The sequence below is a fragment of the Enterococcus sp. AZ071 genome (genome assembly GCF_050499065.1).
GTDB lineage: Bacteria > Bacillota > Bacilli > Lactobacillales > Enterococcaceae > Enterococcus_A > Enterococcus_A ferrettii.
The window spans coordinates 749,729-807,399 of the sequence record NZ_JBIPAS010000002.1; the positions used below are offsets into that span (position 1 = coordinate 749,729).

A 57,671-nucleotide genomic window follows, 5' to 3' on the forward strand; every position below is an offset into this window, starting at 1 on the left:
CTTCTGCTGGATTATGGCTTTGATTTTTATGCACCGCAATCCTTTGAAGATGATAAGGGTCGTCGTATTATGGTGGCTTGGATGTCGCGAATGAGTGAATTGGAAGAGGCGCAATGTCCCACGACTAAGTCAGGATATGTGCATTGCCTTACGATGCCACGAGAATTGAAATGGCTGAATAATCAATTACGACAGGTTCCTCTTGAAGAGTATAAGCAACTGAGAAAAGAGGAGCAAAAATATAATGCTGATAATGCGGTCATCAAAAATTGCCAGAAAGCTTATGAGATATTGATTGATCTTGGTGATTCAACCCCGACTTTTTATTTGACTTTAAATGCTGGGATGAACTCGCTAGAATACAAAAAAGGACTTTTACAAATTAGCAGAATAAATTGGGTTTCAGGCAAAAAAGAAGTGAAGGAGCTGGCGTTAGAGGAATTGCACAGTCTTCAGATTTTTTGCGATAATTCAACAGTGGAATTTTTTATAAATGAGGGACAGTATGTGTTTTCGATGCGTAGTTTTTGTGACAGTTTCTCTCGAGAAATTACTTATCAAGAGTTGGGGAAAAAAGGGTCGGTTGTAGTTTACAACTATTAAGGAGAATGATGAATGAATAATAAAGAAATCGCAGCTAAAATTTTAGAGCTGGTAGGCGGAAGCAGCAATGTTCAATCGGCTACTCATTGTGCGACTCGCTTAAGAATTATTACCAATGATAAGGAAAAAATTGATATCAAGGCGGTAGAAGATATTGATAAGGTGAAAGGGAGCTTTTTTAACTCAGGGCAGTACCAGGTTATTTTAGGAACCGGCTTGGTGAATAAAGTTTACGACGAGTTTCTTCCATTGATCGATAGTTCGGAGCAAGCTTCAGTTGCAGCGACTGATGTGAAGCAAAAGCTGACCTTCCAACGAGCCGTCAGAATCTTCGGTGATGTTTTTGTACCAATTATTCCAGTGTTGGTAGCTACTGGATTATTTATGGGATTGCGGGGACTTTTTACACAGGAAGCAGTTTTAGGAATGGTTGGTTTAGCACCAGAAGATATCCCTCAGCAGCTCTTAATGTTTACTCAAATTTTAACCGATACGGCATTTGCCTTTTTACCCGCGTTAGTGGCTTGGTCAACCTTTAGGATTTTTGGAGGTACACCAATTTTAGGAATTGTTTTAGGTTTAATGCTGGTTAGCTCTGTTTTACCCAACGCCTACGAGGTTGGACAGCAGGCGGCAGAACCATTAGTATTTTTTGGTTTTATCAATGTTGTGGGCTATCAAGGCTCTGTTTTGCCTGCTTTTGTTACCGGAATTCTAGGATCTAAAATTGAGATTTTCTTGCGCAAGCGAATCCCTGATTCTTTGGATCTGATCCTGACACCCTTCTTAACGCTATTAGTTGGTCTTATTCTTGCATTATTCATTATTGGCCCGATTTTTCATGAGGTCGAGATTGGTGTTCTGCATGCAGTTGAATTTTTACTTGGGTTACCACTAGGAATTGGTGGCTTGATCTATGGCAGTTTTGGTCAGCTATTAGGAATTTTTGGGATTCATCATATTTTAAACTTTTTGGAAATTAGTATGCTGGGACAAGACGGCTGGAACTATTTGAATCCAATTGGAACCTGCGGAAATGTTGCTCAAGCAGGAGCAGTATTAGCTGTGGCTATTAAATCTACTTCGCCAAAAATGAAGCAAATTGCTTTTCCATCCGCTCTATCAGCGGCATTAGGAATCACTGAACCAGCTGTTTTCGGTGTAACTTTACGATTGATAAAACCGTTTGTTATGGCAATGATTGGAGGGGGAATAGGAGGCTTTTTAGCATCAATTCTCCACTTGCGGGCAACAGGAATGGCTTTAACTGGAATTCCTGGGACATTGTTATATTTAAATGAACAATTACCATTTTATATTTTAGTGAATTTGGTTGCGTTTGGAATAGCCTTTGGATTGACTTGGACGATTGGATATAAAAAGGACCAGCAGTTGTAGAAAAGAAAAAAATTCTTGAATATTTTACGAGAAATAACAATAAAGTTGTGGTTATTGGGTATAGTGTCAACTATTCTCGATTAACTCCAACTTTTTTTGATGGAGGGAGTATCGTCATAATCTAGGAAAGAGTGAGAAGCTACACAAAATGATTTATTATTTAAAGGGTTGTTGTACTCAATGGCGTTATTATTTTTTTAGTAGGTAAAGTATACAAGTAAATCTAAGTATATTTTATGAAAATAGAAAGCAATCAGTTTCCTTTTTGCCTTAGAAAAAAAACATATAACTTTTTTGAGCTTTCTTAAATACGAACTATCCAAATGATCAAATACTGTTTATAATAAGACACATTAATCAGAGTGTTAGTGTGGGGGGAGTCAGACATGAACTCAGTAGAAAATTTATATAAGTTGTTGCTGGAGCACCTGCAGCTGGTAGAGGTTGTAACGACACAAGATGTGGAGCAGCTGACAGGGATGAAACGCAGCGTGACGAGTCTTTATCTAAACCAGCTGGCGGATCAGGGACGTCTGGTAAAAACGAATACGCGACCAGTGAATTTTCGGCTGCCGTCAAAAAAAGGGAATTCGTTTCGGATCTTCATTGGTTACGATGGTAGTGTGAAAAATCAAATTGAACAGTGCAAATCCGCGGTAACTTATCCTCCTCACGGCTTGCCGATCTTGATCCATGGCAGCAGCGGAGTGGGCAAAAGTTACTTGGCTAAGCTGATTCACCAGTATGCAATAGAAAAAAAGGTTGTTACGGAGGATGCCCCTTTTGTGGTATTGAACTGTGCCGATTATGCCAATAATAAAGAATTATTATCTTCTTTATTATTCGGTTATGTCAAAGGGGCCTTTTCGGGTGCGGAAAAGGATACGCATGGTTTAATTAATGAAGCTGAGGGCGGATATTTGTTTTTGGATGAAGTACATAATTTGTCGGCGGAAAATCAGGAAAAGCTGTTTTTGTTAATTGATGAGAAGAAATATCGGCCAATGGGCTCCAATGCTGAATGGCAGCAGGCAAATGTTCGCTTAATCATGGCGACTACAGAAGATCCTGAGTCGTCCTTGTTGGTCACTTTAAAGCGAAGAATTCCTTTTGATGTTTTTTTACCGGATTTTAGCCAGCGGTCCTTTTCCGAAAAAGAAAAATTGATCTTCAGCTTCTTGGACGAGGAAAGGAAGCAGCTGGATTGTTCGTTGCAAGTGGGTGAGGACTACATAATTGAGTTAATTCAATCAAATTATCGCGGAAACATCGGGGAAATCCGTAACCGGATCAAAGCCGATTGCGCGAAAGCCTATAACAAAGCGAAGACAGATGAACCGCTGGTGATTGGAACCGGACATTTTCTCTCCATTAAGGAAAAAAATAAAGAGTTTACCGAGACTTTTCAAGAAGAGGAGACCTATATTGGCAACTTCGGCTTTATTGGTTTTGAAGAGGCGGGTCAAAAGGCGCAAAACTTGATAGACGAACTCTATCACTCTTATTTTCTTAACAAACATTTCAGCAAACGCTTAAGCTATCAGTCTGACTTGGAGCGGTATGTACAGAAGAAAATGGCTTTGCAGAAGTATCTTACCAGTAAAGGTGTGGAAATAGAGGAGGCCGATTTAAATAAGATTATTTTACTGGCAGTTCTGCTGCAATACGATCCTTCCAGTGAATTAATCAATATTAAGGATGGATCGGAGGCACGCTACAACTATCACAAATTTTTCAAGCTGGCTGAAGGAGTTTTGCAGGTGTTGTTCTTGCAAAATACCTCGATCAATGAAAATGGCTTGAGTGTGCTAGCTGCTTACTTGAACCGAGTGCTGGAGATTAGTACCAAAATCAATGCCTTGATCATTATGCATGGGCATAAAAATGCTCAAACTTTAGCTAACACAGTTAATCAACTGGTAAAGGACTTTGTTTTTGAAAGCTTTGATCTGCCAATGGATGTCTCGGCGGAAACGCTGATTGCGGAGGTCAATGAGTACATCAAAAAATACAATACCTCAGATGGACTTGTTCTTTTGGTGGATATGGGTTCTTTGGAGCAAATGTATCAATCAATTCAAGGCAATGTGACCGGAGACCTTTTAATTATGAACAATGTGTCGACTTCCTTAGCATTGGATGTTGGCTTGAAGCTGAGCCAGCGTCAAAAAATTACTCAGCTGGAGCAGTTAGCACTAGAGGATTTTGCGGTGTCGAAGCAATATTTTGCCGGTGTTTCGCAAAAAACCAACTTATTGATTTCCTGCATTTCTGGTGAAGGAATCGCCTTAAAAATTAAAGATATTCTCAGTAAATACGTGAACACAGATGAAATCGAACTATTGTCGATTGACTACAGCAAATTGAAGGAGCTGCTGCAAAAGGATCAGAAAACCTTATTTAAGGATACGGTAGCCATCTTAACCACTTCACCAGTGGAAAAAGCAGTGGTACCTATTATCAATATTGAAGGGATTATTAATGGAGCGGCTAATTTGGATTTATTGGCTTCCTTCTTTCAAGCCGACGAGCTGAAAAAGTGTACCAATGAAATCATCAAGCTGTTTACCTTGGAAGGGGCAGCAGCACGGCTGAACTTTTTGAATCCGGCGATGGTCATTGATGAAGTAGAAGAAGTAATTGAAAAGTATGAAGAGTTCTACCAAATTCATATTGATAATTTTATGCGGATCAACCTTTTTCTGCATCTATCAGCGATGATTGAGCGTATATTGACTGGTGATGGGATTGACGAGAGTGACGAGGGAATTACGGCTCTTCCGCTATATCAACCCTTCAAAGAAACCTCTGCTCATTTCTTTACAGCAATTGAACAAAAATACAAATTGAAGATTCCAGATGGCGAGCTGGAGATGATTTTCCTGATCATTCAGCAGCAGCTGTGATTGTGTGAAACGAAAAAAGCTAGTGTTAAATCTTTTTTTAACACTAGCTTTTTTGCTTGTTTTGCTATACTACCGGGATTCTTGCAGGAAATGTAAGCAAAAAATAGTTGGCACGGTACTTGCTTTTATAAGAATGAAGAGAGAGGTGGAGATCAATGTTTAAGATTATTATCGTTACTCACGGAAGCTTAGCCAGTGGATTTGCGGATACATTGGAATATTTTTTACCAGAGGAGCGGGCGGTTACAGCAATCGATTTGGGAGGTAAGAGTTTAACAGCTTTCGAAGCGGAAATCACTGAGGCAATCAATGGAACGGAGTTGCCGATCCTAGCTTTGGTCGATTTGTTTCAAGGAACACCATTTAAAACTGTTTACGGACAATTAGTGCACCGTCCGGGAAGTCAGGTAGTTAGTAATGCCAATTTTGGCAGTGTGTTGACGGCAGCAATGAACAGAAACAATCCATTGTCTGAGGTGATGGAAGAAATTCTTGCAGCTGGTCAGCAGAATATGTATGATCCACAGCAATTGTTAATGATTGTCAATGAAGGCGACGAATAAGGGGAGGAAAAATAATGGGCGTTTCATCAGTATCAACGGTATTAGTAATTATTTTCGGATTTTTAATGAATTATGAGCGTTGGATCACATGTGTTGGGTTATGGCAGGCATTAATGTGTGGTACGATTACTGGTTTGATCTGTGGAGATTTACAAACAGGATTATATATCGGTGGGACCTTGCAGTTGATGACGTTAGGTATCAGCAGCTTCGGCGGTGCGTCTGTACCGGATTATCCGGTAGCGGCAATCGTCGGAACATACTTGGCGATTACAACAGGTGCCAGTCCAGAAGTGGGTGTAACAATTGGAGTTCCTGTGGCAATTATTATGGTGCAGCTGGACGTGTTGAACAAAACCTTGAACATCTTTTTCCAGCATGGTGCGGAAAAGGATGTTGCGAAAGGCGACTTCCATCGTATTCCAATGTGGCAATGGCTAGGCAATATTTTCACGATGGTTTCAACTGGAGTTCCAATCATGTTGGCAGTTTTATTTGGCCAAGGCTTGGTGGAAAAGGTATTTGAAATCATTCCTGAATGGTTATTGACGGGCTTGCAGGTAGCCGGCGGACTTTTACCAGTAGTGGGTATTGGTTTATTGTTAAGAACGATGCCGGTGAAGCAAAATGTGGCACCGTTGATTGTCGGATTTGTGTTTGCTTCTTACTTAGGGATGCCAATTTTAGGAATTGCGCTATTGGCAATGGCTTGGGCCTTTGTATCTTTTAAAAATAGTCAAAAGACCGCAGTCAGCACAGCGGCAGTACCAACAGATGGGGGGATTGAAGGCGATGAATAATGACATTTCATTCAAGAAAAAAAGAACAGCGATGCTGCGTTACTGGTTAACTGGCGGCTGCGGATCCTTTAACTACGAGAAAATGCAAGGACTGGGGTATTGTTATTCCATGTATCCAGTTCTAAAGGAAATCTACAAGGATGATCAGGAAGGGCTGAAGCAATCGTTACTGACTCATTTACAATTCTTTAACACGAATGCGATGTTTACGCCTTTTATTATGGGTGTTAACATTGCGATTGAGGAAAATGAGAAGGAAAAATCCTTGCCGACCGTTTCATCGCTAAAAACTAGTTTGATGGGACCTTTAGCAGGCCTAGGTGATACATTATTACTATCGACACCTAGTGCAATCTTCGGGGGCATCGCAGCTTCTATGGCGGTTCAAGGAAATCCGGCGGGTGTAGTTCTATGGCTGGTGGTTATGATTGCTATTAAATCATTGATTTTTCCATTTTTCAAAACAGGCTACAAAACTGGTTTGAAGATGATCTCAACTCTAGAAGAAAAAATGCAGCAGGTAACTGCTTCTATTTCAACAGTCGGGTTAATGGTCGTGGGGTCCCTCATCGCGACTGTTGTTTCGGCTAATGTGAAAGTTTCTTACAAATCAGGTGATCTAATGTTACACGGACAGGACATCCTGGATTCAATTATGCCGAATCTTATTCCTGCGTTATTGGTTGCTTTAGTTTACTGGTTATTAGGGCGAAAAAATATGACCCCAGTTCGAGTGATTTTAATCGTTATTGCTTTGGCAATAGGTTTGTCGCTTATTGGTTTATTAGGTTAGTTAAATTAGAAAATTGAAGATAGAATCTAGGAGGAAAATAATGAGTACATTAGAAGGAATTATTCACATTCGAATTGATGACCGGTTGATTCATGGACAGGTAGCCGGCTTATGGACCAACGAATTAAAAGCTACCCGTTTAATGGTGATCAATGATCAAGTGGCTACAGATGACACCCAGAAATCTTTGCTGCGAATGGTCGCACCAGGAACTGTGAACACCTCAATCATTACGGAAGAAACGGCATTTGCCAATATTTCAGCTGGAAAGTATGCTGGGCAACGTGTGTTTGTTATTTTAAAATCACCGGTTGAAATTTTGAATCTGTTGGACAGGGGCTTACCAATCAAAAGAATCAATGTCGGCAATATGTCTTCCCGTGACAATACTGAAGTCATCAAACAAGGCATTTCGGTAACAACTGAAGAGAAAGCGGCCTTTAAGGAATTGTTGGAGAGGGGCATTGAAATCACAACGATTCGCACCCCTAGCAATACGGAAAGCTTTTTGAAATTGTCAGACTTAGCTTAAGGAGGAACTTATGTTAGAGCTGTTGGATAATCAACGAACCTTTCATATTCAAGTGAAGCACACGAGCCTGGTTCTTCATGTTCTGCCGACGGGGCATGTGACCGTCATCTATTGGGGGAAAAGACTGGGATCAAAATCCTTGGCTTATGTCATTCAAGACATCGGTCGGGCAAGCTACATCTCTGATACAGATGGAATAAAGGACTTTAAGCTGGAGCAATTGCCGCAAGCAATGCCAACTTACGGAAATTCTGATTTACGCACGCCAGCCTTGGTGCTGGAGTATGCAGACGGCAGTCGGATCACGAATCTGCGTTACAAAGACTTCAAGGTTTATTCAGGTAAAGAACGGCTGCCCGGAATGCCGACGATTACGAGTGGCGAAGAGGTGGAGACAGTAGAAATTTTACTGGAGGACTATTTGCAGCAAGTAACAGTTAAACTGATTTTCTCCGCTTTTTACGAATACAACGCAATTACGCAATCTGTTGTAGTAACCAATTTAGGTACAAGCAGCGTAACAATTGAAAAAGTAGTCAGCAGCAATATTGATTTTCTAGAAGCAGCATATGATGTTTGCTACCTGTCTGGTGCATGGGGACGAGAAACGCATCGCCAGGTGAGACCCTTATCTCAAGGAGCATTTTTACTAGATAGTAAACGAGGAGCCAGTGGCCACGGACAAAACCCGTTTCTGGCCTTAGCTGATAAGCAAGCCAATGAAAACAGTGGATCGATCTATTCCATGAACATGGTTTATAGTGGGAACTTCCAGGCAATTGCTGAGGTAGATATGCACCAAAATACTCGGATGCAGATGGGAATTAATCCGTTTGATTTTGCTTGGCAGTTAGTACCGCAGGAGTCCTTTTATACACCAGAAACGGTACTGATTTATTCCGATCAGGGCTACAATCAATTATCGGCCATCTATCATCGCTTTTATCGGGAATGTTTGATGAAGAGTTCCCATGCAGAAAAAGTGCGACCGGTTTTAATTAATAATTGGGAAGCTACGTATTTTGATTTTGATAAACGGAAGTTATTGTCTTTGGCAAAAGAAGCAGCCGATTGTGGCATTGAATTGTTTGTACTGGACGATGGGTGGTTTGGCAAGCGATCGGACACGACAACTTCTTTGGGTGATTGGCAGCCTAATCATCAAAAAATTGACGGCAGCCTGTCAGGACTAATTGAGGAAATTGGCCAATTAGGCTTACAGTTTGGTCTGTGGGTAGAGCCGGAAATGGTTTCACCAGACAGCGAATTGTACCGGGCCCATCCAGACTGGATTATTCAAGTAGCAGGACGAGATCCGCAGCTCGCTCGCCATCAATATGTATTAGATATGGCTAATCCGGCGGTACAGAATTATTTGATTACTGAACTATCGACTTTGCTGGAAAAAGAAAACATTGCCTATATAAAATGGGACATGAATCGTAATATCACTGACAGCGGATCAAGCTATTTAGCCGTTGCTCAGCAAAAAGAACTGAGTCATCGTTATATTTTAGGACTATACCATGTGCTGGAAGTATTAACGGAACAATTTCCAGAGGTTCTATTTGAAAGCTGCGCTGGTGGAGGCGGTCGCTATGACCCAGGCATGCTGTATTATATGCCGCAAACCTGGACCAGTGACGATACTGATGCGATCGAACGGTTGCCGATTCAATCTGGTACATCGCTGATTTATCCACCTATTTCCATGGGTTGTCATGTTTCAGCTGTTCCCAATCATCAAGTGGGCCGGATTACTTCAATGGATACTAGAGGAATTGTAGCTATGCAAGGGAATCTCGGGTATGAGCTGGACTTGACCCAGCTTTCCACCGAAGAAAAGCTGCTGGTAAAAGAGCAAGTGGTTCAGTATAAAGAAATTCGCGAAATCGTCCAATTGGGTCAATTGATACGATTGACAGAGATTGAAAACCAAAATCAGTATGCTTGGCTATACCGTTCAAAAGATGCAACAGCTTTCGTAGTCAGTTTTGTACAAGTGTTGGCCAGAGCCAATACGGTTCCTAAACGACTGAAATTAGCCGGTTTAGATGCTAACGCTTATTATCAAGTAGGGGAACGTATATGTACGGGATCAGAGCTGATGTCCATCGGCTTAAAGCTGGATAAACCAATCGAGGATTATGCTGGACAGCAATGGTTGGTGAAAAAGATCGAAAAATGATCAAATGGAACTATTCACCAATAGACAATATCGAAATAAAGTCTGCGTGTTGATATACTACCCCGAACTAGGACAAAGAAATATTTCTTTGTCCTAGTTCGGGGTTTTTAGTATTGGGAAAAGAAAGATGGCTGAGACTTCAGAAGGACGGGAAGCAATCGTTGAACAGTATTTGAATGAAAAGACTAGTAGAAACAAAGCCACACAAAAAGCTCAAGTGAACGAGTTGATGACTCAGAAAGGGTGCACTCTCAAGGAGAATGAAGAACCGACTGAGTTACTTGCTACCGAGAAAACAAGCATTATTTCAAAGAATGAAAGGATTTTTTTGGATTCTCAAGAGAGAAAAGCTAATACGGGCTGTTAGAGTAGCCTCCAAATCAATTAAAATGAATTCGCAACCTCGTTTTGGGTATTTAGCAGAATGGTGTAGTCTATTTATCCCGCATCAGTTCTCCAGTGTTTTGAAAGAATTCTTTCTCGCTAATTCGGCCTAAGACAAATTCCTTGCTTAACAGATACCTTTGAATAGTGACTGTAGCCGACGTTTGCAGCTGCTGCACTAATTCTTCCTCATTGGGTAAAGCTTCAAAAACAGATTGTTTCCTAGAAAAAGCTTGATAGTAACGTAACCCAAATTTACGTTGTGAAACCGCATCGAGGTGAATGCCATCGGGATTAGGGGTTAACCCTTTCGCAGTTACAAAATAGCAATTGTCTTCTTGGTCGGCGGCCTGCTTTAGCAGCTGATTAATTTCTTTATATTCAACAGCACTAGCTCCAAAGCCACTTTTGCCTAGATAATCTCCTAGCCCTCCAATCACAATGGGGATTTCAGGCGCGTTTAACTCTTGCCTTAAATAATCAAATAGAGCCTTCAATTTAGGTGCATAGGTTTTGTATAACTGGTTCAGGCTGTCACTTTCTCCCTGATGCCACAAAATACCTACCAGTTCACTGTTTTCCAATGCAAACTTGGCTTCAGAAATTGCATGGCGGGTCAACGAGCTGTCCAAGGCCCATTCATCAATTGTGCTGCCGCCTTCAGCGCAAGGAATTAATCCCAATTCCTCATCGGGATGCTGCTTCACCCACTCTAAAGCAAAGGAGGCAGCGGGGCCAACTCCGGCGACCTCCCGGTCAAAATGGATCGGCTCAGCCATCATTTGCCAGCGTCCGTTGCGCAGCATTTGAATACGTTCGTGATAAATAGGTGTCACTTCTTCGATAAATCCGCGTCCAGCCATATTTGACTGACCAAGTAGTAAGATTGATTTCATTCTGCACACTTCTTTCAGTTATTCAAGTAATAATTTATTGAGGAAAGTAAAACGAATTTCTTTTTTTTGCGTAACTTAATTACGAACCGATAAATAGAGGCGTCGAAGAACTCTAACAAACACTTTCTTCTCCACTCCTGTTAAATAATAAATCGCTGTCTTACGACGTCTTTATTCTATCGGTCCTGTTTTCAATTGACAACTATATCGATTGTTTTCCACTAAAAGAATATTTAATCGAGATCGGAACGGGTGGTTCAGGTCTTTTTTGTGCTTAAGGACTTTGCTGAGAAATCTAACCCCATGCTATACTAAAAAGGAGCCAACTTGCTATCAAGATAAGTATAGATACAGTCATAGACAGGGGAGACTACTTATGACACAAATTTTTCTCGTCGAGGATGATCTGACGATTGCTAAAAATTTAATGCTGCTATTACGAACCGAAGGATTTACAGTTACGCATGCAGCTACCCGTAATGAAGCGCTAAGATTGTTAATCGTTCGTAAGTTTGATTTAGCGTTGATTGATATTTCTTTGCCGGATGGGAATGGATTTACAGTATGTACTGAAGTGAAGGAGGTCCAGCCTATTCCGGTTATTTTTCTGACTGCTTCAAATGATGAAGCGAGTGTCGTGACGGGATTAAATATGGGGGCAGATGACTATATCACAAAACCGTTTCGGCCAAGAGAATTAGTCGCTCGCATCAAAAATGCTTTGCGCAAGAATGGTGGCAAATCAAGCGCTTTTGAAATTCAAAATGTACAAGTAAATACAGCCAGCGGGGTTGTAAAAAAGGCTGGCAGTGAAGTTTTTCTTTCTGCTTTAGAATATCGCCTACTGCTAGTGTTTATTAACAATCCGACAAGCATTATTCCTAGAACACGTCTGTTAGATGAATTATGGGATGCCGCAGGAGAATTTGTCAATGACAATACATTGACGGTATATATTAAGCGACTGCGAGAAAAAATAGAAGAGAATCCTGCTAAACCAAGGATCATTTTAACGGTTCGGGGGATGGGGTATCGCTTAGGAGGCAGAGATCATGCTCCGGAATAAAGAATTTCGCTCGTTTATTTTATTGTTTGGATTACTGACTATCGTTTTTACAATCATTGGCTGGAAAATCACTGAAGCGGCTGGAATCTTAGTGTTGATCTCAGCCATAGTTTTTGGTGTGGTCTTTTTTGTTTTTACTCAAAAGCGGTATGAAAGTATTGCTCGCATTTCTGACCAAATTGACTTGGTGCTGCACAATGAGGAACGTTTATTTATGGAAGAATTGCAGGAAGGAGAGCTGTCGATACTCCAAAGCGAAATTACCAAAATGACTCAGCGAATCCGCGAACAAAATGATGCTCTGAAAAGAGAAAAGGCTCATCTTGCGGATTCTTTAGCGGATGTGGCTCATCAGCTTCGAACACCATTAACTTCTGCCAATCTAACCTTGTCATTGCTGGAAAATACAACCGATCAAAATGAACGAAAGATTTTGATACGGGAAACCGAGGAGTTACTGCTGCGGATGGATTGGTTGCTAACTTCTTTATTAAAAATTTCACGTTTGGATGCAGGAGTAGTTATGTTTAACAATGAAACAATTGTTCTGAGTACACTGTTGGAAAATGCATTGCGGCCGCTGGCTATTCCAATGGAACTGCGGAACATTCGTATTCGGATAGAAATTCCGGAGGCGGTTAGAATCATTGGAGATTCAGGTTGGTTAGCAGAGGCGCTGCAAAATATTTTGAAAAATTGTATGGAAAGCTTGGATGAGGGAGGTCAAATTGATTTAGTATGCAGTGACAATCCATTGTTTACTGAACTGATAATTCATGACAGTGGTCCTGGCTTTCGTCAGGCAGATTTACCGCATCTGTTTGAACGATTTTATCGGGGTGAAAAGGATAAGGCTACTGGTTATGGTATTGGATTGGCTCTTTGTAAAATGATTGTTACTCAGCAAAATGGAACGATTACTGCCAAGAATCATCCTCAGGGAGGTGCTCTTTTTACTCTCCGTTTTCCAAAGTGACGAATCTCTCACTTAAAAGTCACCCAGTTGAAAGCTAGAGGTTCTATGATAAAAGAAAAGAAAGGAGCCGCCTATCATGGAACTTTTAAGAATTGAAAATTTGAGTAAGGTGTATGGCACAGGAGAAAATCAAGTTGCAGCTTTGGATAAGGTTTCGTTGAGTATTGAAAAAGGAGAGTTTGTAGCAATTATTGGCTCTTCGGGTTCTGGGAAATCTACCCTGCTGCATAGCATTGGTGGGGTGGATATACCCACCAGCGGAAAAGTGTACGTAGATGGACAGGATGTTTATGCGCAAACGAACGAAAAGCTGGCAATTTTTCGGCGCCGCCAGGTGGGCTTGATTTATCAATTCCATAATTTGATTCCAACTTTAAATGTGGTCGAAAATATTACCTTACCAGTATTAATGGACAAACGAATGGTTAATCAAGAACGTTTGAAGGAATTATTGGCATTATTAGGTTTGGAAAAAAGGAAACATCATTTGCCTAATCAGCTTTCAGGAGGTCAGCAGCAGCGGGTTTCGGTTGGTCGTGCTTTGATGAATGCCCCGGCGGTTATGCTGGCGGATGAACCAACGGGCAGTTTGGACAGCCGTAACGGTCATGAGATTATTCAATTGCTGAAGCTCAGTAATCGCAAGTATGGACAGACTCTGATCGTGGTTACCCACGACGAAAGTATTGCTTTACAAGCCGATCGGATCATCGGTATTTCCGATGGTAAGGTGGTACGGGATGAGAGGACGGTACGTCCATGAATATTTTCAACAAGATAACGCTAGAGAATATGAAGAAAAATCGCACCCGTACTTTAGTAACAATCATTGGGGTAGTTTTGTCAGCTGCGATGATTACAGCGGTGGCGACTTTTGCGATTTCACTGCAGGATTATACCATACGAGGAGCCAGTGAAAGATACGGCAAATGGCAGGTGTCGTTTCCTGACGTAACTGCTTCTTTTGTTGAAAAGCAAGCTAATAATGCAGAAGTAGCTAATACGGTCAGCATTGAAAATCTAGGCTATGCAGCACTGTCTACCAACAAAAATCCCAATAAGCCCTATCTGTTTTTGACGGGTTTTAATCAGTCTGCTTTTGATCAGCTGCCACTTAAATTAGTTTCTGGCCGATTGCCAAAAGATAGCAGCGAGGTGCTTATTACTGAACATTTAGCCTCGAATGGCGGAGTACATTTTGCAGTGGGAGATAAGATTACTTTAAATCTAGGGGAGCGAAGGCAGGAAAATCGAGTTCTAGGCCAGCACGACCCCTATCTTACTGAAGTAAAACATGGAGAATTTAAAGAAAAACTGGTGTCCAAAATGGAGAAAGCCTACAAAGTAGTGGGAATTTGCCAACGGCCCAGCTTTGAGGAATTTGCTGCACCTGGATACACGTTAGTTACAGTAGCCGATCCTGCTGTTCCGTCAACCAGTCGTAGTCTTTTTGTCACGCTTAAGAATCCGCGTAAGGTTAAGGCCTACGCAGAAAAGATTGCCGGTAAAAAATCCTATGTTTTAAATGAAAATGTTCTACGGTTTATGGGATTATCTGAGGATACGATTTTTAACACCCTGCTCTTCTCGGTTGCAGGAATTTTAGTATTATTGGTGATGATTGGGTCGGTGTTCCTCATTTATAATTCCTTTGTTATTTCTCTAAATGAACGGATACAGCAGTTTGGGATTCTTTCCTCAGTTGGGGCTACGCCGAAACAGTTGCGTAATTCTGTATTGTTTGAGGGGATATGTATCGGTGCTATTGGGATTCCAGCAGGTGCACTCGTTGGATTGGGCAGTATTCGCTTAGTCATTTCCCTGGTAGCCAAAAACTTTGGCAATATTATGTATGCGGATGTTCCATTAAAATTAATCATTTCGATGCCTGTCCTGTTTTTTGCTGCAGGGATCAGCTTGATCACCATTTTGATTTCGGCTTACTTGCCAGCTCGCAAGGCAGCGAATACACCTGTGATGGAAAGTATTCGTCAAACCAACGAGGTAAAAGTAGAAGCAAAAAGTATTCGAACATCGAAGATTGCTGAAAGGCTTTATGGTTTGGAAGGAACCTTGGCACTAAAAAATTTCAAACGTAACAAAAGACGTTACCGCAGCATTGTGCTGTCATTAACCTTGAGTGTGGTATTGTTTGTGGCAGCTCGTTCATTCGGGGCACATTTACAGCAGGCTGCGGAACGATCAGTGGTTGATAGTGATTATGATCTTGTTTTTACCACACCAGATATGCCAGAAAAAGAACTTTTTCAGCTGTATGAAGAATTGAAAATAGTTGATGGCGTTAGTGCTAGTTCGTATCAGGCTATCGTAAATTACTCCACAGTAGTGCCAACTACAGAACTATCGGCGGCTTATCGAGAACGGCTTCAAGATTCAAAAACTAAAACCCATGCATTTCCACTGACAATCCAATTTATCGAAGATAGTGAATACCAAAAGTTCCTGCAAAGCTTAAACTTGCCAGTGAAAGAATATATGGGTACAAATGCCAAAATGACAGCGGTAGCGAAGACTAAAACTGAAAAACAAGCGAATGGAAAAAGCGATTTGCTCAATCTATTTGCACAGGACAAACAGACACTGACAATCACGCCTAAAACAGAAGATCCAAATGCGGTTCAACAACAGGTGGAAGTAACCTTTGTTGACACCATCCCACTTGATACTTTGCCAAGCCAGCCAGGAGAAAGCAAACCTTATGTTTTCATAATTGTAGCCCCTTATCAGCTGAAGGAACAGTTTTCTCCAGTGGGAATTGACCAGCAATTAGGCTTGACCTTCTTATCGGATCAACCAGCACAAACGGTGAAGGAAATGGATACTATTATTCAAAAAAAAGGAATCGCGGCGGACTATACCTTATACAATGCAAAAGAAATCTTTGATCAAAATCGCAACATCATTTTTGTAGTCAATGTTTTCACCTATGTATTCGTGGTGATGATTTCACTAATCGCAGTTGCGAATGTATTTAATACAATTTCTACAAATATTAAGCTGCGCAGAAGAGAATTAGCTATGTTGCGTTCAGTAGGAATGTCGGATCGAGGATTCAATAAGATGATGCTTTTCGAATGTGCTTTTTACGGCCTACGAGCGTTACTACTAGGAATACCTGCTGCATCAATCATCGCTTGGCTGATCTACAAAGGAATGGTCGCAGGGGGTGCTGAGATAACCTTCGTATTTCCTTGGGAGAGTATGTTGATTAGTATCCTAAGTGTCTTTTTGATTGTACTAATCACAATGTTCTATGCTGTCAGCAAATTGAAAAAGGAAAATATCATTGACGCTTTGCGGGATGATTTGGCGTAATTATTTCCAATTAAAAATTTTCGTTGACTTTCCCCTTACTGGAACCTTTACCATAGGATCAGAAACGGGGGAATGAAAATGGCGAACGAAAAATTTATGGCATTAGAGAATACGATTCAGGCAAGGTATGGCAACACAGCAGGAATTACTGTAGTAAAGAACGGTGACTTCATTTATGAAAAGTATTTTGGCAACTGTGACGCAGAAAATTTTATCCATGTTTTTTCAGTTACTAAAAGTGTCATTTCAGCGTTAATCGGAATTGCATTAGACAAAGGTTATATCAAGAGCCTTGATCAGAAAGTGTTGGAATTTTTCCCGGATTACCAGGTGAAAGAAAAGAAAAAAACGATCCAAGAGATTACCCTAAGAAACCTGCTTACAATGACAGCACCCTATAAGGAAAAGCTGAATCCTTACCCAGAATATTTCACCAGTCCCGATTGGGTGGAATTCTCATTGGACATGTTAGGCGGTAGTGGCAAAATTGGCGACTTTCAATATGCTCCATTAATTGGCCCAGATATTTTATCAGGCATTTTAGAAAGAGTGAGTGGACAAACAGTCTTGGATTTTGCTCGCGAACAATTATTTGCTCCGATGGACATTTCGGTGGCGGAAGCGATTGTCTTTCGCAGCCAAGAAGAACAGATGGCTTTTTATGCTTCAACCACTACCAGCGGCTGGGTAGCTAGTCCGACTGGCGTGAATACAGCGGGTTGGGGCCTAACCTTGACGACTAAAGATATGGCAAAAATCGGTCAATTATATGCGGCTGGTGGTGTTTGGAACGAGCAGCAGCTGGTACCTAATCGATGGATTGAAGAAAGTACTCAGGAGCATAGCTGCTGGAAGGAGATGAACCTTCAATACGGATATCTATGGTGGGTATTGGGAGATGGATCTTTTGCGGCACTAGGCGATGGAGGAAATACGATTTATGTGAATCCGCAAAAACAGTTGACAGTAGCAATTTCAGCTTTGTTTGTTCCGGAGGCAGAGGACCGGATTGATTTGATTAAGACTGAAATTGAGCCATTGTTTGAATAAAAAATACCAGACTGGAATGAACTCATTTCCGTCTGGTATTTTTTTCTATTCTTCATCTTCGATATACTCCAAAATATCTCCTGGCTGGCATTCCAGTACCTTACAAATTTCGTTCAAGGTCGAGAAACGGATAGCCTTAGCCTTGCCGGTTTTTAGGATGGAGATATTGGCATTGGACATACCAACCCGTTTGGCTAATTCGCCAGAGGGCATTTTATTCTTAGCTAAAACGACATCTAGATTTACTTGAATCATGAATTTTCCTCCTCAAAAGGTTTAGATCGTGAGTTCATTTTCTTCAGCAATCAAATTAGCTCTTTCCAAAATCTTAGCTAAGGCCCAAACGATGGCTGCTCCTACCATATAGGTTAGATCTAACGAGAAACCTTCCGTACTAAAGCCCTGTAAGTGCGCCATTACATCGGGCAAGCTGCTGGCAAAGGACAAGATCAGCAATAAAGCCGCAACTTTTTTAGCAGTAGTTACATTTTCGGAAACGAAGATTCGATCCATTTCCAAATTTTTGAAAAAGCTACGGGTGAAATAGAATAGTACGCCATTTAAAAGCAGGACCACCATCAGAGAACCGAGAATCAATGGTGATGCAAACAGCATTGGTGTCTTCGTTCCATAAATCAGTTCACCTTCAGGAATGGATTGAATAAAACTATGAACCTGCGGGGAGTTCAATAAAATCGCTACCCCGATCACTGCGACGGCAGCAACCACCATTAATCCAATTGCTAAACTAAATAAAATTTTTAATCCTTTGTATACATTCTTTTCTGCGTTCATTTTCATACACTCCTTTTTTTGTGAAACCTTAACCTTGAACATAGTATATCCTTATGATTAAAGTAAGTCAATAAAAATATATCGATAATCGATAAAAAAGTATTGCTTATCACTAAAAATATATCGAATTAATGATTTGGAACTGGCGGAAACAGCGGTGTAGGGCTGTCCTAGAAAGTTTTGGGATAAAAAGCAGCTGTAGGAAAAATTTTTTTAAATTCGTGATTGACAGCGTTTTCCAGCCGTGATATGATTTATTTATAGATATATGAGGAGTGTAACTGATCCGATCAGGCACCACCAAATCTACTGTAGTTATAACTACTTTAGTTTGGTGTTTTTTTGTTTTTCTGGCCATAAAGATAAGAGGTGATCAACATTTATTCGATGATAAAATCACTAAACAATAATCTCGTTTTGGCAGTGGATGAACACCAAGAAGAATTTGTATTGTTTGGCAAAGGTATTGGCTTCAAGATGAAGAAGGGAGACATTGTTGATCAAAGTTTAGTGATAAAAACTTTTCAAGCAAAGGATCGGGAACAAGATTTTAGTACTTTTTTTGAAGCGATCTCACCAGAGGTATTAACTGCCTGTGAGAAAATTATTGAACAAGGAGAGGCGGCATTAAACAAGAAACTCAATGCCAGCATCATTGTTTCATTAACTGACCATCTACAGTCAGCGGTAGATCGTTTCCAAGAGAATCAGGTAATTCCTGAAAACGCGTTGCAGTGGGAGATTCCATTTCTATACTATAAGGAATATCAGTTGGGAAAAATGGCTTTAGAAATTGTCGACGAAATAGTTGGCATCCAACTGCCTAAGCTAGAGGCCTCCTTTATAGCTTTGCATTTTGTCAATGCTCAGGATGGTTTGGAATCGATGGATGAAACCTTGTTAATCACGGAAATTACTAAAAGCATTGTAAAAATTATCCAATCGTTGTACGATGTGTCACTGAACAAGGAAAGTATTAATTATTCGCGGTTTGTGACCCATATCCGCTATTTCATGAATCGACAGCTGCATAATAAGGTACTAGAACCCCATTCAGATAATAAATTATTTGAAATTATTCAAGCTCAGTATCCTATGAGCTATGCCTGTGGCTTAATGGTTCGGGAAATGTTAAAAAAAGACTACCAAATGCAAATTGATAATGATGAAATGGTGTATTTAATTATCCATATTGAACGAGTGGTTTCTGAAATGAAAACTGAATAAATGTAAACTAGGTGTGTAACATAATTGGCATTAACCTAAACAACTATTCTGCGGGAGCAGTGTATTTGTTTAGGTTTTTTGTTTGCTGTCAAGGGAGGATAAAACGATGACGAATAAAGAATTAGCTCGCAGAATCATTGAAAAAATGGGCGGGAAAAACAATATCACGCAAAGCTGGCATTGCATCACTCGGCTGCGCTTTAACGTTCGTGATAAAAACGCGGTAAATCTGACGGAGATCAAAGAGCTGGAGGGTGTGATTGGTGCCCAATATCAAGGAGGACAATTCCAAATTATTATCGGTAATGAGGTCGTCAATGTCTTTAATGAGGTCAGCAAAATTCTCGGCTTGAATCCAGAAGCGGGTGCCGAGCAGGGGGCGAAGGGGAACCCGATTGAACGAGTTTTTGATGTTATCTCAGGGGTATTTACTCCGATTTTACCAGCGATTATTGGGAGTGGGTTACTGAAGGGCTTCATGGCAATTTTGATAGCTACCAGCCTGCTGTCCGATCAAAGTGCCACCTACTTGATTTTGAACGGGATTTCGGATGCGGCTTTTAAGTTTCTGCCTTTTCTCGTAGCTTTTTCAGCAGCGAAGAAATTCCAAACGAGTGCTTCTGTAGCTGTGGCTCTAGCTGGGGTATTAATGTATCCATGGCAGGAACTGATTAACAATCCAGAAATTACTAACTTAAGCTTTTTAGGCTTTATGAATGTGCCGGTGGGCAACAGCTACGCCTCTTCAGTTTTACCAATTATTTTAGGTGTTTGGCTGCTAAGTTTTGTGGAAAGGTTAGCCAAGAAGGTAGTACCTAATTCACTGACCATTGTCTTTGTTCCACTGATTTGTTTGGTTATCACTGCGCCTTTGCTATTGACATTCATAGCTCCATTGGGAACGATGATTGGAACCTATTTGGAACGTTTCTTTACAATGCTGTTTGATGTAGCTGGTCCTTTTGCAGGGGCGTTATTGGGAGGATTAATGCCGCTGATTGTGATTACCGGCATGCATTATGCCTTCTTCCCAGGCTCCTTTGCCAGCTTTGAAAAGTTTGGTTACGATGTCATGCTGCTGCCGATGAGCTTGGTTTCCAACATGGCACAGGCTGGTGCTACATTAAGTGTTTTCTTCAAAACGAAGGATTCCAAGATGAAACAAGTGGCCTTCTCGGCGTTTGTACCCGCGATGTTTGGGATTACTGAACCGGCGATTTATGGTGTAACCATGAAGCTGAAGAAACCATTTTACGCTAGCCTAATCGGTGGAGCTGTCGGAGGTGCAATCTTTGGTGCATTTACTGTAAAGGCACTGAGTTTTACTGTGCCAGGTGTGTTGGCTTTGCCGACATACTTAGATGAAGCTTCAAACAATTTTATCTTTGCTTTAGTTGGCGTGTTTGCCAGCTTTGCCGTTTCTTTTATAGTGACTTGGATTTTGAAATTTGAAGAAACCGAGACTGCTGGGCAAGCACCAGCTAGTGAAGTGATTGCCAGAAGCGGTGGTCCTACTCATATTGTCGCTCCTATCACTGGCGAGGTGAAGCAGCTAGCTGATTGTCCGGATGCTACTTTTGCAGGTGAGATGGTTGGTAAGGGTGTGGGGATCATTCCTAGCGAAGGAAAGGTAGTGGCACCTTTTGATGGCGTAGTTACTTTAACCACTGAAACCAACCATGCCATAGGGGTGACTTCAAACGATGGTGTGGAGCTGTTGATTCATATTGGTATTGATACGGTTAATCTAAAGGGAGAAGGCTTCTCTAGAGAAGTCAATGAAGGAGACGTTGTCAAATTGGGGGATACATTGCTGCAGTTTGATCTCGAAAGAATTCAAGCAGCTGGCTTAAGTGTCTATTCGCCAGTGGTTGTAACCAACACAGCAGATTTTCTGGATTTAGTTTCCGCAGTTACAACAGGCACGGTGTCGTCAGGAAAAGATGATTTAATTATTGGGATCAATTGATTTTAGATAAATAAAGGAGGAATTTTTAATGAAAGAAATGCAAACAGGTTTTCCAAAAGATTTTTTATGGGGCGGCGCAACTGCGGCCAATCAAATAGAGGGGGCTTATTTAGAGGATGGGAAAGGCTTGTCTACCTCCGATTTTGCGGCGTACAAGGATCCCTATCAAGGAGAAAAGATCGATAATTTTACTTTTAATGTGACCTCGAAGGAATTGGCAGCATATAAAGCGAATCCAGAAAAGTATCTATTCCCGAAACGTTGGGGCATTGATTTTTATCATCGTTACCAAGAGGATATCGCACTATTTGCGGAAATGGGTTTCAAAACCTTCCGCTTCTCTATTTCTTGGGCGCGGATTTTCCCAACTGGAATGGAAGAGGTACCCAACGAAGCGGGTTTAGCTTTTTATGATAAAGTAGTTGATGAGTGTCTAAAATATGGCATTGAACCGTTGGTAACTATCTCCCACTATGAAATGCCCATTGCTTTGACGGAAACGTACAATGGTTGGGCAAGCCGTGAGTTGATTCCATTGTTTGAAAAATTTGCTGGGGTATTGTTTGATCGTTACAAAGGCAAAGTGAAGTACTGGATTACCTTTAATGAAATGAATATGAACCTAAATAGTTTGTATACCGGAGCAGGAATTTTAGAAGATTTAATCGATCCTGAGGAAAAAATGCAGGTGACCTATCAAGCTTCTCATCATCAATTTGTGGCCAGTGCCTTAGCCGTGAAGCTGGCACATGAGCGTATGCCAGAAGCAAAAATCGGCTGCATGATTAACCAAATTGAATCTTATGCTAAAACGACTAAACCAGAAGACCAGCTGCAAGCGTTAAAATCTAACCAACTAAATATGTTTTATCCAGATGTTCAAGCTCGGGGCGAATATCCGTCTTATATGGCCCGTTATTTTGCAGACAATCAGATTGAACTGGTGATGGAAGCCGACGACGAGAAGATTTTGCAGGAAGGAAAGGTTGACTTTGTTGCAATTAGTTACTACATGTCTCACGTGACCGAAGCTAGAGAGGATGCAGCTGAGTTAGCAGGTTCTTTTGATAGCCCAATTAAAAATGAGTATCTTGAGCTGTCTCAATGGGATTGGCCAATTGATCCAATTGGTTTACGGATTTCATTAATGAAGCTGTATGATCGCTACCGTCTGCCGCTGTTTGTTTGCGAAAACGGACTAGGAGCAAAGGATGTACTCACTGAAGACAGTAAAGTACACGACGATTATCGCATTGATTATTTGAAAAAACATGTTGTTCAAATGAAAGAAGCGATTGAAGATGGTGTGGATTTGATGGGCTATACTACGTGGGGCTGCATTGATTTAATTAGCTGTGGTACTTCACAAATGTCTAAGCGTTACGGTTTTATCTATGTTGATCAGGACGATCAGGGGCAGGGGAGTTTGAAACGCTACCGTAAGGATTCCTTTGAGTGGTATAAGAAAATTATTGCAGAAAATGGGAATGGAGAACTAAAGTAAAAAGAAATTAAAAGCAAACAAAAATTGACTATTTATGTCAATTCTGTTTGCTTTTTACTATATTTTAAGCTGAAATATGTTCATTCTAGTGAGTTTCCTCTATAGTAGGACTAAGAGGTCAAAAAAAGGAGAGGATTCCCTTGGCAAAAGAATGGACAAAGCAAGAAGCTGAACAATTGCTGGAACAGCACCAGCAGTTTTTTGCCACTCACCAAACCAAAGATCCGAATTTTCGTGTGGCACAATTAAAAAATTTGCGACAAAGTATCGTGGATTATGAAAAGCAGTTAATGGAAGCTTTACAGCAGGATTTGGGGAAACACCCCTTAGAGTCGTATGCAACAGAAATCGGTTTTGTTTTAAAAAGTCTCAGCAGCATGATCAAAAAAGTTCCTAAATGGGCGAAGGATCAACGGGTCAGCACGCCATTTTTCTTGTGGCCCTCCAGTAGTCGGATTCATTATGAACCCTATGGAACAGTATTAGTGATCGGTCCTTTCAACTATCCGTTTCAATTATTGATTGAACCATTAGTGGGTGCTTTGGCTGCTGGAAACTGTGCAGTGATTAAGCCTTCCGAACTGACACCAAACTTTTCACGAGTGGTTAGTGATATGATCAAGAACACCTTTGATTCGAAGTATGTTTCAGTCGTTGAGGGTGGTGTTGACACTAATAATGCATTGTTAAGTTGTCCTTTTGACTATATCTTTTTTACTGGCAGCGAAAAGGTTGGTAAAATAGTGATGCAGGCAGCTGCAGAACATTTAACACCGATAACGTTGGAATTGGGCGGGAAAAGTCCAGCAATTGTTACCGAAAATGCTGATGTTCGCCTAGCTGCTAAACGAATTATTTGGGGAAAAACGATTAATGCCGGACAAACCTGTGTAGCCCCTGACTATGTGGTGGTTCATCAGCAAGTGAAAAAGGCGTTTATTCAAGAGGTTTGCAATGTGCTGGAAGAATTTTACGGTACGCGTATTGAAAAAAGTGATAGTTATGCTCGAATCGTCAATGAGAAGCATTTTATTCGATTAGCTGACTTAATGGAAGAGACACAGGATGAATGGCTGTTTGGTGGAGAAATGAATCCCGACGATTTATACATAGAGCCGACTCTTTTGGAGGCTTCTTGGAAATCTGCTGCTATGGAGGAGGAAATTTTTGGACCGATTTTGCCAGTGATTTCCTATACCAATCTAGATACAACCATTTCTGAGATTAACAAAATGGCCAAACCATTAGCGATGTATATTTTCTCCCAAAACAAACAGCAGCAGGATAAAATTATTAATGAGACCAGCTCAGGTGGTTTATGTATTAACAATACCGTAATGCATCTGGTTTCAGACAATATGCCTTTTGGCGGTGTGGGCAGCGCAGGAATCGGGTCTTACCATGGCAAGTACAGCTTTGAGACGTTTTCCAACGCCCGCAGTATCTTGTCATCAAAGAAGCTAGATACACCGTTTATTTTCCCGCCCTACACGGAAAAGAATTTGGCGTGGATACGAAGGATATTGAAATAAATAATACAGCCTCGCAAAGGTTAAGCTGCGGGGCTGTTTGTTGTGCAATGGGGTATGAATTATTTACTGGGTTGAGACTTATCAAAACGATAGCTGGCAACAATATATTCAGTGTGAGCATTAACAATTTTTGCAAAGCTTTTAATGCCATTTTTTTGAAAGCGGCTCAAAAAGGTCATAATGTACAGAATGTCACGTGAATGTCTCGAAGGAACAGCCTTTCTGTCGATCCCTCTAATTTTTAAAAGTTTTCGTTTGCCGGCGCCATCTTTGTATTGAGCGATCAGGGTAGCTTCCTCTGTAACCTCACGACTGCCAGAAGAAAGATAGGGCCCTATAATTTTTAAGATTGGGTCGTTTCTTGAAGCATAAAACAGGTATTCTTCGGGGCTCTCAAATAAACGAGTGATTAGTCTGCTCCATTCATCATTCGTAAAATAATCGCGAAAGAAGAAATACAGATTTCGATTTTCAGGAAGCTTTTGTCCCGTTAAAAACAAGGAGCGAATGAAATCCTTCATAAAATAAGAAAAATCATCTTTGCTGTAGGCATTACGAACTTGGACAGAAAGAGCGCATTCGATGATGTAGGCACTGTCCTCGGTCTCCGCATAGTATTCTAAAAAACGTTCTTCTAATTTTTGGCGATTCGTGTTAAAAAGTTGGCGTTGCTCAAGGGGTTTTGTTGACATTATAATAACTCCTTATCATTTGGTGTATAGTTCTATTATGAATAAAGATTTGGTAAAAAAGCAAGAGTAAATAAAAAAAGTTGTCTCTGCGTAACATCCAGCACATTTTTCATTATTCAATGAGGTTTTCAGAATAATGGAGCTTTAGAAAATCCCCTTCGTTTAGAAGGTTAGTATCTCTTCCTCAGAAATCTAAAGTGTACAAACTCTCCCCTAGAGGATCAAAATTTTTATCATTAGATCACTAAAAAACCAATTGTTCGGATACTTTTTTAATAAGTCACTCAGATTCGCACTGGCTGATTTTACAAAATTGCAAACACCTTTTTTTAGCTCAGACAATAAAGTCAACATACGTGAATGTTTGCGGATGTTGATTGCTGAAATATCGATAGCGGTATTATTTATTTTTATGTCATGATAATTTATCGATCTATCTTTGAGCTGCTGAAGTGGATTTGTCGAAAATGTCGTGGTTGTCAGAGGAAAGCAAGGATTTCAGTGGACTAACGGTTTGGGTGCGATCAGTAGCTTGTATCATTTAGTCTTTCAAGTTTTTAAAGTATCGTTCAATTACAGTAGGCCATTCGTTGTCTAAAAAATAGGTACGAAAGAGAGACAAAGCTGTTTTTTTCAAAGAAAATAGTCTACTTGTGTGCAATACGAATCGAACGAATTCTTTTGCTAGAAAGGAAAAATTTTCTTGGTTTAAACAATGTGCACTTGGACAGTAATAAGTACATTCGAGTCTATTTTTAATTTATTTCAGGGATAATAAGACTCTTTTATTAGTAAGAGATGACCTCTTCATAACGAGTGCTTCACCTGATTAATTCAAATAGATTTTAGTAATTGAATTGAAATTTTATAAAAGGCTCATATTTTTTTAGACTGAGCAAAATCCATCGAAACAGTTATTCTGAAATAGTAAACAACTTTATCAAGGATTCTACGTTCCCCCCTGATCCAATACAATTATTCAGTCTTTTCCCACTTGGGTGAAGAAAAATTATCAAGAGCGATTGTGTTTTAGGAAACTTAGGCCCCTTTTTTCCTCTATAATAAAGGATGATATTTTCACAAACAGTTGTTGAAGCAGCATTTTTTTCTGCAACAAGTGTACGAGATGTTGAAGCGACTTGTTGCAACGAATTGTAATATTCAATCTTTTAATCCCCACTTATAATTAAGCCATGATCATGATAACGCTATCAGAGATAAAGGCCTTTATTCCAGATAGTTAGGAAGTGTTTATCATTATGCTTACAAAAAGACAAAAAGAGTTGCTGGAATTATTGACGCAAGAAAATAACTTTCAGACAGTTGAGTATTTTGCAAGCAAGCTAGGGGTTTCTAAACGGACGACCCACATTGAATTGGGAATTATTGAAGAATATGTTCAAAGTTCCGGAGAGTATCTTGAAAAGAAGCGTGGAGTCGGAATTGCTTTAAGAGGTCTAAGGGAAGTGGCGTCCGCCAAAGAACACAATGAAGGAAGTGATCTATACGATACGTTAAGCCGCAGAATTCAAATTATGAATATGCTGCTGTTTGAAGAAAAAATAGTAAGTTTCAATCATTTGTCAGAGAATTTTATGGTGAGTAAATCTTCTATCATTAAGGATTTCGAATTCATCATGAAAATATTAAATGTAGGATCCAACATCAAATTATGTAGTGATATTCATGGTACCTCATTAATCGGCTCAGAAGAAGAAATTCAAAAAGCGCTGCTGCAATTTAATCGGTATTTGTTAAGTAATTCCGATATTTATTCAGATGACGATTTTGCGGAAAACATCAAACTGCTGAATACTTATTATGGAGAAAGCTTGATCAGTGTTTGTTCTAATATTTTGTACACCTATGTCAGAGAAAACGTAAATGCAATTTCTGATTATTATGTTCAAAATATTTTGAATATCTTTATTATCCTCGTCTTCAGAATAGCGAAGCTCAATCATCTGGAGGGACAAGCAAGCAGTACGTTGGAAGCCAATATTTTCTTTGAAGAGAGTGCTGTCAGAATGTTGCATAAAGCAGCCTTGCGATTGGGGCTTTCTTATACCAATGAGGATGTGCAATATCTTTCATTGCATTTAGTATCCAATCGTTTTGAACCATTACCAGAAGATGAGATTGATGAAGTAATTGTGGATCAGCTGCTTGCTAAGGTTTCGGAGGCCTTGAATATCAATTTTTCTAGCGACCAAAAGCTGGAGGAACAGTTAAAGAATCATATCCCGCCCATGATTTACCGTCTCAAGTCAAATAATAAAACAGAAAACCCGTTTACGTCGCAAATAAAGAACGAGTTCTCTTTAACCTTCAATGTGATTTGGGTTGTTTTAAGTGAGTATGAACAAGAGCTGGGAATTAGCTTTAACGAAGATGAGATTGCCTTTTTAACCATGTATTTTCAGGCAGCTATTGAACGGGCCAGAATGAATCGTAAAATTTTGATTGTCTGTCAGATGGGAATTGCTACCTCAGAATTATTAATCAATCGAATCAAAAATGTCTTGCCTTCTTTGGATACTTTTGAGATAGCTTCAATACCTGAGTTAGAACACACAGACTTTGATCAGTATGACCTAATCATTTCGACCATTAAAGTGGAGATTCCAGGAAAAAATGTCATTCTAGTTTCTCCTTTCTTAACGAATAAGGATATTGATGAGATCAAAAATTCTGGTTATCGACCAAACAAGGTGAATAAGGTTGTTAAATTTGCTAGGAGTCATCATTTAAAGAAATTTACCAGAAAAGAAACACTGTACGTAAATTCAGCATTTACTTCTAAGGAAGAGCTGATTACTCAGATCGGTGATCAGCTGGTTAATCAAAATATTGTTGAGCCAAAATTTATTGAAACGGTTCTTGAGAGAGAAGAGGTAGGAGGAACAGATTTGCCTTCAGGTACGGCAGTTCCTCATGGCAACTCAACCTGTGTTAATCAAACGACAATTGTAGTAGTAAAAAATAGTAAGAAGTTCAAATGGAACAGTTATTATGTGGATATGGTTTTTCTGATTTGTATTGCTAAACAAGATACCTTCGAGACGAGAAATATCTTATCAGATATCTATAACATTATCGATAACAATGAACAATTAAAAGAATTACGTGAAGCAGCCTCGAAAGATGAGTTGTACAAAAAACTCGGGAGTGACTAGTATGGAAAAAATTCAGGAAAACAGCAGAGATGTTATTTCAACGGATCTCATTTTTTTAGACAATGAATTGAACAATCAAGAGGATGTGATCCATTTTATTGTGGAGAATGCGGAATTTGTTGGATATGCAACTGACGCAGATGAATTGTATCAAGCAGTGAGACGTCGAGAAGAAGAAATTCCAACCGCTATTGGCTATGATATTGCGATCCCTCATGGAAAAACGGAAGCAGTAACAAATCCATTCATTGCTTTTTTAAGAGTGAAGAGAGCTTTTCAATGGACGGTTCAAAGTGAAGAGAGGGTCCGTTTAATCTTTCTCATTGGGGTTCCAAAAAACAGTGAAAGCAAACTGCATCTTAAATTCATTTCAGAAGTTAGCAAAAAATTATTAGATGATGATTTCAGAGCCAAGCTATTAACAGAAACAGACAAAAATAAAATTTTTGAACAATTGAGTTCAATTTCAATCTAAGGAGGAATTAGGATGAAAGTAGTAGCAGTTACAGCGTGTCCAACAGGGATCGCCCATACGTATATGGCTCAGGAAGCTATTGAAAAGGAATGTAAAAAACGTGGGTATGAGGTTCAAGTAGAAACCCAGGGGAGTATGGGAATTGAGAACGAATTAGAGCAGGATACTATTGATGAAGCAGATGTATTAATTTTAGCGGTGGCTATTGATGTGGAGGATGGCGAGCGTTTTGAAGAAAAAATTGACTCTGGAAAATCACTTTCTGTTGACCCTGGAGAAATGATTAAACATCCTGATAAATACTTGGATCAAGCTGAAAAACTATAAAATGGACAGGGAGAGAAAAAAATGAAGAAAGAAAATAAATTCTTTAAAGACGTTCAAAAGGCCTTCAATACTGGGGTTTCCTTTATGCTGCCATCTGTAGTAGTGGGAGGTATCTTTTTAGCGGTGGCTTTAGCAACGGGTACTGCCACTGATGCAGGCATGGAAATTACCAGCCCTTTTATGCAGAACTTGAATGATTTAGGAGCTGCTGGTTTTGCGATGATGATTCCGCTATTATCTGGTTATATTGCTCATTCGCTTGCTGGTAAGCCTGGCTTGGTCCCTGGAATGATTTTAGGATTTGTTGCTAACAATCCAATTGGTACAGGCCAAGTTAAAACGGGCTTCTTGGGCGCAATGATCATGGGGGTAGCAGCAGGATACTTTGTTCGTTGGTGTAAAACCTGGAAAGTACCGGCAACCATTCGTACCATTATGCCGATTTTGATTGTACCTGTTGTTTCAACCTTTGTTTTAGGTATGTTTTATATTTATGTCATTTCAATTCCAATTGGCGCAGCAATGGATTGGCTAGTACAAGTTCTGGGACAGATGCAAGGTGGCAGCGCAATCCTGTTAGGTGTGATCATTGGTGCGATGACGGCTATCGATATGGGCGGCCCTATCAATAAGACAGCAACAGCGTTTACTTTAGCATTAATGGCTGAAGGTGTTTACGGACCCAATGGCGCTCACCGAATTGCTTGTGCTATCCCGCCTTTAGCATTAGCGATGTCTACTTTTATTGATCGCAAAAAATATACTTCCGAAGATAAAGATTTAGGCATTTCTGCTTTCTTTATGTCCTTAATTGGTATTACAGAAGGGGCTATACCTTTTGCGGCCAAGGATATCAAACGTGTTCTGCCTGCGATCATCATAGGTAGTGCAGTAGGCGGAGCGATTGGAATGGCTACCGGGGTAGAAGCCCTAGTTCCTCACGGCGGATTCATTATCCTGCCTGTTGTTAACGGCAAAGTCTGGTATGCTATTGCCATTATTGTTGGGGCCGCTATTTCAGCCGCCATTCTTCACTTTACTAAACCAAGCCTAGTAGACGAAAAGACTAAGGTGAAAAAAGAAGAAACCAATAAACAAATCGAAGTAGCTAAATAAACATTCTGATAGTGCCGATTCCTTAAGGGAGTCGGTACTTTTTACTTGATTTACTATGAGCAGCCAACGATCATCATTTATTTTCGTTTTTTCCCTCGTTTATTCAACTGATTCAGCAGCCCCTGTTTGCTTTGTTTATTGCGATTCTTTTGTTCCAGTAGTTTTTGGTATCGTTCTTTGTTGCTGAGCGGCTTTTCAGGTGATATAGGTACAGTCCTTTTTTCTGGCTCTAGCTGTATCTCTTCTTTAGTTAACGCCGTTTTCAACTGGCCTTCTTGAGCTTGATACGTTTTCAGTGCGGAATCGGGTATAGTGGAGCGATCGATCGTTTTCAAGGAGTCTTTTTGTCCTTGAGTGTCTTTTTTAGTGGACATTTTGTCAATTGATGGATCAATTCCTGCTTCTTGCTCAGCGTCAGTTGCTTCACTAGTTGACGTAAGTTCGACTTTTGTGTCTGATTCGTGAGCGACTTCTTCTATTTTTTGGGTGGTAATTGGCAGTAGTTTACCCGCCTTGGCCTGTAACTTCATTGCTTCTTCTTCAGATCGACTGTCAAAGCTTGGTTCATAGGTCATGAAATCAGCATAGATCGGCTCCACAAATCGTCGCACACCGTCTTTTTCAAAAATGGTTAGTGTACCTAGAATTGATAATAAGGCATAATGCTCTTCATTGGTGATGTTTGGATTGACATTGCTTAGACTCCAGCTGTGTCTTTTGCCATTGGCATCCTTAAAATAAGAAATCATGTTGGTTTTCTTTTCGGTAGGAAATTCCCCAGAATTCAATAAGGGGCGAAGGTCTTCTAAGTATAAACGAGTACTTTCGGTAAGCTGCTCGTATTCTTCTTGGCTGCTAAATAGACGATTAATGACGGTTTGCCATTCGCTATCATTGAAATAATCTCGAAAGTAGACACAGGAAAGAGGGATGGAAAGTATCTCTTCATTCTCTAGGAATAGTGAACGAATTAAGTCCTTAGCCATGAAAGAGAAATCAGACGTACTCAGTCCATTGCGTACAGATATCGCAATAACAGAAAAAATGACACGAATTGCGTCGTGAGATTGATGGAAGTGGTCGGTTATTCGTTTCTCCAAGTTAGCACGGTTTCGCATGCCAAAAATTTGTCTGTTCTCAAGTTTTTTTACGGTTGCCATTAGTCCATCTCCTATACAAACTTTCTTTTGAAAACATTTTATATTAAATGCCATTATTTTGTCAATATTACGTTACAAGTACTTGTTTTTATAAAAATAATTTTTTTAATTACTATTTTTAGATTATTTGAAACAGGATGAAATATTAATATTTTGATAATAATTTGCCGTGTATTTCGCGTCTTATTTGATTATTTATCGCTTATGAACTAGTTATCTCTATCAGAAAAGCCTGGAAAAAATTTTTGAGAATTTTTTTTTGGTTCACTTTTTTTTGCAGCAAGTTTAGTTATCGATACCCAAATCAAGAGTAAAAAAAGTACTGTCCACAGGCAGTGATACTCCCATGCTGAGAATAATAAAAATAACAAGTGTAAAGTCAATAAATTCTTTTTTGATACTAGCAATATAAAGAATTCAATAATCCGGTTTATTGAATGGTTGGTCAACTTATACCAAGATTACTTACAAAGAATGCTCTGAGTTCAAGGAGGAACTCAAGAAAATTCACTTCATTGTTAAACGATTCGTAAGCGATCTCAATAGCTGGAACGCATTTAGTGATAGTGACTGAGGGGAATGATTATTAGAAACTATGAATTTACAAGGGATCTGGTCGTAACGACTGGCGATTTAGTGTAAAATAAAGGAGATCGAAGCAAGGTCACGTTGACTGCTTCAAGCTTTCTTATAATAACAGGAGGAGACAAAATGACTACCATTATTTTTGATGTAGATGATACTTTATATGACCAGTTAACACCCTTTCAACTGGCTTTTGAGGATGTTTTTCATGATTCAACCATTCCAATTGAAGAGCTGTTTAAATACAGTCGTATTTACAGCGATGAAGTTTTCCAACAGACTGAGGATGGCTTGATTAGTCTGCTGGACATGCAGATTTATCGTATAAGAAAAGCTATGGAACATTACGATCGTCAAATTACTGATCAAGAAGGAACAGAGTTTCAGAAAAACTATCAGTACTACCAAAGTCAGCTTCAGTTAGATCCAGACATGAAAGAAGCTCTAGATTTGTGTGTGCAGCATAAAATTCAGATCGGCATCATCACTAATGGTCCGGCTAAGCATCAACAAAAAAAGATTCACCAGTTGGAATTAAAAAAATGGGTACCTGAGAAGTATATTTTTGTTTCTGGTGAGCTGGGGATTGCTAAACCGGATATTCGGGTTTTCCAGCAGGTGGAAGAAGTGATGGATTTAGACAAGGCCAATACTTACTATATTGGTGACTCTTATCCTAATGACATCATCGGGGCTAAAAGAGCAGGATGGCAGGCTATCTGGGTAAACCGCCGCAATCATCCGATTCTTTCCGAAGAGTATTTTCCTGACTATATTATTGATTGCAATACTAAAATTCAGCAGCAACTTCTTGCGCTAATCACACCAGAAAATTGAGACTTGCCCTCGTTTAAAAAACTGTTCTTAGCTAAATGCAGCTGAGGACGTTTTTTTTTGCAACAAGTCATTACTGGCTGCAACAATTCCCGATTAATGCACCGACTTGTTGCAACGAAATGTAATATTCACCAGCTGCTTTCCAGCCTATACTTTAAGTGTGATAAGGATCTGTTATCAAAAAGTTAGGAAATGGAGAGGGACTTAACATGGAAAAATTACCCATAAAAGCAGTTGTAGAGGGACTATTAGATTTACAAGCTACGGGGGAAAGTGCAACACTTCTTGGAATCGGCCCAATGTCAAAAAACTGTGTACAAGCAACTTTGGAGTTATCTAAAGACGATGATTATCCGGTTATGTTTATTGCCAGCAGAAATCAGGTGGATGCCGATGAATTAGGCGGCGGTTACGTGAATGGCTGGAACCAATTCACTTTTGCTAAAGCAGTAGAAGAAGTAGCTGCAGAAATCGGCTATGACAACTTATACTATTTATGTCGTGACCACGGTGGACCATGGCAGAGAGATAAAGAACGCAACGACCACCTGCCAACTGAAAAAGCAATGGAATTAGGTAAAAAATCTTACGTGGCAGATATTGAAGCCGGTTTTGATTTATTGATGATTGATCCAACTAAGGATCCATTTGAAGTAGGTAAAGTGATTCCTTTAGATACCGTTTTAACACGAACCGTTGATCTAATTGAATTTTGTGAACAAGAGCGTAAAGCCCGTAATTTGCCAGAAATCGGTTACGAAGTAGGAACAGAAGAAACGAACGGCGGCTTAACTTCAACTGAGACTTATGAAACATTTATCCTGCGATTAAAAGAGGAGTTGGAACAACGTGGATTGCCAATGCCAACCTTCATCGTCGGACAAACCGGAACCTTAACTCGTAAAACTGAACAAGTAGGAACTTTCAATTTCAAAAATGCTTATGACTTGGCACAAATGGCGAAATCATACGGTGTTGGATTGAAGGAACACAATGGCGATTACTTAGATGATGTGACATTATTAGAACACATTCCATCACAAATTACGGCAACCAATGTGGCTCCACAATACGGAACGGAAGAAACACGAGCTTACTTAAACCTAGCTGCTGTTGAAGCTAAACTAGTTGAGTATGGTTTAGTTGAGGATGCATCAAATACACACGAGGTGCTATTGAAGCATGCGATCAAGAGTGAACGTTGGCGAAAATGGATGGTTGGCGCACAAAAAGAATTGACAGTAGATCAAATCATGGAACAAAATGATGCGCAGCTTCAGGCTGATATTTTGGATATCGCGGGTCACTATACCTTTAATGACGACGAAGTTAAAGCTGAAATCGAAAAAATGTATGCGAACCTGAACGCACACAACATTGACGGTCAACGTTATGTAGTCGATCACATTAAGCGCCCCATTCGCGACTATGCAGAATGCTACAACTTAAACGGTGTGACAACTCGGATTAAAAAAAACGTTAGATAGACTAAAAAGTACTGCGTCGGTGATTAAACGGTGCAGTATTTTTTCTTCTATCCAGAAAGGAACTAAACGATGAAAAAAGCGTTTATTTTTGATATCGATGACACCATTTACGACCAGCAACAGGCTTTTCAACAGGCCTTCGAGAATCAAAACATTCAAGATAGTGAGAAGATAGACGGTTCACAGTTGTATAAGCTGGTGCGTGAGTATGGCGATGAAAGTTTTCAGGATGGTTTTGAACAATCGAAATTGCGAAGTATGCAAATTCATCGTATTCAACAGGCTCTACAAGACTATAAAATAACTATTGATGACAATCAGGCACTGGCCTTTCAGCTTGACTTTGAGAAGTTTCAAGAAGAAATCCAACTGTTCCCCGAGGTTGAGCAGCTGTTTGATACTCTGACCGAAAGGAAAATAACTGTCGGGATCATTACTAATGGGACCAAAGAAAAGCAAGCGCTAAAAATTAAAAAGTTAAGGCTGAACCAGTGGATTTCTCCAGAAAATATGCTGATTTCTGAAGAGGTGGGGGTTTCTAAACCCAATATCCGTATCTTCAAAACGCTGGAGGAAAAGCTGACAATTCGGAAAGAAAATCTATACTATATCGGTGATAATTTTTTGAATGATATAGTAGGAGCACAATCCGCTGAATGGAAAACCGTGTGGGCGAATTATCGCGACCATCAAACTACTGACGAAACAGTAATTCCAGATTATGTAGTTGAAAGTCCAAGAGCGTTGATTCAGACAGTAAAAAAGCTGGCTGCTGGAATGAAATAAGGACAAATTAATTGTTGAATTGGGTGTGGGGTTCAGTTTGTTGAGTATTTCTTTCCGTGAAAGGGGAAAGCTGATACGTTTTTATTGGTTATGGAATCTTAACAGATGGATAGCTGCATTTTTTTTGAAAGATTCACAACATTCTAAAGGGTTTGTAAATCCGGAAGGCTTGGTAATCATAATAGACTGCCAAAATACTGGCAGGGCCATCAGAGGAAACTGTTAGAAATTCACACTGGACAGAAAGACTGCCAAGCTCGAGTATGTCAAGCCAACCCTGATAAGACAGAATTTTTTTCCAGTAAGCTGGACTTCTCAACCTTGATGTCTTTAAACAAAGATTCAATTCCTTGCATGTGGATTGACTGAAGAAACTTTTTTTGAGTATGAATTTAGTAGTAAATGACAAATAAAAACAGCCTAAACTGAGACTGCTTTCCAATTCACCTTCATTAAAATTGCTACTCATCCTCACATTGCCAAACTTTGACCCCAGCTTCAGCATACGCTTTGGTGTCTTTTCCAGTTGTAACCATCGTATCCAGCATACTGACTGGGCCAATCACATAATTTGAAATCGTGTCTAGCTTTTCTTCTGTGACTAGGCTTATGGTTTCCATAGACGATTCTGACATATATTTTTTTAACAACGATTCTTCAAGCGTAGGAACGGTTAGACCAGTCACAGCATCAATGTTATACATACCCATTAAATAATAATCTACTCGGATTTTAGCAATTTTATCGGCCATCTCTAGCCCCATGTTCACCATGTATTTATGATTTAAAGTGCCGCCCAAAACAATAACCTCCAAGTTCTGGTGCATCTCCAAAGCCATTACGACTGGCGGACTGTTGGTGATAATGGTTGCTCGAAAGGATTCGTTTAGGGCCTTGGCGAAAGCTAGATTGCTGGTTCCACCATCAATTAAGATAACACTGTCCTCGTGAACTAGCGAGGCTGCTTTTTTAGCCAATAAATTTTTTTCGTTGGTTTTGCTGTTGACTCTGTATTGGAACATGGTTTCTGGCGGACCGATCTGAATGGCGCCGCTGTGAATCCGTCTAACCAGCTTCTTTTGATCCAACTCTCTTAAATCTCGGCGAATCGTATCCTCGGAGACTTTTAATTTCGCCGCTAAGTCTTTTGCTAAGACTTTTTTTTCTTCATTTACCAATTCAACAATGCGCTGCTGCCGCTCCACTCTCTTCATTCATTTTCCTCCGTAAAAAAACACGATAATACAAAATCTATCTAATTAAATACTTGAAAGCTTGATCCCACAAGCTTCCAAGTCTATTTTTAGCTTTAGCTTTATGTCAAACAAAATTTTGTTGCCTTAGGTAGCAAAGTGACCACTTTACAAGGAGTAGCATTGAGCTACAGTACTTGTTTTGAAGTGATTGTTTACTACGTTATTATTGTCAGAACGCTTAATAATGGAGACTCATTGTCAACTGCGTCGGTTACTATGTGAGAGGCTTTTCATAGAGCTAAAGTTATTCCTCTAGTAAGTTATGCTGCCGCTATAATTATATCAAATACGGCCTTAAATTTGGATATATGATCATAAAAGTGCAAAATATTACGCAAACATGCAAAATTTCAGCTTGTTTACATTTTTTCAGGTGATATAATGTCCGTAAAAATAAAAAAGAACTCGGAGGATAAACCAATGGCATTATTATTATCTGAAAGTGCTTTTACCGATTATATGGACTCGCTTAAATCTAATGCTTCTAAAACAGTCGGAATTTCTTTGATTTCCCTAAATCTTCGTTCTCTGAATCCCACCACAAATATAATCTATTTGTCGGATAATTTTCTTTTTGCTGCCAGGTATAATGAAAAAAGCGGCAGTTATTCTGATGGATTTTTTCTTAAGCAAAAAGAGATTGTCAGCTTTGAACTGACTAAAGGCATTCTATCAGATATTTTGTTGGTGAATACCACAATTGTTTTGGAAAATGGAGAAACCATGCAACTGAAGATGAGCTTTCCCAAAGCTTCCGCCAGTTCTTGGCACCGTCAAAGTCTAAATCGTTTGCCAGTATTCATTAAAGAGAATTGGGAGCGTCCTTATGAAGAGAATTGATCGAATCTTTCAATATCTGTTGGAGGTATGGGGAGATAGCAGGGTGGAAGATTTGCAGAAACAGGCAGGAAGTACGGCTAAGGAAGTCTCTCAAGCCTTAGAAATCGCCCGTTCCAATGTGAGTGCAGAACTGAATAAACTGGTTAGAGATGAACGAGTTGTAAAGATTAAGTCTTATCCTGTAAGGTACATCCCACTAGAAATTTTATTGAACAATCATCTAATGGAAATCTCCGACATGAATTTCGAAATTGAGGATTTCGTCAGTTTAGATGATGAAAAACCGGTTAAAATTTCTCCGACAAATAAGTCAGTATGCAAACGTGCGAGTGATCCTTTTCAATTGGTGATTGGCCACAATGATAGTTTGAAGAAGGCAATCTCTCAAGCGAAGGCCGCGATTCACTATCCACCTAATGGTTTGCACATGCTTTTATTGGGACCGACTGGCTCAGGTAAAACATTTTTCGCGAAGAAGGTTTTTCAATATGCGCAATATGCTGGTATTGTTGGCGAGGGGAATCCATTTATCACCTTTAATTGTGCAGACTATTACAACAACCCTCAGCTGTTAATGTCGCAGTTGTTTGGTTATGTTGAAGGAGCCTTTACCGGGGCTGCTTCTGAGAAAAGTGGGTTAATTGAACAAGCCGATGGGGGGATTTTACTGTTGGATGAGGTTCACCGCCTTCCCCCCGAGGGACAGGAAATGCTATTTTACTTTCTAGATAATAAAACTTTTTCCCGTTTAGGTGAAAGTGGAAAGAGCCGCAGCGCCAATGTGCTGATTATTTTTGCCACTACCGAGAATCCGTCTTCCGTGCTTTTATCTACCTTTACCCGCCGTATTCCTATGACGATTGAAATTCCACCTTTATCTAAACGCTCGCTGCCGGAAAAAATTGAATTGTTGAAGTATCTGTTTAGAATTGAAGCCAAACGAATTGAGAAAACTCTCAGTATTGATATTGATGTCATGAATGTTTTACTATCAAGTGCTAACTTTGGCAATGTGGGGCAATTAAAATCGCAGGTCCAGCTGGTTTGTGCGCAGGCCTTTGTAAATAATCTTAATTCAAAAGATAAAATTGAGATTCACGTACAGGATTTGCCCAGTCAAGTAGGTCAGGAGTGGATGACCAGCCGCTCCAACATGATCGGCACCAAAGACATTTCAGACTATTTAGATGTGGTTACATTGGTCTATCCTACGAACGATGAAGAAGAAAATCATGAGGATGCGGACTTTAATATTTACGAATCCATTGAAAAAAAAGTCAAAATTCTGCGGGAGGAGGGAGTTTCTCAGGAGGATATTTATCAGTACATTTTGACTGATCTGCATATCCATATTCGCAATGTCGTTGAAAAAGATTCACCTAACTATTCGTTGCAGAAATTCGTTAATCCTAAAATCACGAAAATTGTGGATGTACTAAAAGAGCAGGCTGAACAACAGTTGAATCGAAAATTTGATCGGCGTTTTAATTATTATGTGGGCATGCATTTGGATGCCTATTTGAAAAGAGGGGAAAAAACCAATTTGTCTCTTTCAACTAGTCATAAGGAGATTATCGATACGAACAAAAAGGAATATGAGGCAGCCTTGACCATCTGTAAAACGCTGCAGGAAAGATACGATATTCATTTGCCAGAAATCGAAGTGGTGTATTATACCATGCTGCTTTCTTCGATAATTTCGTTGGAGACGGTCAAAAAGGTTAGTGCACTGGTTGTAACCCACGGCAACTCCACGGCAACTTCAATGGTGGATGTGGCTACGGAATTGTTGGGCTATGCACCAATTGAGGCCGTAGACATGCCTTTGACGGTGTCTCCAGCTGAAATTATTGCTATTTTGTGTGAAAAGGTCAGTAAAATTGACAATGGTAAAGGAGTGCTGCTGCTGGTGGACATGGGATCCCTAGCCATTATGGATAAGAAAATCCAGAAGGAGACGGGAGTGAAAGTACTTTCGATCCCCAATGTTACTACAGCGGTTGTCTTAGATGTAGTCAGAAAAATCAGTTACACCAATTTTGATCTGCACTCTATTTATAGTTCAGTCAAAAAGGATTTTATGAATTCGCTGCAGCTCTATGAAGACCGTAGTCAGCGTCCGAAGGCAATTCTATCGATTTGTATGTCTGGAGAAGGAACGGCTAAGAAGCTAGAGCAAATGATTAACAGTATTATTTCACGGAATGGCAGCGAAGTAATTGAAGTGCTGACGGTTTCGGCTTTAGAGATGAAGCAGAAGATTCCAGTACTGGTTGAACGATACGAACTTATGGCAGCAGTGGGAACCAAAGATCCCGAAGTAGATTGTCCGTTTATTTCACTGGAGGCTTTGATCGAGGGTCAGGGGGAGCAGTTGTTGCGGTCAATTGTTTCGGGAGAGGATCTGTCTAGTCTGCCATCAGACAACTCGCCCAATGGCAGCATGCTGATTAAAGATCTTTGTGAAGAAACCCTGCGCTCTTACTTAGTCTATTTAAATCCAATTCATATCACTGATTTATTGCTGCAATGGATGAGTGATCTGGAAAGCTATAGTGAAGCTGCTTTTTCGAATTCGACCATTTTGAAAATGGTCGTCCATACTTCCTTTGCTTTTGAGCGGGTGATCAAGGGAAATTCCCTAGAATACTCAGAGGAGGTTACCCCATTGTTAGAGGAATACCTTCATAAAGTGGAAAAAAGTATTGCTAGTGTTGAGCAGAAGCTGGATTTAGTTTTGTCACGGGATGAGAAATTGTTTATCGCTGAAATAGTAAAAGAGATCAGTTGAAGTAGTATCAAACCTGAATAGCAGTGAACAAAGTGTATCAATTTCCGTTTGATACACTTTGTTTTTTGTCAAAAAAAGCACTCAGTCAATGCATTTTTTATTGATACAACCATTTTGGCACGTAAATTGCTATTAATTAAGTAACTGAAAAAGAAAGGAGCGAAAAAATGTCAGTAATCATTGTTAGTGGGCATGGAGATTTTTCGTTGGGTTTGCTGGATGCCTTTGAGATGGTCTTTGGTACCGACGAAAAAATCAAAGCCATTCCATTTAAAAAAGGAGAGGGAATTCCTCAGTTACAGGAGAAATATCATGAGCAGCTCCGTTTATTCCCAGAGGAAGAAATTCTGTTTCTGGTGGATATCTATGGGGGAACGCCATACAACGCGGCTACTCAGTTGATTTTTGGACAGGAGAATTGTGATGTTGTGACGGGGGTAAATTTACCGATGTTGTTGGAGACTGCAGCGCAAAAGGATCAAGCTTTAGTTGAATTAACTAAGGTAGCTAAAACGGCTGGAGAAAGCAGCGCCAAGGTTTTCTCGGAGGAAATCAGCAAAATAACGCATACAGATTTGGAGGATGATGAGTTATGAAAATTGAATTAGCACGAATTGATGATCGGTTTATTCATGGGCAGGTTTTAACCAAGTGGGTGAAACTGCGACCAGTAGACCGGATTATTGTAGTATCCGATGCGGTAGCCAGTGATGAAATGCGTAAAACCTTAGTTTTATCAGTAGCACCATCAAATATTAAAGCAAGTGCGGTCAGCGTTGATAAAATGGCTCGTGCGTATAAATCACCCAAATACGCAGATGCCAAAGCAATGCTGCTGTTTGAAAATCCTGAAGATATTGTTCGTTTGGTTAAGCAGGGGGTCGACATAAAGGAAGTAAATGTCGGCGGCATGCGTTTTGAAACCGACCGCAAGCAAATAACGAAAGCAGTCAGTGTGAAGGATTCAGATATCGAAGCTTTCAAAGAGCTGGATCAGTTGGGAGTAAAATTGGAATTAAGACAATTGCCAGGAGATCAAAGTGTTGATTTTATCCGTACGCTGAAAAATGAGCTAAACAAATAAAAGTGAGGAGTTGTAAAAATGAGTGTCATTCAAATTATTCTGTTAATGATAGTGGCAGGTATCACGGGTGTGGGCAGTGTTTTAGATGAAGCGCAAACACATCGTCCTTTAGTTGCCTGTACCTTAGTTGGTTTAGTGTTAGGGGATGTGACGACAGGCATTATTTTAGGCGGAACATTAGAAATGATGGCTTTGGGCTGGATGAATGTCGGGCTGGCTATGGCTCCAGACACAGCGATTGCTTCAGTTATTTCAACCATTTTAGTTATTACGGCTAATCAGGGTGTTGGGGAAGGAATTGCTATTGCTGTACCTTTGGCAGCAGCCGGTCAGGCCTTAACCATTTTCGTTCGAACGATTACAGTATTTTTTATTCACCGCGCGGATACGTATGCTGAAAACGGCAATTATAAAGGAATTGAAATTATGCATGTGACGGCCATGGGGTTGCAGGCACTGCGGGTGATGATTCCAACCTTGATTATTTGTTTAATTAACGCGCAAGCAGTTCGGAATTTCCTTGGTCAAATTCCCGAAGTGATCACTGGTGGATTACAAATTGGTGGCGGAATTATTGTTGTAGTTGGTTACGCCATGGTAATCAACATGATGGACGTTCCTCACTTAAAACCATTTTTCTATATTGGGTTCCTGTTTGCAGCATTTACAGAATTTAATTTAGTTGGCTTTGGCGGTTTGGGATTATGTATGGCCTTCTTATTCCTGCAATTGAAATACCGCAATGAAGAAATGGTAGTCCAAACAGCAACTGCAAATGCCGGAATGATCGATGATGATTTAGATGATGATCTGGATATGTAAGGGGAGGAACGAAGATGGAACAAAAAGGATTAACTAAAAAAGATATCAACAGCATGTTTCTGCGGTCAAATTTTCTTTTAGGATCAATGAACTTTGAGCGAGTCCAGGCAATGGGGTACTGCTTCACTATGATTCCAGCGATCAAACGTTTTTACCAGCCGGGACCGGAAAGAAATGCTGCATTGAAGAGGCATCTGGAATGGTTCAATACTCATCCTTGGCTGACAGCACCTATTTTTGGAGTAACGGCGGCGATGGAAGAAGAACATGCTTTAGTGGGCGAACAGCAGTTGCCCGGCTCATCTATTTCCGCTATGAAGATTGGATTAATGGGTCCGTTGGCAGGTGTGGGAGATCCGATCTTTTGGGGGACTCTTCGTCCAGTTTTGGCAGCGTTAGGTGCTTCTTTAGCTTTAAGCGGCAGTATTGGTGGACCACTATTATTCTTTTTATCGATCAATGCCATTCGTTTAGCAACCAAATATTTCGGTTTGAAATACGGCTATGAAAAAGGAAATGAAATTATTAAGGAAATGGCCGGCAACCGTGTGAAGAAGCTGACCGAAGGAGCATCAATTGTCGGGCTGTTTGTTATGGGGGCCTTAGTCAGTAAGTGGACGACGATAAATATTCCGATTGTGGCTACCAGAATTACCGGCGAAGATGGGAAGGTTGTTACCCAAACGGTTCAAGACATTTTAGATAGTATTATGCCGGGAATGCTAGCCTTAATTTTAACCTTATTTGTGTCATGGCTATTGAAGAAAAATGTAAGTCCGTTGTTGATCATTTTCGTCATTTTTGGTGTTGGTATTTTAGGAAAAGCGCTTGGATTTTTAGGATAGGAGGATGGGTCAGAACGTGAAATTACAGTTAGCAATTGACGAGTTAAATTTAGAAGAAGCCTTGGTTCAGTTGGAAGACTTAGTTGAATATGTTGATATCGTGGAAGTAGGAACTCCTTTTGTAATTGATGCCGGCAGAGAAGCCGTTCGTCAAATCAAGAAAAAATTCCCACAGCTAAAGGTTTTATGCGACGCCAAAATTATGGATGCAGGTGCTTATGAAGCACAGCTGGCTTTCAATGCGGGTGCTGAATATGTAACCGTGTTGGGAGTAACTGACGATTTAACCATTAAAGGTTGTGTGGAAGAGGCCACCAAGCAAGGCAAGAAAATTATGGTAGATATGATTTGCGTGGAGGATTTGGCTGCTCGAGTTCCTGCTGTAGAAAGTCTGGGTGTTGATGTGATTGCCGTTCATACTGGAGCGGATCAACAAGCCGCGGGTCGGACGCCTTTACAGGATTTAGCAGAAATGAAAAAGCATGTAAAAAAAGTTAAAGTCGCGGTAGCTGGTGGTATCAGCAGCCATACCATTTATGATTACTTAGCACTTGAGCCAGACATTGTTATTGTTGGCAGTGGAATTTTGAATGCAGAAGATCCGATAAAAGAAGCGCGCAGGATATCTGAAGCGTTGAAAAAGGGGTCAGACAAATGATAGATGTTAAAAAGAATACAGCTATGATTTTGGAGGAACTGACGACAAATTTGGAAAAAGTGGATGGTGCACAGTTGAACGAATTTGTGGAATTGATTCCTAAAGCCAAGAAGATTTTCGTTGCTGGTGCTGGCCGTTCCGGGTTGGCGATTCGCGGTTTTGCGAATCGGATGATGCATCTAGGATTTGATGTGAGTGCAGTGGGAGATATTACGACGACCAGTGCTCATGAAGGGGACCTGCTGATTATCGGTTCTGGTTCAGGAGAAACCCAAAGCTTGGTCGCGATGGCGGAAAAGGCTAAGAAGAACGGGGTAAAGGTGGCTCTTAACACCATTAATTCTGAGTCAACCATTGGACAACTAGCCGATGTGACATTCGTTCTGCCAGGAGCTTCACCTAAGGTTGAGGATGAGGAATTAGTGGGGAAATCAGTCCAGCCAATGGGTTCCTCTTATGAACAACTGAGTTTTTTGATTTACGATGCTATGATTATGACTTTAATGGATTTAGTTAATGAAACGACCGATACTATGTTTCCACGACATGCTAATCTTGAATAGGAAAAAGGAGAGCAATGCTTTACTGGATTGAGTCAGCCTCTTCTATCACAAAAGATGTGTTTCTTTTAGTAGCAAATCCGATTCTCATTAAGCAAAGCATAGTGATAGTTTAGCTGTTGTTACTTCAGCAATAGTTATTTTAGCTAAAACGATCGTTACAGGTTTGGTAGTTGGACTTTTTAACCAAAAATCTTGAATAGCTTTCTGCAAAGCAGCTTCTACTGGATTTCCAGTTAGAAGCTGTTTTTTCTGTAAATCTCAAAGGCTTTAAAAAAGGATAAGCTTTACTAGCACAAAAATGTCACACCTTCCTCTGAAATATTTAGCACTATCAACGATAGACTCGGGGCGTAAAACAACTTATGATAAGTATGTAGAAAGCGCTTATACAACTAAATGAAATGATTCGTTAAGGAGGATATTCAATGGAAGGTAAAGTTTCCGTTCCAAGTAAAAGTGTTGATTGGAAAACGAAGGTACAAAAATTCGGCAGCATGTTAAGCTCGATGATTATGCCCAATATTGGCGCATTTATCGCTTGGGGATTAATTACAGCCTTATTCATCCCAACCGGTTGGTTTCCTAATGAGACATTGGGTCAGTTGGTAGACCCTTCAATCAAATATTTGCTGCCATTATTAATTGCCTACACAGCAGGTGCAAACGTATATGACCGACGAGGTGGAGTAATTGGAGCCGTTGCAACGATGGGTATTATTATCGGATCGGATATGCCGATGCTGATGGGAGCCATGGTCATGGGACCTGTCGCTGCCATCATTATTCGTAAGGTCGATAAATTGTATGAAGGAAAAGTTAAACCAGGCTTAGAAATGCTGGTAGACAATTTCTCAATCGGTATTGTGGGTGGCATACTGATGATCCTGGGTCTAATTGCCATTGAACCAATTTTCAATGTCATTTTATCAGGCCTATCAACTGGAGTGAACTGGTTTGTTGACAAGAACCTGATTCCTTTAACTAGTATCTTTGTTGCCCCAGCTCAAGTGTTGTTTTTAAACAATGCAATCAATCATGGAATCATGTCACCATTGGGAATTGAACAGGTGGTGGAAACAGGTAAATCAATTTTATTTCTAGTTGAAGGAAATAGTGGTCCATTGGTAGGCGTTATGCTGGCTTTTTGTTTCTTCGGTAAAGGGGTGGCTAAGAAAACGGCGCCGGCTTCTACCATTATCGTAATGTTTGGAGGAATCGCTGAAGTTTACTTCCCGTACATTTTGATGAAACCAATCTTAGTTTTGGCTCCAATTTTTGGAAGTATGACGTCACTAACCATCTTCCAGTTCTTCGGCGGCGGAACGGTAGCGGTACCGTCACCAGGAAGTATCATCGCTTTTCTATTAATGACACCGAGAGGCAGCTTCATTGTAAATATTGTCGGTTACTTCGCCGGAATGGGGGTCTCCTGCCTAATTGCCAGCTTCCTGCTGAAACGCGACAAAACTATGGTGGACGATACTGAAGAACTGATCGAAACCGAAGTGGGACCAATCAATGACGGAGCGGCTCTAGAGCATGCTGTTGCAAGCGCTCAGACTGGTCAAGCAATCACTGGAGAAATCGATCCAAGTCGAATCCATAAAATTGTGGTGGCCTGTGACGCCGGAATGGGTTCTAGTGCTATGGGGGCTTCAATGCTGAAGACTAAGGTTAACAAGGCCATGCTAAATATGGAGGTTATCAATAAATCCATCAATAATATCCCAGATGATGCCGACTTAGTAATTACCCATCAGGATTTGTTGGATCGGGCCATGGAAAACAATAAAGATAAACCCAACATTCAATATCTAACCTTGAGTGCCTTTATGGATGGTGCCGAATATGACGCCATCGTTAAGAAATTAAAAGATGAATAGGTGATTAATATGATCATTACTCCTCGAACAAGAGAGATTTTGCGACTACTAATGGAAAATTTGAATAGTTATGTTTCGGTACATGAGATTGCAGAGCACTTGAACGTGACCAATCGGACGGTCTATCGTCAGCTGGAGGAAGTGTATGAAGCAGTGGAGCATTACGGTCTAAAAGTAATCAATGAAGCTGGAAAAGGGATGAAACTGTCGGGTTCTTCAACAGAAGTAACTGCATTGAATACTTTGTTCGAGGGTGAGGATCAAGATTATGAATTAACAACGGAGGACCGAATCAACGCGACACTCTTCTACTTGCTGCATGAACAGGAATATGTGAAGGCTCAGTATTTTGCGGAAGCCCTCAATGTTTCGGTTCAATCGGTTCGCAACGACCTGCAGCAAATAAAAAAAGAGTTAGACTTCTATGATCTGGACTTAGTTGTAAAAAAAGGAGACGGCTTTCTAATCACTGGCTTCGAAACGAAAAAACGAGTGTTGCTGTCCAATATTTTCCGCGACCATATTTCTTTTGTGGAGCTAGTTCACTGGATCGAACAGGAGCGAAGCAGTTCAATCTATTTTAAGCTGCTGAGTGATACTCACTATCATTCGGTCATTAAAAGAAGCTTCCAGCTTTTGGAACAGTTGTTCCAAAAACACCGGATTCAAGTGACGGATACCATGTTTCAGGATTACGTTTTCCTGATTTCTATCATGGTTAAACGACTTAACTGGGATCACAGCAACAATTATTATTTAGACAATATGGTCAAACACAAAGACCGTCCCATCGAAATTTATCAGGAATTCAAGGAGCTGATCCAAAAGACTTTTGAAATTACTTTAAGCGAAAGTGAAGAAAATTATTTGGAATGGTTAATCTCTATTAATAATAATTTCCAAAGCTTGGAGCTTTCCGAGGATATTCAAGAGCTGGACTTAGTCAACAAGGTGCATGATTTCATTGTCTTTGTGGAAACTAGTATGGGCTGTCGGTTACGGACGGATGCCCATCTGCAAAAGGCCTTATTTGAACATCTGGATCGAGCCTTGGCACGAACCAGAAGCGGTATTACCATTAAAAACCCGATGCTGAAGGAAATTCGCCGCAGCTATGAAAAATTGTATTCAACGATTAAGATTGCGACAGAATACGTGTTTAAAGAAGACAAGTTTCCCGAAGACGAGATTGGTTTTTTAGTTCTCCATTTTGCTGTGGCCTTAGACAAGGTTTTGGATAAATCAATTACGGCATTAGTGGTTTGCTCCAGTGGGATGGGGTCATCGAAAATGCTAGCGAATCGGTTAATCCGCGAAATTCCCGAAATTGAGATAAAAAAGATTGTCAGTTTTCTTAAGCTAACCCAAGAAGATTTAGAACAATACGATGTCATCTTCTCCACCGTATCATTACCATTGGATGTTCAGGATTATGTGATGGTTTCGCCACTGCTAAACAAGAAAGAATTGGCGGAGGTCAAAAAGCTGTTGGAAACGATTCGCTTCAGTAAACTCCATCGTAAAGAGTTGTTGATTCCCAAAAGACCAGTGGATGTTTCCCAGCTTCCAGCGGAACTAGAGGAATTAAGCTTAATTGCCAAGTACAGCAGTCAGGTGTTGAAAAATTTTCATACCATAAAAATTGATCCTGAATTTCAGGATTTGCCGATTTTGAATATCTTAGGAACTTACTTGGTGGAAAAAAAGTATACAGTGGATGCTGAGCTGCTGGTAGATTACGCCGAACAAGCTAAGTTGGAATCGTATTTCGGCATCCCAAATACTCGCCTAGGTTATATTCACTGTCAAACCGACAAGATTGAGCAGCCCTTGTTCATCGTTTTTGATTTAGAAAAAAACATTGTTTTCTCCTCTATGGAAAAAGAATTGATGGAAGTAACCAGTGTGATTTTAGTCGTATCACCAAAAAAAGATCAAGTCATTGTAGCGGATTTGTTAAGTATGATTACGATGCTGATTATTGAAACGCCTGAATCCATTCAACTATTTGAGCAATGTGAAGAAAGTAAAATTCGCGACTTATTGGGTGAACGAATTAAAAACTACGTTACCGAAAAATTATTATAGAGGTGAAAGAACATGAAAGAAATCATGCCATTAGAAAACATTAAATTGGGTATTGCCTTAGCCGATAAAGAACAGGCCATCAAAGCTGCTGGTCAGGTGCTGGTGGAGAACGGCTACGTCGATGAAAACTATATCGACTGTATGCTGCAAAGAGAGGAAGTTGTTTCAACTTATATTGGCAGTCAAGTTGCAATTCCTCATGGTGTGGACGGCTCTCAACAGTACATTAAGCATTCGGGACTGTCTTTCCTACAAGTACCAGAAGGTGTATCTTTTGGACCAGATAAGGAAGCCAAGCTGTTAATTGGTATTGCCGGTAAAAATGATGAACACCTGGAAATATTGGCAAAAATTGCTGGACTATTAGGTGAAGAAGAAAATATCGAGAAGCTAATCAATGCCCAATCTAAGGAAGAGATTGCTGCATTATTTGAAGGAGTGGTTTAAACGTGAAAGCATTGCATTTTGGAGCCGGAAATATCGGCCGAGGATTTATCGGAGATTTACTACACAAAAGCGGCTACGATATTACCTTTGTAGAAGTGACTGACAAAGTGGTACGTCAATTGAATCAAGACCAAAGCTATGAGTTGTATATCTTAAATGAAGACAATCGAAAAGTGGTGATCAACAACATCCAAGCAGTCAGCTCTCTGACTGAAGAACAAAAGGTAATCGAAGCTATTTGTGAAGCTGACCTAATTACAACCTCAGTTTGGGCAGATAACCTGCCAAGAATTGCACCGATTTTAGCCAAAGGTCTACATGTCCGTCATAACCGTGGGCAGTTGCCGGTTAATGTCATTGCCTGTGAGAATGCGTTGTTTGCTTCAGATATTTTGCGAGGTGTGCTGCTGAAGCATGTGTCTGAAGAAGTATTGTCGGAGATTGCCCGATTTGCTAATACCTCAGTAGACCGTTTGGCTTTGGGGAAAGAAGTTGATGGCAAAAGCTGTGTTGAAATTGATTCTGCTTTTGAACTTGTTATTGAAGAAAAACCATTATTCCGTAAAGAACCGATTAAGGGTGCCACCTATGTTGCAGAGCTTCAGCCATATTTGGAACGAAAGCTTTATATTGTCAACTGTGGACATGCAGCCTTAGCCTATTTGGGGTTTGTCAAAGAGTATCCAACTGTACAGGATGCCCTGAAGGATCAAGAAATTAAAGCAACGGCGGTTGCAGCAATGGAGGAATCGGCAAAACTGCTGGAACAAAAATATGGTTTCACATCACAGGAATTATCTAAGAAAATCGACGAATCAATTGCTCGTTTCTCGGCCACCTTTGTGATGGATGATGTCTTAAGAGTCGGACGCTCACCGTTAAGAAAATTAGATCCAACTGACCGCTTAGTGGCACCAGCTGTTCAATTAGCTGAAAAAGGTCTAGCCAACGATGCCTTGGCAAAATGTATCGCAGCTTTATTGAAATTTGAAAATCCAGCCGATGAACAAGCAGTAGAACTGCAGCAGGAAATTCAAGCTAACGGTATAGAAGCAGCATTAAGCAAATTTAGTAAAATCGAAAAAGATACACCGTTGTTCCAAAAAATTTTAGAAGAATATAAGGGGTAGGGATAAACCATGAAATTACAATTAGCAATTGACGAGTTAAACTTAGAAGAAGCATTGGTTCAGTTGGAACCATTAGCAGAATACGTAGACATTGTTGAAGTGGGTACACCATTTGTTATCGATGCTGGTCGTGAAGCTGTCCGTCAAATTAAAGCCAAATTTCCTCAACTAGAAGTATTGTGTGATGCTAAAATTATGGATGCAGGTGCTTATGAATCTCAATTGGCTTTCGATGCAGGAGCAGAATACGTAACAGTCTTAGGAGTAACAGACGATTTAACTATTAAAGGTTGTGTAGAAGAAGCCAACAAACAAGGCAAACAAATTATGGTAGATATGATTTGTGTGGATGATTTAGCAACTCGCGTTCCGGCTGTAGAAAGCTTAGGCGTGGATGTGATTGCAGTACACACCGGAGCAGATCAACAAGCAGCCGGTCGGACCCCTTTAGAAGATTTAACCGAAATGAAAAAGCATGTTAAAGAGGTCAAAGTAGCAGTAGCTGGTGGAATCAGCAGTAAAACGATCAATGACTATATGGCCTTGAATCCCGATATTGTGATAGTCGGAAGCGGTATTTTGAACGCCGAAGATCCGGTTAAAGAAGCACGTCTGATTGCAGAAGCTTTGAAAAAGGGGTAAGCAGAATGGTGAATGTGAAAAAAAACACAGAGATGATTCTAAAAGAGTTAAGCATTAACTTGGAAAAAGTAGATGGTTCACAGTTGAATGCTTTTGTAGAAATGATCCCCAAGGCTAAGAAAGTTTTCGTGGCTGGAGCTGGACGTTCTGGATTAGCGATTCGAGCGTTTGCCAATCGTATGATGCATTTGGGTATTGATGTAAGCATCGTGGGTGATATAACAACTACCAGTGCCCATGAAGGAGATCTGTTGATTATTGGTTCTGGCTCAGGGGAAACCCAAAGCTTAGTAGCGATGGCGGAAAAGGCTCAGAAAAACGGGGTAAAAATCGCTTTAAATACGATTAATCCTGATTCAACCATTGGGCAAATGGCTGATGTGAAATTTGTTTTACCAGGAGCTTCGCCTAAGGTTGAGGATGAGGAATTAGTAGGAAAATCAGTTCAGCCAATGGGTTCATCCTACGAACAATTAAGCTTCCTGATCTATGATGCCGTGATTATGGCCCTGATGGAATTGGTCAATGAAACCACAGATACCATGTTTCCACGTCACGCAAATCTGGAATAACAGGAAACTGCTCAGGAAGCAGTTTTTCTATCGCAAGGTTTAGGTAAAAAAAACTAAAAAATGGAGGGTTCATTTTTATGGCAGAACATGTATTTTATGTACCAGCAACAAACATCATGGGTAGAGGGTGTATCAATAATATCGGTGAACACATCAAACCGCTAGGCTTCAAAAAGGCTTTATTGGTTACCGACAAATTTTTAAGCAGCAGCGATATTTTGCCGAAGGTTACAAGACCATTGGATGAAATTGGTGTAGAATATTTGATTTTTGACAATGTAAAAGCAAACCCAACTGTTGCCAGTGTGGAAGAAGGTTTAGCTTTATTAAAAGAAAACAATTGTGATTTCATTATTTCATTAGGTGGTGGTTCACCCCAAGATGCTGCCAGCGGAATTGCTATCTTGGCTACTAATGGTGGTAAGATGCAGGACTATGAAGGTATGCATAAAACTACCAAAAAAGCGCTGCCGGTTGTGGCCATTAATACCACGGCTGGAACCTCAGCCGAGATTACAATTAATTATGTGATTACTGATGAAGATCGTGGTGTGAAAATGATCATGATTGATCGCAACAGCTTGGCACTGATGTCGGTAAACGATCCAGAATTAATGATAGACAAGCCGGCTGATTTAACAGCGGCTACTGGCATTGATGCCTTGACTCATTCGATCGAAGCTTTAGTTACCCCAGGAGCTTTTCCGGTTACCAATGTAGTTGCAGAAGCAGCAGTAAAACTGATTTTTGACAACCTGCCAACTGCGGTTAAGGATGGTTATAATTTAGATGCTCGAGAAAACATGGTTTACGCAATTTTCTTAGCAGGGATGGCCTTCAACAATGCGGGCTTAGGTTATGTTCACGCAATGGCTCATCAATTAGGTGGTTTGTATGATTTACCACATGGCGTATGTAATGCCATGCTGCTGCCGATTGTCGAACGGGAAAATGCCAAGGTTGTACCTGAACGCTTCCGTCGAATCGCTGAAGTCATCGGCTTAGATACTGCCGGAAAATCCGATCAAGAATGTGCTGATTATGTCATCGAACAAATCAAAGCTCTTTCAAAAGAAGTCGGTATTCCTGAGAAATTGTCTGAATTAGGCGTTCATGAAGTTGATTTACAAAAATTAGCTGAGAATGCTCAATTGGATGCTTGTGCAGGGGCCAATCCATACTTGCCAACTGTAGAAGAAACAATTGAGCTGTTCAAAGAGATCCTTTAAACTCTGCGAAAAAACCAAAAAAACACCTGACTACTATATCCTGCCGATTTATGCAGGGTTAAGTAGTCAGGTGTTTTCTTATCAATCAATCAACAACAACTTCTTCTTATTGTATTCCCTCCGAACCTTCTCGGGAATATCCTCAGAAATCAGAAAGCTCAGATCATCCACCGGTCCGACAATCGCATTGCTGATGGTGCCGAATTTATCATTGGTAATCATGCCTAGCACCTCAGTCGAAACGCGAGTCATTTGCTGCTTAATTTCAGCTTCCTGCACGGTTGGGACGCTGGTTCCGGCATCAATGTCGATATTGTAGATGCCCATCACGTACAAATCGGCACGAATGTTTTGCAGGTTTTTATAAGTTTCTACCCCCAGATTAATCATCGACTGCTTGTAAAAGATACCGCCGATATTGATTACCTCAACTTGTGCGTGCTGTGCCAGCTCGACTGCAATTGGCGGGCTGTTGGTAATAATAGTGGCTCTAAAGTCATGAGGAATTTCTTTTACCAAGGCTAAATTTGTTGTACTACCATCGATAATAATAACCGAATCTTCTTTTAAAAAAGGGAGTGCTTTATGGGCGAGAACTCTTTTTATTTCGCTATCAACGGTTTCGCGGTAAGAAAAATCAGTTATTGGCGGCCCAACGCGCAATGCACCGCTGTGCACCCGCTTTAACATTCCTTGGCTATCCAGTTCCTTCAAATCCCGACGAATAGTATCTTCAGAGACAGTAAAACGTTGACTCAAGTCACTCGCAATAACCTTTTGTTCAATATTTAAAATATCGATGATTTTTTGCTGTCTTTCTTCTTTCAACATGGCTGATTCCTCCATCTTTTGCTGCTTTTATTTTCCCACGCATGCTGGTTTGTGTCAATTCATTTCCGCTCTATCAGCATAAACGGGCATATAATGCGCAAAAATATGCATGTTTGTATTGACTTGTGCTAGTGGAGCGTTTACAATGAGTGTGTAATCAAGAAATAGTTCATTGTTAATTAAGCGCGCGAATGAATTATTTTTTGTACATGACATTCCAATGGAGGAGCAGGAGTAATGAAAAACCAAGTGAAGTTGTCCCCGTCAATTATGTGTGCTGATTTAGTAAATTTAGAACAAGGAATGCAGGAACTTGCAGATATCGGAATTGATACACTGCACATTGATGTAATTGATGGCAGTTTTAGTCCCAGCATGCCTTTAGGATTAGAGACGATTAAACGGATGCGGGAAGTATCCTCAAGGAATTTTGATATCCATATTATGGCTAATGACAATGAGTATTTTATCCAAGAAATGCTGAAAATCGGAGTGGAAAGTATTACGTTTCATCACGAAACCAGCTTACATGTCGATCGCTACATTCAATTAATCAAACAAGCTGGAACAAAAGTAGGGATAGCCTTAAACCCTGCCACTTCATTAACAGTATTGGACTATGTGCTGCCGGAAATTGATCTGGTATGTTTGATGTTAATTAATCCAGGATTTGCTACCAATAAAAATGAAAAACAAGTTCCTTATGCCGCCAAAAAAATTCGGGATTTAAGGACAAGAATTCAAGAAGTGAACCCAGCAGTTGAGTTACAGGTGGATGGTCGGGTTTCCTTAGACAGTATTGCTCATCTCGTTGAAGCGGGAGCGGATAATTTAGTTCTAGGCAGTACCAGCTTATTTGTCAAAGGTGCGACCTTGATTGAAAACAAAGAAAAAGTTTTACAGGCAGTTGCAGAAGGGGCTAGGGTGAGAGAAAATGTCATTTAGAACATCGGAACAAAAAATTGCGGAAGAATTAACTGCTACTTTGGCAGGTATTTCAGAAGAACAAGTAGATCAGCTGATGTTGGCGATTCAACAGTCGGAAAAAGTTTTCTTCGTAGGCGTTGGCCGAGTGCTGCTTTCCCTAGAGGCTGTGGCAAAACGTTTGGCTCATATTGGAATTCAAACGGTGGTTGTCGGTCAAATTACCGAACCGGCGATTACTGCCAAAGATTTATTGATCGTAGGATCAGGCAGCGGCGAAAGTGCTTTCCCTTTAGCCATTGCAAAAAAAGCGAAGAACTTCGATGCAATGGTCGCTCATATTGGTTCGAATCCCAATAGTTCCATGAAAGAGTATGCCGATATTTTTGTTCGAATTCCAGTTCAAACCAAGCTGAATTTAGTTGGGGAAATTCCATCTATTCAACCTATGACTAGCCTTTTTGAACAGTGTCTTCTATTATTGGGCGATTCGATTGCGTTAACCTTGATTGAAGAAAAAGAGATAGACATGCATGGCCTATGGCGCTATCATGCGAATTTGGAGTAGGTGGCGAAGATGAGAGCAGTTCATTTTGGAGCCGGAAATATCGGCCGCGGCTTTATCGGACAAGTTCTTCATGACAATGGCTTTGAGCTCTGTTATGCAGATACTGCCCAGCCGTTAATTAATCAATTGAATCAAGACAGGGGCTATTTGGTAGAGTTGCTGACTGAGAAAAAAACTACTTTGTTTATCGATCAAGTATACGCCTTAAATTCAATTAAGGAGCCAGAAAAAGTTATAGCAGAAATTCAAACTGCTGATTTAATTACAACTTCGGTGGGAGCAAACAATCTCGCTAGAATTGCCCCACTTTTAGCACAAGCTCTGACAAAACGATTCAAGGAACAGCAGCAACCCATTAATATTTTAGCCAATGAAAATATTATCAATGCCAGTTCATTGTTGAAGAAGGCTGTAGAAGAGCAGCTGGATGAAAGTGGTCAGGCGCTTTTTGATCACTATGCTTTCTTCGTGGATACGGCGATAGACCGCCAGGCCCTTTCAAAAGAGGTTGATGGAAAAACAGTTGCAGTGGTTGAACCTTATTTTGAATGGGTAATTAGTCAGCAGCAGTGGAACCCAGCAACCAAATTTTCAATTAAAGGAGCCACATTTGTTACCGATATGCAGCCATTCATTGAACGAAAGTTGTATATTGTCAATGCAGCCCACGCTGCTTTTGCTTATCTGGGTGCTTTGTTTGATTATTCTACTGTCCAAGCAGCTATGAAGGATGCCGATTTGAAAAAAGTGGTTCAAGGATTTTTGGCTGAGAACAAACAATATTTTATAAAAAAATATCAAACCTCAGAGACTGAAATGGATCAGTTTATTGAAAAAACCTTAAAACGTCATGGTAACCAGCAATTATCTGATAGTGTGGATCGAGTCGGTCGTTCACCCATTCGAAAGCTGCAACCAAACGATCGTTTAGTTGCACCAGTAAAAGGTTTGGCAGAATTAAATCTCCCCTATCAAAATGGGTTAAAAATTATCGCTGCAGCTTATTTGTATCGCAATACTGATGACGAAGAAGCAGTTCGATTGAAAAGACTGATCCAGGAAAAAGGGTTCTCTTTAACTGCGACAGAAATATCGCAAATAAAAGGTCCTTTATTAGAAGAATTGGACATGGTTTATCAAGCGACCAAGCAAGACAAAAAGTATTTATTGGAAGGAGAAAGCCATGCTTAAAGAACAGCTGCAAGGGAATTGCCAGTTTCTACAACAAGCTGAAACGTGGCAACAAGCAATTGAAATTGCTGCTAGACCATTGCTGCAAAAGGGCATCATTCAGCCAAGCTACATTGAGGCAATGATTCAAAATGTAAAAGACAACGGGAACTATATTATTATTCTGCCTAAAATAGCCATGCCTCATGCCCGGCCTGAATTAGGCAGTAGCGGCATTGGGATCAGCTTTATGAAGCTGGAGCAGCCGATTATGTTTCCGAAAGAAGAACCTGTAGAGCAATTTTTCGTATTGGCTTCGAATTCGCCAGATGGACATCTGGAATTGATGGCTGATTTGGCTGGGATTTTAAGCGATACAGAACGATATGAAGCGTTGTTGGAGATACAAAATGAAGAAGAGTTGTTAGCGGTAATCGAAGAGTAAATCTCAAGGAGGAATATAGATGGAAATGTCGAATGATAAAAAGCAGGTCTCTGCCAGAGCAAGGGTGCAAGCCTTTGGTGGATTTTTAACCAATATGGTTTTACCGAATATTGGTGCTTTTATTGCTTGGGGAATTGCGACTGCGTTGTTTATCCCCACAGGTTGGTTTCCCAATGAGTTGCTGAACGAGTTAGTTGGTCCAACTGTTAGTTATTTATTGCCATTATTATTAGCTTACACGGGTGGACGTATGGTTGGCGGTCAGCGGGGAGCCGTTCTAGGAGCCCTTGGTACAATGGGTCTAATTATCGGTGCTGATATTCCGATGTTTATGGGTGCGATGGTGGTGGGGCCATTAGGCGGCTGGATTATGAAAAAGACCGATAAGTTTCTAGATGGAAAAATTCCAGCTGGTTTTGAAATGGTCGTAAACAATTTCTCAATTGGGATTCTAGGTTTCCTATTAATGGTCTTGTCTTATTTGCTGATTGGTCCCACAATTCAAGCAGCCAATCAGGCAGTTACTAATGCAATTGAAGCGTTGGTCGCTACAGGATTCCTGCCACTGTTGTCAATAATTAACGAACCAGCAAAGGTTCTCTTTTTGAACAATGTAATTGACCAAGGTGTGTATTACCCATTAGGAATGCAGCAAACCTTGGATGCCGGAAAATCCATTTACTTTATGGTGGCTTCTAACCCTGGACCTGGATTGGGCTTGCTATTAGCGTATTCCTTCTTTGGTAAAAAGGCAGCCAAACGGACAGCACCTGGTGCAATCATTATCCACTTCTTCGGTGGGATACACGAATTATATTTCCCATATGTCCTAATGAAACCGATTACGATTCTTTCAATGATCGCTGGTGGTATGACAGGGATTATCACTTTCCAACTGTTTGGTGCAGGATTAGTTGCTGGACCAAGTCCAGGCTCGATTTTCTCTTATTTAGCTTTGACACCAAAAGGAAACTTTGTGGGAGTAATCGCTGGTGTAACGACAGCAACGATTGTATCGTTCTTAGTAACATCAGTTATTTTAAAAGCAGATAAAACGGCGGATGAAGATGAGGATGCTTTTGAAGCTGCTGCTGAGAAATCTAAATCCATGAAAACAGAAGGAAAAGACCTATTGGCTGGTCAAGCCGCTGTTCCAGCTAATTATACAAAAATTTCGTTTGCCTGCGATGCCGGAATGGGCAGCAGTGCGATGGGAGCAACAACCTTTAAAAACAAATTGAAAAAAGCTGGAGTTTTGGACATTGAAGTTAAAAATTATCGAATTGAAGATGTTCCTTCGGACAGTGACCTAGTTGTGGTTCATCAGGATTTAGAAGAGCGAACACGCAAATCACATCCTAATATGCGAGTAATTACCCTAAAAAATTACTTGCAAGATCCAGTGATTGATCAGCTGGTAGAAGATGTGGTACAAACGAAAAATCTGAGCTAGATGCTATGAGCACCTGCCCTACTGTGAGCACAGTAGGGCGGTTTTTATACTCAGTTAACCAATCACCTGAATCCCTTCTTGCTGATACGGTATAATCAAATTATCTGGTGCAGCCTTCTCTGTCACAATGACATCGAGGGCCTTGGCCTCATCCACAAAGTAAGTAGATGAAGAACCAATTTTATCCGCAGTAATAAGAGTAATGATATGGGAGCAAGTTTTGTTCTTCCTATTTTAATTTACTAGTATCCTTCGCTTTATTAAACCAGTA

The 57,671-nt window shown here is 40.3% G+C and carries 53 protein-coding genes (2 of these 53 running past the window's edge); 45 read left to right on the forward strand and 8 right to left on the reverse strand.

The annotated features are described in order from the left end of the window. The 9 genes from IGI49_RS22095 to IGI49_RS22135 form a co-directional block, all read left to right on the forward strand. Positions 1-603, forward strand: the end of a protein-coding gene (locus IGI49_RS22095) for a glycoside hydrolase family 32 protein (protein ID WP_429965451.1). It extends 738 nt beyond the left edge of the window; the window shows 603 of its 1,341 coding nt (coding positions 739-1,341); its start codon lies beyond the left edge, outside the window; the stop codon is at positions 601-603. A gap of 12 nt (positions 604-615) precedes the next feature. Beyond that, on the forward strand, positions 616-2,001 hold the full coding sequence (locus IGI49_RS22100) for a PTS transporter subunit EIIC (RefSeq protein WP_429965450.1): 1,386 nt from the start codon (positions 616-618) through the stop codon (positions 1,999-2,001). 386 nt (positions 2,002-2,387) lie between these two features. After that, the gene (locus tag IGI49_RS22105; RefSeq protein WP_429965449.1) at positions 2,388-4,907 is read left to right on the forward strand and encodes a sigma 54-interacting transcriptional regulator; all 2,520 of its coding nucleotides are present in this window, start codon (positions 2,388-2,390) and stop codon (positions 4,905-4,907) included. 155 nt (positions 4,908-5,062) lie between these two features. After that, positions 5,063-5,470, forward strand: a complete 408-nt coding sequence (locus IGI49_RS22110; RefSeq protein ID WP_429965448.1) for a PTS sugar transporter subunit IIA — start codon at positions 5,063-5,065, stop codon at positions 5,468-5,470. Between the two features lie 14 nt (positions 5,471-5,484). Beyond that, positions 5,485-6,270: a PTS mannose/fructose/sorbose/N-acetylgalactosamine transporter subunit IIC gene (locus IGI49_RS22115; RefSeq protein WP_207704676.1), complete on the forward strand. Its 786-nt coding sequence runs from the start codon at positions 5,485-5,487 to the stop codon at positions 6,268-6,270. Next, positions 6,263-7,063 carry a PTS system mannose/fructose/sorbose family transporter subunit IID gene (locus tag IGI49_RS22120; protein WP_429965447.1) on the forward strand — a complete coding sequence of 267 codons (801 nt, stop codon included), beginning with the start codon at positions 6,263-6,265 and terminating at the stop codon, positions 7,061-7,063. Before IGI49_RS22115 ends, IGI49_RS22120 begins: the two co-directional genes overlap by 8 nt. A 40-nt stretch (positions 7,064-7,103) precedes the next feature. Next, entirely contained in the window at positions 7,104-7,595 is a 492-nt protein-coding gene (locus IGI49_RS22125) for a PTS system mannose/fructose/N-acetylgalactosamine-transporter subunit IIB (RefSeq protein WP_429965446.1), read from the forward strand. A gap of 10 nt (positions 7,596-7,605) precedes the next feature. Beyond that, a complete protein-coding gene (locus tag IGI49_RS22130; protein WP_429965445.1) occupies positions 7,606-9,783 on the forward strand; it encodes an alpha-galactosidase in 2,178 nt (725 codons plus the stop codon). Between the two features lie 127 nt (positions 9,784-9,910). Then, positions 9,911-10,150: a hypothetical protein gene (locus IGI49_RS22135; protein WP_429965444.1), complete on the forward strand. Its 240-nt coding sequence runs from the start codon at positions 9,911-9,913 to the stop codon at positions 10,148-10,150. A 67-nt stretch (positions 10,151-10,217) separates the two neighbouring features. On the opposite strand, the gene IGI49_RS22140 is transcribed toward IGI49_RS22135, so the two are convergent. Beyond that, positions 10,218-11,063, reverse strand: a complete 846-nt coding sequence (locus IGI49_RS22140) for a sialate O-acetylesterase (RefSeq protein WP_429965443.1) — start codon at positions 11,061-11,063, stop codon at positions 10,218-10,220. Positions 11,064-11,439: 376 nt separating this feature from the next. On the opposite strand from IGI49_RS22140, the gene IGI49_RS22145 reads away from it, so the two are divergent. From IGI49_RS22145 to IGI49_RS22165, 5 genes are all read left to right on the forward strand, one after another. Continuing rightward, positions 11,440-12,129, forward strand: a complete 690-nt coding sequence (locus IGI49_RS22145; RefSeq protein ID WP_429965442.1) for a response regulator transcription factor — start codon at positions 11,440-11,442, stop codon at positions 12,127-12,129. Beyond that, complete coding sequence (locus tag IGI49_RS22150; protein ID WP_429965441.1) at positions 12,116-13,105, forward strand: sensor histidine kinase; 990 nt, start codon at positions 12,116-12,118, stop codon at positions 13,103-13,105. The genes IGI49_RS22145 and IGI49_RS22150 overlap by 14 nt, the downstream gene beginning before the upstream one ends. Before the next feature lie 76 nt (positions 13,106-13,181). Beyond that, positions 13,182-13,868, forward strand: coding sequence for an ABC transporter ATP-binding protein (locus IGI49_RS22155; protein WP_429965440.1), 687 nt, complete (start codon positions 13,182-13,184; stop codon positions 13,866-13,868). Continuing rightward, entirely contained in the window at positions 13,865-16,441 is a 2,577-nt protein-coding gene (locus IGI49_RS22160) for an ABC transporter permease (RefSeq protein ID WP_429965439.1), read from the forward strand. The genes IGI49_RS22155 and IGI49_RS22160 overlap by 4 nt, the downstream gene beginning before the upstream one ends. Positions 16,442-16,519: 78 nt before the next feature. Next, a complete protein-coding gene (locus tag IGI49_RS22165) occupies positions 16,520-17,491 on the forward strand; it encodes a serine hydrolase domain-containing protein (RefSeq protein WP_429965438.1) in 972 nt (323 codons plus the stop codon). A gap of 45 nt (positions 17,492-17,536) precedes the next feature. Here IGI49_RS22165 and IGI49_RS22170 read toward each other — a convergent pair whose 3' ends face one another. Together IGI49_RS22170 and IGI49_RS22175 are read right to left on the reverse strand one after the other, a co-directional pair. Then, a complete protein-coding gene (locus tag IGI49_RS22170; RefSeq protein WP_429965437.1) occupies positions 17,537-17,746 on the reverse strand; it encodes a helix-turn-helix domain-containing protein in 210 nt (69 codons plus the stop codon). 21 nt (positions 17,747-17,767) lie between these two features. After that, positions 17,768-18,286, reverse strand: a complete 519-nt coding sequence (locus IGI49_RS22175; RefSeq protein WP_429965436.1) for a DUF2975 domain-containing protein — start codon at positions 18,284-18,286, stop codon at positions 17,768-17,770. Positions 18,287-18,673: 387 nt separating this feature from the next. On the opposite strand from IGI49_RS22175, the gene IGI49_RS22180 reads away from it, so the two are divergent. From IGI49_RS22180 to IGI49_RS22195, 4 genes are all read left to right on the forward strand, one after another. After that, positions 18,674-19,513: a PRD domain-containing protein gene (locus IGI49_RS22180; protein WP_429965435.1), complete on the forward strand. Its 840-nt coding sequence runs from the start codon at positions 18,674-18,676 to the stop codon at positions 19,511-19,513. Positions 19,514-19,619: 106 nt separating this feature from the next. Then, complete coding sequence (locus IGI49_RS22185) at positions 19,620-21,482, forward strand: beta-glucoside-specific PTS transporter subunit IIABC (protein ID WP_429965434.1); 1,863 nt, start codon at positions 19,620-19,622, stop codon at positions 21,480-21,482. Positions 21,483-21,510: 28 nt separating this feature from the next. Continuing rightward, on the forward strand, positions 21,511-22,986 hold the full coding sequence (locus tag IGI49_RS22190; protein ID WP_429965433.1) for a glycoside hydrolase family 1 protein: 1,476 nt from the start codon (positions 21,511-21,513) through the stop codon (positions 22,984-22,986). A 140-nt stretch (positions 22,987-23,126) separates the two neighbouring features. Further along, positions 23,127-24,518, forward strand: a complete 1,392-nt coding sequence (locus IGI49_RS22195; protein ID WP_429965432.1) for an aldehyde dehydrogenase — start codon at positions 23,127-23,129, stop codon at positions 24,516-24,518. A 59-nt stretch (positions 24,519-24,577) separates the two neighbouring features. Here IGI49_RS22195 and IGI49_RS22200 read toward each other — a convergent pair whose 3' ends face one another. Continuing rightward, on the reverse strand, positions 24,578-25,210 hold the full coding sequence (locus IGI49_RS22200) for a hypothetical protein (protein WP_429965431.1): 633 nt from the start codon (positions 25,208-25,210) through the stop codon (positions 24,578-24,580). Positions 25,211-26,469: 1,259 nt separating this feature from the next. Between IGI49_RS22200 and IGI49_RS22205 the strand changes: the two genes are divergently transcribed. From IGI49_RS22205 to IGI49_RS22220, 4 genes are read left to right on the forward strand one after another with little or no spacing between them, the layout of a single operon-like run. Next, positions 26,470-28,386, forward strand: coding sequence for a BglG family transcription antiterminator (locus IGI49_RS22205; protein WP_429965430.1), 1,917 nt, complete (start codon positions 26,470-26,472; stop codon positions 28,384-28,386). A 1-nt stretch (position 28,387) separates the two neighbouring features. Next, positions 28,388-28,861, forward strand: a complete 474-nt coding sequence (locus tag IGI49_RS22210; RefSeq protein ID WP_429965429.1) for a fructose PTS transporter subunit IIA — start codon at positions 28,388-28,390, stop codon at positions 28,859-28,861. A gap of 12 nt (positions 28,862-28,873) precedes the next feature. Continuing rightward, the gene (locus IGI49_RS22215; protein ID WP_207704657.1) at positions 28,874-29,188 is read left to right on the forward strand and encodes a PTS fructose transporter subunit IIB; all 315 of its coding nucleotides are present in this window, start codon (positions 28,874-28,876) and stop codon (positions 29,186-29,188) included. A gap of 21 nt (positions 29,189-29,209) precedes the next feature. Further along, complete coding sequence (locus IGI49_RS22220) at positions 29,210-30,304, forward strand: PTS fructose transporter subunit IIC (protein ID WP_429965428.1); 1,095 nt, start codon at positions 29,210-29,212, stop codon at positions 30,302-30,304. A gap of 77 nt (positions 30,305-30,381) precedes the next feature. Here the strand turns inward: IGI49_RS22220 and IGI49_RS22225 are convergent, their stop codons facing one another. After that, positions 30,382-31,464, reverse strand: a complete 1,083-nt coding sequence (locus IGI49_RS22225; RefSeq protein WP_429965427.1) for a hypothetical protein — start codon at positions 31,462-31,464, stop codon at positions 30,382-30,384. Between the two features lie 711 nt (positions 31,465-32,175). On the opposite strand from IGI49_RS22225, the gene IGI49_RS22230 reads away from it, so the two are divergent. The 3 genes from IGI49_RS22230 to IGI49_RS22240 all read left to right on the forward strand — a co-directional run bounded on the left by IGI49_RS22230 (position 32,176) and on the right by IGI49_RS22240 (position 35,159). Further along, positions 32,176-32,886 (forward strand): HAD family hydrolase, encoded by a 711-nt coding sequence (locus tag IGI49_RS22230; RefSeq protein WP_429965426.1) that lies wholly within the window; start codon positions 32,176-32,178, stop codon positions 32,884-32,886. Between the two features lie 209 nt (positions 32,887-33,095). Next, positions 33,096-34,373, forward strand: a complete 1,278-nt coding sequence (locus tag IGI49_RS22235) for a class II D-tagatose-bisphosphate aldolase non-catalytic subunit (RefSeq protein WP_429965425.1) — start codon at positions 33,096-33,098, stop codon at positions 34,371-34,373. Positions 34,374-34,442: 69 nt separating this feature from the next. Beyond that, positions 34,443-35,159: an HAD family hydrolase gene (locus IGI49_RS22240; protein WP_429965424.1), complete on the forward strand. Its 717-nt coding sequence runs from the start codon at positions 34,443-34,445 to the stop codon at positions 35,157-35,159. Between the two features lie 461 nt (positions 35,160-35,620). On the opposite strand, the gene IGI49_RS22245 is transcribed toward IGI49_RS22240, so the two are convergent. Next, the gene (locus IGI49_RS22245; protein WP_429965423.1) at positions 35,621-36,373 is read right to left on the reverse strand and encodes a DeoR/GlpR family DNA-binding transcription regulator; all 753 of its coding nucleotides are present in this window, start codon (positions 36,371-36,373) and stop codon (positions 35,621-35,623) included. A 462-nt stretch (positions 36,374-36,835) separates the two neighbouring features. Here IGI49_RS22245 and IGI49_RS22250 point away from each other — a divergent pair, with 462 nt between their 5' ends. The 15 genes from IGI49_RS22250 (at position 36,836) to IGI49_RS22320 (ending at position 52,009) form a co-directional block, all read left to right on the forward strand. Next, a complete protein-coding gene (locus IGI49_RS22250; RefSeq protein WP_429965422.1) occupies positions 36,836-37,255 on the forward strand; it encodes a hypothetical protein in 420 nt (139 codons plus the stop codon). Then, positions 37,242-40,046 (forward strand): sigma 54-interacting transcriptional regulator, encoded by a 2,805-nt coding sequence (locus IGI49_RS22255; RefSeq protein ID WP_429965421.1) that lies wholly within the window; start codon positions 37,242-37,244, stop codon positions 40,044-40,046. Before IGI49_RS22250 ends, IGI49_RS22255 begins: the two co-directional genes overlap by 14 nt. Before the next feature lie 167 nt (positions 40,047-40,213). After that, positions 40,214-40,642 carry a mannose/fructose/sorbose PTS transporter subunit IIA gene (locus tag IGI49_RS22260; protein WP_429965420.1) on the forward strand — a complete coding sequence of 143 codons (429 nt, stop codon included), beginning with the start codon at positions 40,214-40,216 and terminating at the stop codon, positions 40,640-40,642. Continuing rightward, positions 40,639-41,130 (forward strand): PTS system mannose/fructose/N-acetylgalactosamine-transporter subunit IIB, encoded by a 492-nt coding sequence (locus tag IGI49_RS22265; protein WP_207704647.1) that lies wholly within the window; start codon positions 40,639-40,641, stop codon positions 41,128-41,130. Before IGI49_RS22260 ends, IGI49_RS22265 begins: the two co-directional genes overlap by 4 nt. Positions 41,131-41,148: 18 nt before the next feature. Next, positions 41,149-41,952: a PTS mannose/fructose/sorbose transporter subunit IIC gene (locus tag IGI49_RS22270; RefSeq protein ID WP_429965419.1), complete on the forward strand. Its 804-nt coding sequence runs from the start codon at positions 41,149-41,151 to the stop codon at positions 41,950-41,952. A gap of 14 nt (positions 41,953-41,966) precedes the next feature. Beyond that, positions 41,967-42,797 (forward strand): mannose/fructose/sorbose PTS transporter subunit IID, encoded by an 831-nt coding sequence (locus tag IGI49_RS22275; RefSeq protein WP_207704645.1) that lies wholly within the window; start codon positions 41,967-41,969, stop codon positions 42,795-42,797. Between the two features lie 16 nt (positions 42,798-42,813). Continuing rightward, positions 42,814-43,455 (forward strand): 3-hexulose-6-phosphate synthase, encoded by a 642-nt coding sequence (hxlA, locus tag IGI49_RS22280; RefSeq protein ID WP_429965418.1) that lies wholly within the window; start codon positions 42,814-42,816, stop codon positions 43,453-43,455. Continuing rightward, positions 43,452-44,018: a 6-phospho-3-hexuloisomerase gene (gene hxlB / locus IGI49_RS22285; protein WP_429965417.1), complete on the forward strand. Its 567-nt coding sequence runs from the start codon at positions 43,452-43,454 to the stop codon at positions 44,016-44,018. The genes hxlA (IGI49_RS22280) and hxlB (IGI49_RS22285) overlap by 4 nt, the downstream gene beginning before the upstream one ends. A gap of 425 nt (positions 44,019-44,443) precedes the next feature. Continuing rightward, positions 44,444-45,901, forward strand: coding sequence for a PTS mannitol transporter subunit IICB (locus IGI49_RS22290; RefSeq protein WP_429965416.1), 1,458 nt, complete (start codon positions 44,444-44,446; stop codon positions 45,899-45,901). Positions 45,902-45,910: 9 nt separating this feature from the next. Beyond that, complete coding sequence (locus IGI49_RS22295; protein WP_429965415.1) at positions 45,911-47,989, forward strand: BglG family transcription antiterminator; 2,079 nt, start codon at positions 45,911-45,913, stop codon at positions 47,987-47,989. A 12-nt stretch (positions 47,990-48,001) separates the two neighbouring features. Further along, entirely contained in the window at positions 48,002-48,436 is a 435-nt protein-coding gene (locus IGI49_RS22300; RefSeq protein WP_429965414.1) for a PTS sugar transporter subunit IIA, read from the forward strand. A gap of 2 nt (positions 48,437-48,438) precedes the next feature. Next, on the forward strand, positions 48,439-49,566 hold the full coding sequence (locus tag IGI49_RS22305; protein ID WP_429965413.1) for a mannitol-1-phosphate 5-dehydrogenase: 1,128 nt from the start codon (positions 48,439-48,441) through the stop codon (positions 49,564-49,566). A gap of 9 nt (positions 49,567-49,575) precedes the next feature. Beyond that, complete coding sequence (gene hxlA / locus IGI49_RS22310) at positions 49,576-50,208, forward strand: 3-hexulose-6-phosphate synthase (RefSeq protein ID WP_207704638.1); 633 nt, start codon at positions 49,576-49,578, stop codon at positions 50,206-50,208. 5 nt (positions 50,209-50,213) lie between these two features. After that, positions 50,214-50,780 (forward strand): 6-phospho-3-hexuloisomerase, encoded by a 567-nt coding sequence (gene hxlB / locus IGI49_RS22315; RefSeq protein WP_429965412.1) that lies wholly within the window; start codon positions 50,214-50,216, stop codon positions 50,778-50,780. Between the two features lie 77 nt (positions 50,781-50,857). Then, positions 50,858-52,009 carry an iron-containing alcohol dehydrogenase gene (locus tag IGI49_RS22320; RefSeq protein ID WP_429965411.1) on the forward strand — a complete coding sequence of 384 codons (1,152 nt, stop codon included), beginning with the start codon at positions 50,858-50,860 and terminating at the stop codon, positions 52,007-52,009. Positions 52,010-52,090: 81 nt separating this feature from the next. On the opposite strand, the gene IGI49_RS22325 is transcribed toward IGI49_RS22320, so the two are convergent. After that, entirely contained in the window at positions 52,091-52,840 is a 750-nt protein-coding gene (locus IGI49_RS22325; protein ID WP_429965410.1) for a DeoR/GlpR family DNA-binding transcription regulator, read from the reverse strand. 237 nt (positions 52,841-53,077) lie between these two features. Here IGI49_RS22325 and IGI49_RS22330 point away from each other — a divergent pair, with 237 nt between their 5' ends. Genes IGI49_RS22330 through IGI49_RS22350 form a run of 5 tightly spaced genes read left to right on the forward strand, consistent with a single transcriptional unit; the run spans position 53,078 to position 57,400 of the window. Then, a complete protein-coding gene (locus tag IGI49_RS22330; protein WP_429965409.1) occupies positions 53,078-53,785 on the forward strand; it encodes a ribulose-phosphate 3-epimerase in 708 nt (235 codons plus the stop codon). Further along, the gene (gene hxlB / locus IGI49_RS22335; RefSeq protein ID WP_429965408.1) at positions 53,775-54,332 is read left to right on the forward strand and encodes a 6-phospho-3-hexuloisomerase; all 558 of its coding nucleotides are present in this window, start codon (positions 53,775-53,777) and stop codon (positions 54,330-54,332) included. Before IGI49_RS22330 ends, hxlB (IGI49_RS22335) begins: the two co-directional genes overlap by 11 nt. Before the next feature lie 9 nt (positions 54,333-54,341). Further along, complete coding sequence (locus IGI49_RS22340; RefSeq protein WP_429965407.1) at positions 54,342-55,523, forward strand: mannitol-1-phosphate 5-dehydrogenase; 1,182 nt, start codon at positions 54,342-54,344, stop codon at positions 55,521-55,523. Further along, positions 55,516-55,947: a PTS sugar transporter subunit IIA gene (locus IGI49_RS22345; RefSeq protein WP_429965406.1), complete on the forward strand. Its 432-nt coding sequence runs from the start codon at positions 55,516-55,518 to the stop codon at positions 55,945-55,947. Before IGI49_RS22340 ends, IGI49_RS22345 begins: the two co-directional genes overlap by 8 nt. A 19-nt stretch (positions 55,948-55,966) precedes the next feature. Then, positions 55,967-57,400, forward strand: a complete 1,434-nt coding sequence (locus tag IGI49_RS22350; RefSeq protein WP_429965405.1) for a PTS mannitol transporter subunit IICB — start codon at positions 55,967-55,969, stop codon at positions 57,398-57,400. Between the two features lie 229 nt (positions 57,401-57,629). Here the strand turns inward: IGI49_RS22350 and IGI49_RS22355 are convergent, their stop codons facing one another. Further along, on the reverse strand, positions 57,630-57,671 hold the 3' portion of the coding sequence (locus IGI49_RS22355) for a MucBP domain-containing protein (protein ID WP_429965404.1). 1,980 nt of this gene lie beyond the right edge of the window; 42 of the gene's 2,022 nt are visible here — the last part of the coding sequence; its start codon lies off the right edge, out of view — the gene reads right to left on this strand; the stop codon is at positions 57,630-57,632.

Bases quoted from the DNA above. Each gene is read 5' to 3' on its own strand.
- IGI49_RS22350 (WP_429965405.1), top strand. From the start codon at position 55,967: ATGGAAATGTCGAATGATAAAAAGCAGGTCTCTGCCAGAGCAAGGGTG.
- IGI49_RS22210 (WP_429965429.1), top strand. From the start codon at position 28,388: ATGGAAAAAATTCAGGAAAACAGCAGAGATGTTATTTCAACGGATCTC.
- hxlB (WP_429965412.1), top strand. From the start codon at position 50,214: ATGGTGAATGTGAAAAAAAACACAGAGATGATTCTAAAAGAGTTAAGC.
- IGI49_RS22190 (WP_429965433.1), top strand. From the start codon at position 21,511: ATGAAAGAAATGCAAACAGGTTTTCCAAAAGATTTTTTATGGGGCGGC.
- IGI49_RS22240 (WP_429965424.1), top strand. From the start codon at position 34,443: ATGAAAAAAGCGTTTATTTTTGATATCGATGACACCATTTACGACCAG.
- IGI49_RS22105 (WP_429965449.1), top strand. From the start codon at position 2,388: ATGAACTCAGTAGAAAATTTATATAAGTTGTTGCTGGAGCACCTGCAG.
- hxlA (WP_207704638.1), top strand. From the start codon at position 49,576: ATGAAATTACAATTAGCAATTGACGAGTTAAACTTAGAAGAAGCATTG.
- IGI49_RS22265 (WP_207704647.1), top strand. From the start codon at position 40,639: ATGAAAATTGAATTAGCACGAATTGATGATCGGTTTATTCATGGGCAG.
- IGI49_RS22225 (WP_429965427.1), bottom strand. From the start codon at position 31,464: ATGGCAACCGTAAAAAAACTTGAGAACAGACAAATTTTTGGCATGCGA.
- IGI49_RS22330 (WP_429965409.1), top strand. From the start codon at position 53,078: ATGAAAAACCAAGTGAAGTTGTCCCCGTCAATTATGTGTGCTGATTTA.
- IGI49_RS22125 (WP_429965446.1), top strand. From the start codon at position 7,104: ATGAGTACATTAGAAGGAATTATTCACATTCGAATTGATGACCGGTTG.
- IGI49_RS22205 (WP_429965430.1), top strand. From the start codon at position 26,470: ATGCTTACAAAAAGACAAAAAGAGTTGCTGGAATTATTGACGCAAGAA.
- IGI49_RS22270 (WP_429965419.1), top strand. From the start codon at position 41,149: ATGAGTGTCATTCAAATTATTCTGTTAATGATAGTGGCAGGTATCACG.
- IGI49_RS22345 (WP_429965406.1), top strand. From the start codon at position 55,516: ATGCTTAAAGAACAGCTGCAAGGGAATTGCCAGTTTCTACAACAAGCT.
- IGI49_RS22175 (WP_429965436.1), bottom strand. From the start codon at position 18,286: ATGAACGCAGAAAAGAATGTATACAAAGGATTAAAAATTTTATTTAGT.
- IGI49_RS22235 (WP_429965425.1), top strand. From the start codon at position 33,096: ATGGAAAAATTACCCATAAAAGCAGTTGTAGAGGGACTATTAGATTTA.
- IGI49_RS22230 (WP_429965426.1), top strand. From the start codon at position 32,176: ATGACTACCATTATTTTTGATGTAGATGATACTTTATATGACCAGTTA.
- IGI49_RS22200 (WP_429965431.1), bottom strand. From the start codon at position 25,210: ATGTCAACAAAACCCCTTGAGCAACGCCAACTTTTTAACACGAATCGC.
- IGI49_RS22110 (WP_429965448.1), top strand. From the start codon at position 5,063: ATGTTTAAGATTATTATCGTTACTCACGGAAGCTTAGCCAGTGGATTT.
- IGI49_RS22325 (WP_429965410.1), bottom strand. From the start codon at position 52,840: ATGTTGAAAGAAGAAAGACAGCAAAAAATCATCGATATTTTAAATATT.
- IGI49_RS22255 (WP_429965421.1), top strand. From the start codon at position 37,242: ATGAAGAGAATTGATCGAATCTTTCAATATCTGTTGGAGGTATGGGGA.
- IGI49_RS22140 (WP_429965443.1), bottom strand. From the start codon at position 11,063: ATGAAATCAATCTTACTACTTGGTCAGTCAAATATGGCTGGACGCGGA.
- IGI49_RS22150 (WP_429965441.1), top strand. From the start codon at position 12,116: ATGCTCCGGAATAAAGAATTTCGCTCGTTTATTTTATTGTTTGGATTA.
- IGI49_RS22180 (WP_429965435.1), top strand. From the start codon at position 18,674: ATGATAAAATCACTAAACAATAATCTCGTTTTGGCAGTGGATGAACAC.
- IGI49_RS22115 (WP_207704676.1), top strand. From the start codon at position 5,485: ATGGGCGTTTCATCAGTATCAACGGTATTAGTAATTATTTTCGGATTT.
- IGI49_RS22120 (WP_429965447.1), top strand. From the start codon at position 6,263: ATGAATAATGACATTTCATTCAAGAAAAAAAGAACAGCGATGCTGCGT.
- IGI49_RS22220 (WP_429965428.1), top strand. From the start codon at position 29,210: ATGAAGAAAGAAAATAAATTCTTTAAAGACGTTCAAAAGGCCTTCAAT.
- IGI49_RS22340 (WP_429965407.1), top strand. From the start codon at position 54,342: ATGAGAGCAGTTCATTTTGGAGCCGGAAATATCGGCCGCGGCTTTATC.
- IGI49_RS22165 (WP_429965438.1), top strand. From the start codon at position 16,520: ATGGCGAACGAAAAATTTATGGCATTAGAGAATACGATTCAGGCAAGG.
- IGI49_RS22245 (WP_429965423.1), bottom strand. From the start codon at position 36,373: ATGAAGAGAGTGGAGCGGCAGCAGCGCATTGTTGAATTGGTAAATGAA.
- IGI49_RS22300 (WP_429965414.1), top strand. From the start codon at position 48,002: ATGAAAGAAATCATGCCATTAGAAAACATTAAATTGGGTATTGCCTTA.
- hxlB (WP_429965417.1), top strand. From the start codon at position 43,452: ATGATAGATGTTAAAAAGAATACAGCTATGATTTTGGAGGAACTGACG.
- IGI49_RS22135 (WP_429965444.1), top strand. From the start codon at position 9,911: ATGGCTGAGACTTCAGAAGGACGGGAAGCAATCGTTGAACAGTATTTG.
- IGI49_RS22145 (WP_429965442.1), top strand. From the start codon at position 11,440: ATGACACAAATTTTTCTCGTCGAGGATGATCTGACGATTGCTAAAAAT.
- IGI49_RS22160 (WP_429965439.1), top strand. From the start codon at position 13,865: ATGAATATTTTCAACAAGATAACGCTAGAGAATATGAAGAAAAATCGC.
- IGI49_RS22215 (WP_207704657.1), top strand. From the start codon at position 28,874: ATGAAAGTAGTAGCAGTTACAGCGTGTCCAACAGGGATCGCCCATACG.
- IGI49_RS22130 (WP_429965445.1), top strand. From the start codon at position 7,606: ATGTTAGAGCTGTTGGATAATCAACGAACCTTTCATATTCAAGTGAAG.
- IGI49_RS22275 (WP_207704645.1), top strand. From the start codon at position 41,967: ATGGAACAAAAAGGATTAACTAAAAAAGATATCAACAGCATGTTTCTG.
- IGI49_RS22290 (WP_429965416.1), top strand. From the start codon at position 44,444: ATGGAAGGTAAAGTTTCCGTTCCAAGTAAAAGTGTTGATTGGAAAACG.
- IGI49_RS22100 (WP_429965450.1), top strand. From the start codon at position 616: ATGAATAATAAAGAAATCGCAGCTAAAATTTTAGAGCTGGTAGGCGGA.
- IGI49_RS22260 (WP_429965420.1), top strand. From the start codon at position 40,214: ATGTCAGTAATCATTGTTAGTGGGCATGGAGATTTTTCGTTGGGTTTG.
- IGI49_RS22250 (WP_429965422.1), top strand. From the start codon at position 36,836: ATGGCATTATTATTATCTGAAAGTGCTTTTACCGATTATATGGACTCG.
- IGI49_RS22295 (WP_429965415.1), top strand. From the start codon at position 45,911: ATGATCATTACTCCTCGAACAAGAGAGATTTTGCGACTACTAATGGAA.
- IGI49_RS22320 (WP_429965411.1), top strand. From the start codon at position 50,858: ATGGCAGAACATGTATTTTATGTACCAGCAACAAACATCATGGGTAGA.
- IGI49_RS22170 (WP_429965437.1), bottom strand. From the start codon at position 17,746: ATGATTCAAGTAAATCTAGATGTCGTTTTAGCTAAGAATAAAATGCCC.
- IGI49_RS22185 (WP_429965434.1), top strand. From the start codon at position 19,620: ATGACGAATAAAGAATTAGCTCGCAGAATCATTGAAAAAATGGGCGGG.
- IGI49_RS22155 (WP_429965440.1), top strand. From the start codon at position 13,182: ATGGAACTTTTAAGAATTGAAAATTTGAGTAAGGTGTATGGCACAGGA.
- hxlB (WP_429965408.1), top strand. From the start codon at position 53,775: ATGTCATTTAGAACATCGGAACAAAAAATTGCGGAAGAATTAACTGCT.